Origin of the sequence: Qipengyuania intermedia, from assembly GCF_019711615.1 — a bacterium.
GTDB lineage: Bacteria > Pseudomonadota > Alphaproteobacteria > Sphingomonadales > Sphingomonadaceae > Qipengyuania > Qipengyuania intermedia.
In genome coordinates, this window is the sequence record NZ_JAIGNS010000001.1 from 284,155 (window position 1) to 341,825 (window position 57,671).

At 62.1% G+C, this 57,671-nt stretch carries 51 protein-coding genes and 1 tRNA gene (2 of these 52 only partly in view); 25 read left to right on the top strand and 27 right to left on the bottom strand.

Translation table 11 applies throughout. The annotated features are described in order from the left end of the window. Positions 1-409, bottom strand: the 5' end (the start) of a protein-coding gene (locus K3179_RS01395; protein WP_247712759.1) for a DUF2332 domain-containing protein. 659 nt of this gene lie to the left of the window's left edge; only the first 409 of its 1,068 coding nucleotides appear in the window; its start codon is at positions 407-409; its stop codon lies off the left edge, out of view. Positions 410-452: 43 nt separating this feature from the next. On the opposite strand from K3179_RS01395, the gene hisG reads away from it, so the two are divergent. The 7 genes from hisG (at position 453) to K3179_RS01430 (ending at position 9,082) form a co-directional block, all read left to right on the top strand. Next, positions 453-1,106, top strand: coding sequence for an ATP phosphoribosyltransferase (hisG, locus tag K3179_RS01400; protein WP_090482266.1), 654 nt, complete (start codon positions 453-455; stop codon positions 1,104-1,106). Next, positions 1,106-2,395 carry a histidinol dehydrogenase gene (gene hisD / locus K3179_RS01405; protein ID WP_221562148.1) on the top strand — a complete coding sequence of 430 codons (1,290 nt, stop codon included), beginning with the start codon at positions 1,106-1,108 and terminating at the stop codon, positions 2,393-2,395. The genes hisG and hisD overlap by 1 nt, the downstream gene beginning before the upstream one ends. Next, a complete protein-coding gene (nusB, locus tag K3179_RS01410; protein ID WP_090482260.1) occupies positions 2,392-2,844 on the top strand; it encodes a transcription antitermination factor NusB in 453 nt (150 codons plus the stop codon). The genes hisD and nusB overlap by 4 nt, the downstream gene beginning before the upstream one ends. Positions 2,845-2,867: 23 nt before the next feature. Beyond that, complete coding sequence (thiL, locus tag K3179_RS01415; RefSeq protein WP_221562980.1) at positions 2,868-3,704, top strand: thiamine-phosphate kinase; 837 nt, start codon at positions 2,868-2,870, stop codon at positions 3,702-3,704. A 146-nt stretch (positions 3,705-3,850) separates the two neighbouring features. Continuing rightward, positions 3,851-6,007, top strand: coding sequence for a sodium-translocating pyrophosphatase (locus tag K3179_RS01420; protein WP_221562149.1), 2,157 nt, complete (start codon positions 3,851-3,853; stop codon positions 6,005-6,007). Positions 6,008-6,160: 153 nt separating this feature from the next. Beyond that, complete coding sequence (locus K3179_RS01425) at positions 6,161-7,090, top strand: acyl-CoA thioesterase (protein ID WP_221562150.1); 930 nt, start codon at positions 6,161-6,163, stop codon at positions 7,088-7,090. A 201-nt stretch (positions 7,091-7,291) separates the two neighbouring features. Then, positions 7,292-9,082, top strand: coding sequence for a DEAD/DEAH box helicase (locus tag K3179_RS01430; protein WP_221562151.1), 1,791 nt, complete (start codon positions 7,292-7,294; stop codon positions 9,080-9,082). 25 nt (positions 9,083-9,107) lie between these two features. On the opposite strand, the gene K3179_RS01435 is transcribed toward K3179_RS01430, so the two are convergent. Both K3179_RS01435 and uvrC read right to left on the bottom strand, forming a co-directional pair. Beyond that, complete coding sequence (locus tag K3179_RS01435) at positions 9,108-9,926, bottom strand: universal stress protein (RefSeq protein WP_221562152.1); 819 nt, start codon at positions 9,924-9,926, stop codon at positions 9,108-9,110. Between the two features lie 162 nt (positions 9,927-10,088). Further along, positions 10,089-12,056 carry an excinuclease ABC subunit UvrC gene (gene uvrC, locus K3179_RS01440; protein ID WP_221562153.1) on the bottom strand — a complete coding sequence of 656 codons (1,968 nt, stop codon included), beginning with the start codon at positions 12,054-12,056 and terminating at the stop codon, positions 10,089-10,091. A 77-nt stretch (positions 12,057-12,133) separates the two neighbouring features. Here uvrC and K3179_RS01445 point away from each other — a divergent pair, with 77 nt between their 5' ends. From K3179_RS01445 to K3179_RS01460, 4 genes are all read left to right on the top strand, one after another. Next, on the top strand, positions 12,134-13,408 hold the full coding sequence (locus K3179_RS01445; protein ID WP_221562154.1) for an APC family permease: 1,275 nt from the start codon (positions 12,134-12,136) through the stop codon (positions 13,406-13,408). A 7-nt stretch (positions 13,409-13,415) separates the two neighbouring features. Beyond that, entirely contained in the window at positions 13,416-14,603 is a 1,188-nt protein-coding gene (locus K3179_RS01450; RefSeq protein WP_221562155.1) for a BaiN/RdsA family NAD(P)/FAD-dependent oxidoreductase, read from the top strand. Positions 14,604-14,724: 121 nt separating this feature from the next. After that, entirely contained in the window at positions 14,725-16,335 is a 1,611-nt protein-coding gene (locus K3179_RS01455) for a WS/DGAT/MGAT family O-acyltransferase (protein ID WP_247712760.1), read from the top strand. Continuing rightward, the gene (locus K3179_RS01460; RefSeq protein WP_221562156.1) at positions 16,332-17,120 is read left to right on the top strand and encodes a lipase family alpha/beta hydrolase; all 789 of its coding nucleotides are present in this window, start codon (positions 16,332-16,334) and stop codon (positions 17,118-17,120) included. Before K3179_RS01455 ends, K3179_RS01460 begins: the two co-directional genes overlap by 4 nt. 13 nt (positions 17,121-17,133) lie before the next feature. Here K3179_RS01460 and K3179_RS01465 read toward each other — a convergent pair whose 3' ends face one another. Beyond that, complete coding sequence (locus tag K3179_RS01465) at positions 17,134-19,845, bottom strand: TonB-dependent receptor (RefSeq protein WP_221562157.1); 2,712 nt, start codon at positions 19,843-19,845, stop codon at positions 17,134-17,136. A gap of 235 nt (positions 19,846-20,080) precedes the next feature. Here K3179_RS01465 and infA point away from each other — a divergent pair, with 235 nt between their 5' ends. From infA to K3179_RS01490, 5 genes are all read left to right on the top strand, one after another. After that, positions 20,081-20,326 (top strand): translation initiation factor IF-1, encoded by a 246-nt coding sequence (gene infA / locus K3179_RS01470; RefSeq protein WP_007163491.1) that lies wholly within the window; start codon positions 20,081-20,083, stop codon positions 20,324-20,326. A 6-nt stretch (positions 20,327-20,332) separates the two neighbouring features. Continuing rightward, entirely contained in the window at positions 20,333-20,908 is a 576-nt protein-coding gene (locus K3179_RS01475) for a Maf family protein (RefSeq protein ID WP_221562158.1), read from the top strand. Continuing rightward, positions 20,901-21,851, top strand: a complete 951-nt coding sequence (locus K3179_RS01480) for an Rne/Rng family ribonuclease (protein WP_221562159.1) — start codon at positions 20,901-20,903, stop codon at positions 21,849-21,851. The genes K3179_RS01475 and K3179_RS01480 overlap by 8 nt, the downstream gene beginning before the upstream one ends. Then, positions 21,844-22,032: a DNA gyrase inhibitor YacG gene (gene yacG / locus K3179_RS01485; protein WP_221562160.1), complete on the top strand. Its 189-nt coding sequence runs from the start codon at positions 21,844-21,846 to the stop codon at positions 22,030-22,032. The genes K3179_RS01480 and yacG overlap by 8 nt, the downstream gene beginning before the upstream one ends. Before the next feature lie 92 nt (positions 22,033-22,124). Beyond that, positions 22,125-22,199: transfer RNA gene (locus K3179_RS01490), tRNA-Phe, on the top strand. Between the two features lie 5 nt (positions 22,200-22,204). Here the strand turns inward: K3179_RS01490 and K3179_RS01495 are convergent. Further along, positions 22,205-23,101 (bottom strand): hypothetical protein, encoded by an 897-nt coding sequence (locus K3179_RS01495; RefSeq protein WP_221562161.1) that lies wholly within the window; start codon positions 23,099-23,101, stop codon positions 22,205-22,207. 181 nt (positions 23,102-23,282) lie between these two features. Here K3179_RS01495 and purC point away from each other — a divergent pair, with 181 nt between their 5' ends. Beyond that, entirely contained in the window at positions 23,283-24,089 is an 807-nt protein-coding gene (gene purC / locus K3179_RS01500; protein WP_221562162.1) for a phosphoribosylaminoimidazolesuccinocarboxamide synthase, read from the top strand. Between the two features lie 4 nt (positions 24,090-24,093). On the opposite strand, the gene K3179_RS01505 is transcribed toward purC, so the two are convergent. Beyond that, on the bottom strand, positions 24,094-24,975 hold the full coding sequence (locus K3179_RS01505; RefSeq protein ID WP_221562163.1) for a diacylglycerol/lipid kinase family protein: 882 nt from the start codon (positions 24,973-24,975) through the stop codon (positions 24,094-24,096). Between the two features lie 94 nt (positions 24,976-25,069). Beyond that, on the bottom strand, positions 25,070-27,304 hold the full coding sequence (locus tag K3179_RS01510) for a TonB-dependent receptor (protein WP_221562164.1): 2,235 nt from the start codon (positions 27,302-27,304) through the stop codon (positions 25,070-25,072). 390 nt (positions 27,305-27,694) lie between these two features. Between K3179_RS01510 and K3179_RS01515 the strand changes: the two genes are divergently transcribed. From K3179_RS01515 to purQ, 3 genes are all read left to right on the top strand, one after another. Continuing rightward, positions 27,695-30,604: a M16 family metallopeptidase gene (locus K3179_RS01515; protein WP_221562165.1), complete on the top strand. Its 2,910-nt coding sequence runs from the start codon at positions 27,695-27,697 to the stop codon at positions 30,602-30,604. Between the two features lie 128 nt (positions 30,605-30,732). Beyond that, positions 30,733-30,966 carry a phosphoribosylformylglycinamidine synthase subunit PurS gene (purS, locus tag K3179_RS01520; protein WP_221562166.1) on the top strand — a complete coding sequence of 78 codons (234 nt, stop codon included), beginning with the start codon at positions 30,733-30,735 and terminating at the stop codon, positions 30,964-30,966. Then, positions 30,966-31,643 (top strand): phosphoribosylformylglycinamidine synthase subunit PurQ, encoded by a 678-nt coding sequence (gene purQ, locus K3179_RS01525; RefSeq protein WP_221562167.1) that lies wholly within the window; start codon positions 30,966-30,968, stop codon positions 31,641-31,643. Before purS ends, purQ begins: the two co-directional genes overlap by 1 nt. On the opposite strand, the gene K3179_RS01530 is transcribed toward purQ, so the two are convergent. The 3 genes from K3179_RS01530 to K3179_RS01540 all read right to left on the bottom strand — a co-directional run bounded on the left by K3179_RS01530 (position 31,644) and on the right by K3179_RS01540 (position 36,851). Next, a complete protein-coding gene (locus K3179_RS01530) occupies positions 31,644-33,932 on the bottom strand; it encodes a putative bifunctional diguanylate cyclase/phosphodiesterase (RefSeq protein ID WP_221562982.1) in 2,289 nt (762 codons plus the stop codon). Between the two features lie 140 nt (positions 33,933-34,072). Continuing rightward, positions 34,073-35,896 (bottom strand): glutamine--fructose-6-phosphate transaminase (isomerizing), encoded by a 1,824-nt coding sequence (glmS, locus tag K3179_RS01535; protein WP_221562168.1) that lies wholly within the window; start codon positions 35,894-35,896, stop codon positions 34,073-34,075. Positions 35,897-35,951: 55 nt separating this feature from the next. Then, entirely contained in the window at positions 35,952-36,851 is a 900-nt protein-coding gene (locus K3179_RS01540) for a DMT family transporter (protein WP_221562169.1), read from the bottom strand. 219 nt (positions 36,852-37,070) lie between these two features. Here K3179_RS01540 and K3179_RS01545 point away from each other — a divergent pair, with 219 nt between their 5' ends. Both K3179_RS01545 and K3179_RS01550 read left to right on the top strand, forming a co-directional pair. Next, positions 37,071-38,222: a glycosyltransferase family 2 protein gene (locus K3179_RS01545; protein ID WP_247712832.1), complete on the top strand. Its 1,152-nt coding sequence runs from the start codon at positions 37,071-37,073 to the stop codon at positions 38,220-38,222. Continuing rightward, complete coding sequence (locus tag K3179_RS01550) at positions 38,219-39,541, top strand: GtrA family protein (protein ID WP_221562171.1); 1,323 nt, start codon at positions 38,219-38,221, stop codon at positions 39,539-39,541. Before K3179_RS01545 ends, K3179_RS01550 begins: the two co-directional genes overlap by 4 nt. 8 nt (positions 39,542-39,549) lie before the next feature. Here K3179_RS01550 and K3179_RS01555 read toward each other — a convergent pair whose 3' ends face one another. The 3 genes from K3179_RS01555 to K3179_RS01565 all read right to left on the bottom strand — a co-directional run bounded on the left by K3179_RS01555 (position 39,550) and on the right by K3179_RS01565 (position 43,952). Further along, positions 39,550-40,446, bottom strand: a complete 897-nt coding sequence (locus tag K3179_RS01555; RefSeq protein ID WP_221562172.1) for a class I SAM-dependent methyltransferase — start codon at positions 40,444-40,446, stop codon at positions 39,550-39,552. Beyond that, the gene (locus tag K3179_RS01560) at positions 40,447-42,087 is read right to left on the bottom strand and encodes a hypothetical protein (protein WP_221562173.1); all 1,641 of its coding nucleotides are present in this window, start codon (positions 42,085-42,087) and stop codon (positions 40,447-40,449) included. Between the two features lie 119 nt (positions 42,088-42,206). Further along, positions 42,207-43,952 (bottom strand): hypothetical protein, encoded by a 1,746-nt coding sequence (locus K3179_RS01565; protein WP_221562174.1) that lies wholly within the window; start codon positions 43,950-43,952, stop codon positions 42,207-42,209. A 204-nt stretch (positions 43,953-44,156) separates the two neighbouring features. Here K3179_RS01565 and K3179_RS01570 point away from each other — a divergent pair, with 204 nt between their 5' ends. Further along, on the top strand, positions 44,157-45,689 hold the full coding sequence (locus K3179_RS01570) for a TadA family conjugal transfer-associated ATPase (protein WP_221562175.1): 1,533 nt from the start codon (positions 44,157-44,159) through the stop codon (positions 45,687-45,689). A 10-nt stretch (positions 45,690-45,699) separates the two neighbouring features. Here the strand turns inward: K3179_RS01570 and K3179_RS01575 are convergent, their stop codons facing one another. After that, entirely contained in the window at positions 45,700-45,924 is a 225-nt protein-coding gene (locus K3179_RS01575) for a hypothetical protein (RefSeq protein WP_247712761.1), read from the bottom strand. A gap of 124 nt (positions 45,925-46,048) precedes the next feature. Here K3179_RS01575 and K3179_RS01580 point away from each other — a divergent pair, with 124 nt between their 5' ends. Continuing rightward, positions 46,049-46,180, top strand: coding sequence for an entericidin A/B family lipoprotein (locus K3179_RS01580; RefSeq protein WP_221562177.1), 132 nt, complete (start codon positions 46,049-46,051; stop codon positions 46,178-46,180). 19 nt (positions 46,181-46,199) lie between these two features. Continuing rightward, on the top strand, positions 46,200-46,331 hold the full coding sequence (locus tag K3179_RS01585) for an entericidin A/B family lipoprotein (protein ID WP_221562178.1): 132 nt from the start codon (positions 46,200-46,202) through the stop codon (positions 46,329-46,331). A gap of 61 nt (positions 46,332-46,392) precedes the next feature. Here the strand turns inward: K3179_RS01585 and K3179_RS01590 are convergent, their stop codons facing one another. The 13 genes from K3179_RS01590 to K3179_RS01650 all read right to left on the bottom strand — a co-directional run. Next, positions 46,393-46,986 (bottom strand): DUF938 domain-containing protein, encoded by a 594-nt coding sequence (locus tag K3179_RS01590; RefSeq protein ID WP_221562179.1) that lies wholly within the window; start codon positions 46,984-46,986, stop codon positions 46,393-46,395. Between the two features lie 9 nt (positions 46,987-46,995). After that, a complete protein-coding gene (locus K3179_RS01595) occupies positions 46,996-48,552 on the bottom strand; it encodes a fatty acid--CoA ligase (RefSeq protein ID WP_221562180.1) in 1,557 nt (518 codons plus the stop codon). A 56-nt stretch (positions 48,553-48,608) separates the two neighbouring features. Next, a complete protein-coding gene (locus tag K3179_RS01600; RefSeq protein ID WP_221562181.1) occupies positions 48,609-49,049 on the bottom strand; it encodes an ABA4-like family protein in 441 nt (146 codons plus the stop codon). 10 nt (positions 49,050-49,059) lie between these two features. Next, positions 49,060-49,758, bottom strand: coding sequence for an NAD(P)H-binding protein (locus K3179_RS01605; protein ID WP_221562182.1), 699 nt, complete (start codon positions 49,756-49,758; stop codon positions 49,060-49,062). Then, entirely contained in the window at positions 49,751-50,911 is a 1,161-nt protein-coding gene (locus K3179_RS01610) for a deoxyguanosinetriphosphate triphosphohydrolase (protein WP_221562183.1), read from the bottom strand. Before K3179_RS01610 ends, K3179_RS01605 begins: the two co-directional genes overlap by 8 nt. A gap of 112 nt (positions 50,912-51,023) precedes the next feature. Next, positions 51,024-51,719 carry an aspartate/glutamate racemase family protein gene (locus tag K3179_RS01615; RefSeq protein WP_221562184.1) on the bottom strand — a complete coding sequence of 232 codons (696 nt, stop codon included), beginning with the start codon at positions 51,717-51,719 and terminating at the stop codon, positions 51,024-51,026. A 76-nt stretch (positions 51,720-51,795) separates the two neighbouring features. Further along, complete coding sequence (locus tag K3179_RS01620) at positions 51,796-52,773, bottom strand: alpha/beta hydrolase (RefSeq protein WP_221562185.1); 978 nt, start codon at positions 52,771-52,773, stop codon at positions 51,796-51,798. Then, on the bottom strand, positions 52,770-53,768 hold the full coding sequence (locus tag K3179_RS01625; RefSeq protein ID WP_221562186.1) for an SO2930 family diheme c-type cytochrome: 999 nt from the start codon (positions 53,766-53,768) through the stop codon (positions 52,770-52,772). The genes K3179_RS01620 and K3179_RS01625 overlap by 4 nt, the downstream gene beginning before the upstream one ends. Before the next feature lie 2 nt (positions 53,769-53,770). Continuing rightward, the gene (locus K3179_RS01630) at positions 53,771-54,955 is read right to left on the bottom strand and encodes a parallel beta-helix domain-containing protein (RefSeq protein ID WP_221562187.1); all 1,185 of its coding nucleotides are present in this window, start codon (positions 54,953-54,955) and stop codon (positions 53,771-53,773) included. Positions 54,956-55,011: 56 nt separating this feature from the next. After that, entirely contained in the window at positions 55,012-55,353 is a 342-nt protein-coding gene (locus tag K3179_RS01635; RefSeq protein WP_221562188.1) for a hypothetical protein, read from the bottom strand. Between the two features lie 3 nt (positions 55,354-55,356). Next, a complete protein-coding gene (locus K3179_RS01640) occupies positions 55,357-56,904 on the bottom strand; it encodes an NAD(P)(+) transhydrogenase (Re/Si-specific) subunit beta (RefSeq protein WP_247712763.1) in 1,548 nt (515 codons plus the stop codon). Further along, positions 56,904-57,188, bottom strand: a complete 285-nt coding sequence (locus K3179_RS01645; protein WP_006833497.1) for an NAD(P) transhydrogenase subunit alpha part 2 — start codon at positions 57,186-57,188, stop codon at positions 56,904-56,906. The genes K3179_RS01640 and K3179_RS01645 overlap by 1 nt, the downstream gene beginning before the upstream one ends. A 28-nt stretch (positions 57,189-57,216) precedes the next feature. Next, positions 57,217-57,671, bottom strand: the 3' portion of a protein-coding gene (locus K3179_RS01650) for an NAD(P) transhydrogenase subunit alpha (RefSeq protein WP_221562189.1). The gene runs 670 nt beyond the window's last position; 455 of the gene's 1,125 nt are visible here — the last part of the coding sequence; the start codon falls outside the window, past its right edge — the gene reads right to left on this strand; its stop codon occupies positions 57,217-57,219.

The following is a 57,671-nucleotide window of genomic DNA, read 5'->3' on the forward strand; positions in this document are numbered from 1 at the left end:
GCAGAGCCGCGGCGAAGCTTGCAGAGCGCCCTGCCTCATTGGTCTGGGGCGGCCCGTCGAGCCAAGGAAGCAGTCTCGCATCGTGGGTTTCGACCAGCTCCTTGATCAGGGCATCGACATCTGCCTGCGAAGGCATACGACCTGCGTAAACCGCCTCCAGCCGCGGCTCGTCACTGGTGAGGAGCAGGTTGTGAATGCCTCCGGCAATCCTCAGCGGCATCGCATCGCGCAGGCTCAATCCCTGCCACGCGAAAATCCTGCGCGCGGTCGCCGCCTCGCTATCTTCCAGCGTCAGGAGCGCGCGAACGACTTGTGCCGTCCCGGGGGCGCCCGCCTGTTCGGCATGCGTTGCCTGCCACTCGATAGCTTCGGGGACCGAAACGATATCCATTACATCGCCAGTGGTCATATGCGTTGCCCTTTCCTGCCTGCGCCCCTATTTGCGCCACGCAATGACTAGTGGACTGACCTTCGCCGTGCCCAAGGGGCGCATTCTCGACGAGGCGCTGCCCGTGATGGCGCGCGCCGGCGTGGTGCCCGAGGATGGCTTTCACGACAAGAGCAACCGCTCGCTTACCTTCGCAACCACGCGCGAGGACATGCGCCTGATCCGTGTCCGCGCATTCGATGTGGCTACCTTTGTAGCCCATGGTGCTGCTCAGATGGGCATTGTAGGCTCTGATGTAATAGAAGAGTTCGATTATGCAGAGCTCTATGCACCCGTCGATCTCGATATCGGCCACTGCCACCTCGCCGTCGCCGAACCCAAGGGTGCGAGCGCGACGAACGGTGCCAGCCACCTGCGCGTTGCGACCAAGTATCCGAACATCACCCGCCGCCATTTCGAGCGGATGGGGATCCAGGCCGAATGCGTGAAGCTGAACGGCGCGATGGAAATCGCGCCCGAGCTCGGCCTTGCAGGGCGGATCGTCGACCTCGTTTCGACGGGCACGACCTTGCGTGAGAACGGCCTCGTGGAATCGAGCCACATCATGGACATTTCGGCGCGACTGATCGTGAACCGCGCCGCGCTGAAGACCGATCCGCGCGTTGCCGAACTGGTCGAGGCCTTCCGCGCCGACAGCGAGCAGAGGAACGCGGCCTGATGCTTTTGCTGCGAACCACCGATGCCGATTTCGAGGCGAAGTTCGCCCGCGTCGTGCGCGACCGCCGCGAAAGCGATGCGCAGGTCGGCCGCGACGTCGCGAGTATTCTCAATGAAGTGCGCGAGCGTGGCGACAAGGCGCTGGTGGAATACACCACCCGTTTCGACGGGCATAATCTTTCGGTCGACGACAGCTGGTCGATTTCGAAGGACGCCTGCGAGGAGGCTTATCACGCACTCGACGCCGAACTGCGCGAGGCCCTCGAAACGGCAGCGGCCCGCATCCGCGCCTATCACGAAGGCCAGCTTCCCGAAGACCGCGACTATACTGACAGCATCGGCATGCGCCTTGGTGCGCGCTGGTCTGCCGTCGAGGCGGCGGGTCTGTACGTCCCCGGCGGACGCGCAGCTTATCCCTCCTCGCTGCTGATGAATGCGATCCCCGCCAAGGTTGCGGGTGTAGACCGGCTGGTCGTGACCACGCCCACTCCGAAAGGCGAAGTTAACGAACTCGTCCTCGCCGCTGCACACGTGGCAGGGGTGGACGAGATCTGGCGTGTCGGCGGTGCGCAGGCGGTCGCAGCCCTTGCCTACGGCACACAGCGGATCGAGCGGGTTGATGTCATCACCGGTCCCGGCAATGCCTGGGTCGCCGAGGCCAAGCGCCAGCTTTATGGCGTGGTCGGCATCGACATGGTTGCCGGACCCAGCGAAATCCTCGTCATTGCGGACGGTAAGAACGACCCGGACTGGATTGCCGCAGACCTTTTGAGCCAGGCGGAACACGATCCAACCAGCCAGTCGATCCTCATCACCGACGATGCCCGTTTTGCCGCCCAGGTCGAAGATGCGGTCGATATTGCCCTCATGAAATTGCCGACGGCGAAGACCGCCAAGCAGAGTTGGGACGATCACGGCCTCATCGTTATCGTGGACACGCTCGAGGACGCGATCCCGCTTGCGGACCGGCTGGCAGCCGAGCACGTGGAAATCGCCGTCGACGATCCCGAACCGCTGTTCACGAAGCTCCGTCATGCCGGCAGCGTATTCCTTGGACGCAACACGCCCGAGGCGGTGGGTGACTATATCGCCGGTCCCAACCACGTCCTTCCGACCGGCCGCCGCGCCCGCTTTGCGAGCGGCCTGTCCGTGCTCGATTTCATGAAGCGCACCAGCTTCATCGGCGCTACGCCCGATGCCCTCGCCGCGATCGGTCCTGCCGCCGTTCGCCTGGCCGAGGCCGAAGGGCTTCCCGCCCACGCTCTCTCCATTTCCAAGAGGCTCACGTGAACACAGCCCCCCGCTCCCAGGCCCGCAGCGCCGCCCGTCTCGGCGCCGTGCAGGCGCTCTACCAGCAGCAGATGGAGGGCACCTCCACCGTCCGCCTGCTCGACGAATTCCACCAGCACCGCCTCGGCAAGGTGATCGAGGACGAGGAATATGCCGACGCCGACGTCGCATTCTTCGACGATGTCGTGAAAGGCGTCGACGCACGCCGCGAAGAGATCGACGACCTGCTCACAGCCCGGCTGGCTTCGGGCTGGACGCTCGCTCGCCTCGACAAGACCATGCTGCAGATCCTTCGCGCCGGAACCTATGAATTGCTGGCCCGTGTGGACGTGCCCAAGGCCGCTTCGATCAGCGAATACGTCGATGTCGCCAAGGCGTTCTTCGACGATCGCGAAGCGAAGTTCGTCAACGGCATCCTCGACGCCGTCGCGAAAGAGACGGGACGCTGAACGAAGCGGGCTTCATCGACGCGCTGAAGGCGCTGGCGACATCGCCCGCCGCGCGCGGACTTGAAGACGACGCAGCCGTCATCGAATTCGGGGACGAAACGCTCGTCCTCACCCACGACACCATGATCGAAGGCGTCCACACGCTGGCGGGCCAGGACCCCGCTGATGTCGCGTGGAAGCTGGTCGCGGTGAACCTGTCCGACCTTGCCGCCAAGGGCGCCAAACCCGTCGGCGTGCTGATCTCCCACATGCTGGGCGATGACGACCACCGCTTCGTGACCGGCTTGCACGAAGTCCTCGAAACTTATGAAGTGCCGCTCCTCGGCGGAGATACCGTCCGCGGCGAAGGAGAGCGCGTCTGGGGGTGCACCGCGATCGGACGGGCAACCCATCGCCCCGTCCCGTCACGCAGCGGAGCCATTGCCGGGAACGCGGTCTACCTGTCCGGTCGGATCGGCTATGCCATGCTTGGCCTCGAAGCTCTTCGCGAGGATACCGACGATGACGATACGGCCTACCGCCGCCCCCTCCCCCAGCTAGAACTCGGACAAACTCTAGCCCCGCATGTTACGGCGATGATGGACGTGTCGGACGGCCTTTTGCTCGATGCGTCCCGCATCGCCCGCGCGAGCGACGTGTCCATCGACTTCGATAGCGCACTCCTGGCAAGTCTCGCTCCCGAAGGACGACTGGATGACGCCATCCGCTGGGGCGACGACTACGTTCTCCTGTGCACAGGACCTGTAGGCCTCGACGACGAGTTCGAGGTCACACGCATCGGCGAAGTCAGGGCGGCCGGCGAACACGGCGTCCTGCTCGATAACGAGCCACCACAGGGCGATCTCGGCTACACGCACTGATATTGCGGAATAGCGGGGCACAACCCGCCGTTTGCCGCCATTTCGGGCCTTGTCACGCAAGACATGACCCTTATACCTCTCGCCCACGTGCTCCGACATCTCCCAAGGTCGAGAAGCATAAACATAAAACGGGAGGGGAAATTTTCGTGGACTTAGTTCTCATAGCAATTGTGCTGGGACTGCTGGCCGTCGTGTACGGCTTCGTAACCAGCCGCCAGGTGCTCAATTCGGGTGCCGGCAATGAAAGAATGCAGGAAATCGCTGGCGCCATCCAGGAAGGCGCGCAAGCCTATCTGAAGCGTCAGTACACCACCATCGCCATGGTCGGCGTCGTCGTCGCCGTGCTGGTGTTCGTGTTCCTCGGCCTGTGGCCGGCTGTCGGCTTCCTGATCGGCGCCGTCCTGTCGGGCGTTGCAGGCTTCATCGGGATGAACATCTCGGTCCGGGCCAACGTTCGCACGGCCGCTGCCGCGCAGAGCGGACTGCAGCAGGGCCTTACCCTCGCATTCCGCGCAGGCGCCATCACCGGCATGCTCGTGGCAGGCCTCGCCCTGCTCTCGATCGCGGTATTCTTCTGGTACCTCGTGGGCCCTGGCGGCTTTGCTGCCGATAGCGACGAAGTGGTCTACGGCCTCGTCGGTCTCGCCTTCGGTGCATCGCTCATCTCGATCTTCGCGCGTCTGGGCGGTGGTATCTTCACCAAGGCCGCAGACGTCGGCGCCGACCTCGTCGGCAAGGTCGAAGCAGGCATCCCCGAAGACGATCCGCGCAACCCGGCCGTGATTGCCGACAACGTGGGCGACAATGTGGGCGACTGCGCCGGCATGGCTGCCGACCTCTTCGAAACCTATGTCGTCACCGTCGGTGTCACCATGGTCCTGACCGCGCTGCTCTTCAGCGAAGTTCTGGGCGACCTGCTGCTGCCCATGATGGCACTGCCCCTGCTGATTGGCGGCGCGTGCATCGTGACCAGCATCATCGGCACCTATTTCGTGAAGCTCGGCAAGGGCAGCACGAACGTGATGGGCGCGATGTACAAGGGCTTCATTGTCTCGGCCGTACTCGCCATTCCGCTTATCTATGTCGTCATCAGCTATGCGCTGGGCGGCATGGGCACGGAAATCGGCGGCGCTGTCGCAGGCATCGACCCGGGCGCTCCGCTGGCTGAAGAAGGCACGGCAGCACAGGTCGTCGGATTTACCGGCATGGACCTGTTCTGGTGCTCGCTGATCGGCCTTGCCATCACCGGCCTTATCATCTGGATCACCGAGTATTACACCGGCACGAATTATCGTCCGGTCCGCTCGATCGCCAAGAGCTCGGAAACGGGTCATGGCACCAATGTGATCCAGGGCCTCGCCATCAGCCTTGAATCGACTGCTCTTCCGACGCTCGTAATCGTCGCAGGCATCATCGCCACCTTCCAGCTCGCTGGCCTCATGGGCATCGCCTATGCAGCCACCGCAATGCTGGCGCTGGCGGGTATGGTTGTGGCACTCGACGCATACGGTCCGGTGACGGACAATGCAGGCGGCATCGCCGAAATGGCGGGTCTCGACGACAGCGTTCGTGAAAAGACCGACATGCTTGATGCCGTGGGCAACACGACCAAGGCCGTGACCAAGGGTTACGCGATCGGTTCGGCGGGCCTCGGCGCGCTGGTGCTGTTCGCCGCCTACACGACCGACCTGGCGAAGCTGTTCCCGGATGCCGACGTCGATTTCAGCCTCGAGAACCCATACGTCATCGTCGGCCTGCTGCTCGGCGCACTGCTCCCGTACCTCTTCGGTGCGATGGGCATGACCGCGGTGGGCCGCGCGGCCGGTGACGTGGTTGTCGACGTTCGCGAGCAGTTCGCCAACGACAAGGGCATCATGGCGGGCACCAGCAAGCCCAACTATGCCCGCACGGTCGACCTCGTGACCAAGGCTGCGATCAAGGAAATGATCCTGCCCTCGATGCTCCCCCTGCTGGCGCCGATCGTCGTTTACTTCGCGATCCTGTTCCTTGCAGGCCAAGAGAACGCCTTTGCCGCTGTCGGAGCCCTGCTCCTCGGCGTGATCATCGGCGGTATCTTCGTGGCGCTTTCCATGACCGCCGGGGGCGGTGCGTGGGACAACGCCAAGAAGTACATCGAAGACGGCAACCACGGCGGCAAGGGCTCGGAAGCCCACAAGGCAGCCGTGACCGGTGACACCGTGGGCGATCCCTACAAGGACACCGCGGGCCCGGCCGTGAACCCGATGATCAAGATCACCAATATCGTCGCGCTGCTGCTTCTCGCAGCACTCGCGGCCGGCTGATCTTCGGTCTCATCGACGCACTTCGGGGCGGCGGCATCTTCGGGTGTCGCCGCCCCTTTCCATTGGACGATGGGCGGTTTGCATGGCCCGTCGTGCGGCGGCTCGGGGCCGGGGGCGCTTGACGCTGCGCGCACTCCAAAGCAAAGCCGCCGCGTGACCGATAGCAAGACTCCAGAAGAACTCGTCGCCGGGCTCATCCGCCTCCTGACCGTGACCGATAAGGGCGACGGCCATTTCGCCGGTCGCCAGCAGCCCGGAGGCGTCGGCCGCGTATTCGGCGGACAGGTCGTGGCGCAAGCTCTACAGGCAGCCCAGGCCAGCGCGCCCGATGGCATGGAGGCGCACTCGCTACACGCCTATTTCCTGCGCGGAGGGCGGGAAGGCATCGATATCGACTACTCCGTCGCGGCCGATTTCGACGGGAGGTCCTTCGCCAATCGCCGCGTCGTTGCACGCCAGCAGGTTGGCGACGACGAACCCAGCGCGATCCTGAACCTCACGGCCAGTTTCCAGCGCCCTGAAGAGGGCCTCGAACACGCCGACAGCGTCATGCCCAACGTCGCCCCGCCCGAAGACCTCCTGCCCGACAGCGAACTGAGGAAGCGCTTCCTCGATGCGATGGAGAACGTCTCCGATGTGCAGCGCGCCCTCATGCTGCGCCCGCGCCCGATCGAGATGCGCACCTCCGACAAGCTGCACTGGATGAATGCCGAACCCAAGCCGCCTGCCGCGCACAGCTGGTTCCGCACCGTTGCCCCCCTGCCCTCGATCGAGGACAATTCCGCCCTTCACCGCGCCGTGATCGCCTATGCCAGCGACTTTACGCTGCTCGGCACCAGCGCCCTGCCCCATGGCCTGTCCTGGGCGCGCGGCGAGCTGAAAGGCGCCAGCCTCGACCATGCGATCTGGTTCCATCGCCCGGCACGCGCCGACGAGTGGCTGCTTTACGCCACCGACAGCCCGTGGTCCGGTGGCGGCCGTGGCTTCAATCGTGGGCGGATATTCAACCGTGACGGAGAGCTCGTGGCCAGCGTCGCACAGGAAGGCGTCATCAGGCGTGCGAAGGACAAGGACGAGGCTTGATTTCGCCTCTCATTTCGCAGGTGCAAAATAAAACGAGCCAAACGGCGCGAATCCCGCTATAGGGCCGCCTGAACGCGCCGACGGCTTTGCAATTTCCGCCGCGCTCTCCCTCTCGCGCACGTGCCTTTACCGACCGCGAGCAGCCGGATTCCTGTTTCCCCGCGCGTCGCAAGTGTCGACGCGCCAATGCCCGTGAGCCCTATGTCTTTCGAAACCCTCCCGCCGATGATCGGCGAAGCGCTGACCGAGCGCGGCTATACCGACCTTACCCCCGTCCAGTCCGCAACGATCGCTGACGACGCCAAGGGACGCGACCTGATCGTGTCAGCCCAGACCGGCTCCGGCAAGACGGTCGCTTTCGGCCTGGCGCTGGCCGACGCCCTGCTCGAAGAAACCGCCAATCTACCGCTGGTCGAAAAGCCGCTTGCCCTGGTGGTCGCGCCGACGCGCGAACTCGCCTTGCAGGTGAGCCGCGAGCTCGGCTGGCTCTATGCGAAGGCGGGCCTCCGCATCGCGACCTGCGTCGGCGGTATGGATGCCAGCAAGGAACGGCGCGCGCTGCGTGCTGGCCCCGCCATCGTCGTCGGCACCCCGGGACGCCTGCGCGACCACCTCGAACGCGGCGCGCTTGACCTTTCCGGCCTGATCGGCGTGGTGTTGGACGAGGCGGACGAGATGCTCGACATGGGTTTCCGCGACGATCTGGAGGAAATCCTCGACGCATCGCCCGAAACGCGCCGCACCCTGTTGTTCTCGGCCACCATGCCGCGCCCGATCGTGCGGCTGGCGGAGCGTTACCAGCAGAACGCCCTGCGCCTTTCGCTGCGCGGCGAAGACCGTGGGCATGGCGACATCAGCTACCAGGCAATCACTGTCTCGCCCGCCGAAATCGAAAACGCCGTCGTCAACCTGCTACGCTTCCACGAGGCGGAGACGGCGATCCTGTTCTGCGCCACGCGCGATAATGTCCGCCGCTTCCACGCCACCCTTCAGGAGCGCGGCTTTGCCGCCGTTGCGCTTTCGGGCGAGCATTCGCAGTCGGAACGCAACCAGGCACTCCAGGCCCTGCGCGACAAGCGCGTCCGTGTCTGCGTTGCCACGGACGTTGCTGCGCGCGGCATCGATTTGCCGACGCTCAGCCTCGTCATCCACGTCGAAATCCCGCGCGATGCGGAAACCTTGCAGCACCGCTCGGGACGTACCGGCCGTGCGGGCAAGAAGGGAACGGCGGCAATCATCGTGCCCTACAACCGTCGTCGCCGGGTCGAAGGCATGCTGCGCGGCGCACAGATCGCTGCGGAATGGATGGACCCGCCCTCGCCCGAGCAGATCCGCAAGAAGGATCGCACGCGCCTGATGGAGCGGCTGACCGAGCCGCGTGAATTCAGCGACGAGGATCGCGAGATGGCGGCCGACCTCTTGTCGCGCATGCCGCCCGAAGACATCGCTGCAGCCCTTGTGAACACCCACCGTGCGCGCCTTCCCGAACCCGAAGAGCTTGTCGCCAACACGCCCGAAGCACGCGAAAAGGCCAAGGCCGACCGTCACCGTCCCGGTTTCGAGGACGTCGCCTGGTTCAAGATCGGCGTCGGACGCCGCCAGAACGCCGAGCCGCGCTGGATCCTTCCGCTGCTCTGCCGCCGTGGTCACATCACGCGGAACGAGATCGGCGCCATCCGGGTGGGCCAGCACGAGACCTGGTTCCAGATCCCCAGCAATGTGGCCGGAAAGTTCGCCGATGCCGTCGCCCGCACCGCCGGTTCGGAAGACGAGCAGGATGCGATCCTGATTGAAGCGGCGCCCGACGGGCCCCGTATCGAGGCTCGCCAGAACCGCCGTGAACATGGCGGCGGCGGTGGTCCGCGCGTGCGCCCGAAGCCCTTCGGCAAGGGCCCCGGCGGAAAGAAGCCGGGCAAACCCTTCAAGAAGGGTCCGGGGGCCGGCAAGAAGTTCGCCGGCAAGCGCAAGCCGGGCAAGCCCGCACAGGGCTGACCCGGCGTGCGAGGTCTTCTTCGCCTCAGTGCTTGAGGAGGAGAGGCACCTTTACGTCCGTGAGCATGGCGCGCGTAACGCCCCCGAACAGCCGTTCGGCGAGGCGCAGGCGGCCGTAGCAGCCCATCACGATAAGGCCCGCATCACGTGTGTCGGCCGCAGACTGGATCGCGTGGGCGACCCCCTTGTCGTCTGCCGCGACCTGCACGATCTCGCAGCCGATCCCGTGGCGGGATAGGTAGTCGGCACCCCGAACAGCGGGCAGGTCGAAATCCTTGTCGGTTTTCTTCCCTTCACCGACCGTCACGAGATAGACCGCCTTCATCTTCGCCAGCAGGGGCACCGCTGCGCGCAAGGCGTGGGAAGATTCCGACGACCCGTCCCAGGCGACGACGGCTGTCTTGTCGAAATCGAGACGCTTGCACTCGTCAGGCAGGACAAGCACCGGGCAATCTGCGCCCAGCGCAACTTCACCGGCCGTGAAGGATGGCGACTTACCGCCGCTGCGCGGTTCCTTTTCGCCTATCAGGATAAGGTCGGCCAGCGTGGAATGGCGGATCAGCGAGAGCGATACCGGCCCGGCGCAATCGATCCAGTCCCACGCCACGCCTTCATTGGCGAGGTCCTTTTCCGTGTCGGCCTTCAGCTTCGCCGCTTCTTCGCGCCAGATCGGCACCATGGCCGCAAACGCCGCGCCATAGGGATCGATCGTGCCTGCGGCTTCGTAAGGAACGGCGTTCAGCACCGAGAGGTGGCCGTCGAAAGCCCGCGCCAAGTCTAGCGCAAGGTCGAGGCGCTGCGGATGGCCCTTGTCGGCGAATGCGTTGAACAGGATGGATTTCATGGCGGATCTCCCACTTGGCGTTGGTCCGGCAGCCGAGGCTATTCGTCCGGATTCGATGCAGTCAGGATAGCGCTCTGGCGATGCCGTTCATTGATCTGGCTCAAATTTGAGCCGTCGCCCCAAAAGATACAGGACAGCGTGGCTGCCGTCCAATCGGACGCCTCAACCGCCTGCGTGGTAGAAGTCGTAGATCTGCTGCGCGACGCCTTCGCTGATGCCAGGAGCGCGCATGAGGTCCTCCAGCGCGGCGGCCCTCACCTTCCCTGCAGTGCCGAAATGGAGCAGCAGCGCGCGTTTGCGCGCAGGGCCGATGCCCGGGATCTCGTCCAGCGGTGATGCCGTGATCGCGCGGCTGCGCTTGGCTCGGTGGGCGCCGATGGCATAGCGGTGCACTTCGTCGCGCAGGTTCTGGAGATGGAACAGCACCTGCGAATTGACCGGGAGCGTCTTCTCGCGCCCGTCGGGGAAGTGGAATACCTCGCGCCCTTCCCGGCCGTGATGCGGCCCCTTGGCGATACCGATCACCGGCACGTCGTCGGCAATGCCGAGGTCTTCCAAGACGGCCATCACGCTCGACACCTGGCCCTTGCCGCCATCGATCAGCAGCAGGTCGGGCCATATCGCCTCGTGCCCCTTACCGGTCTGCGATGCCTCGTCGTCGCGTTCCGTCTCGGCCAGCTTGCGGAAGCGGCGCTGCATGACTTCGCGCATCATGCCGAAATCGTCATTGGTTTTGGCCGTCTTGATGTTGAACTTGCGATACTGGCCCTTTTCAAAGCCTTCGGGCCCGGCGACGACCATCGCACCCAGCGCCTTGTCGCCCTGTATATGGCTGTTATCGTAGATCTCGATACGCTGCGGCACCTCTTCCAATTCAAGGAATTCCGCCAGTTCGCGCAGGATGCGAGCCTTGGTCCCGCTTTCGGCCAGCCGCCGCTCCAGCGCCTCGGTCGCGTTGCGCTGGGCCTGTTGCATGAGCTTGCGCCGGTCGCCGCGCTGCGGGATCGAGATGGCGACGGCGTGGCCGGCCTTTTCCGCAAGAGCTTCGGCGATAAGCTCCTGTTCGGCCAGTTCGCGATCGGTCAGGATGGTCTTGGGCGGCGGGACTTCCTCATAGAATTGGAGCAGCACGTCGGCCAGAACCTGCGCCTCTTCCAGGTCGCCCGTGTTGCGAGGGAAGAATGCGCGGTGCCCCCAGTTCTGCCCTCCGCGAATGAAAAAGGCCTGCACGCCGATCTGCCCGCCCTTCTTCGCCAGCGCGAAGACATCGGCGTCCCCGACGCCGCTGGCATTGATCGCCTGCGAACCCTGGATGAACGTCGCCGCACGCAGCCGGTCGCGCAGGATCGCCGCAGTCTCGAAGTCGAGATCTTCCGCGGCCTTGGCCATCTGCTTTTCGATATTCGCCTGCACGGCGGAGGATTTGCCGGACAGGAAATCCTTCGCCTCGTCCACGAGGCTGGCATAGCCTTCCTCGTCGATGCGGCCCACGCACGGCGCGCTGCATCGCTTGATCTGGTAGAGCAAGCACGGCCGGTCGCGATTGTTGAAGAAACTGTCGGTACAACTGCGCAGTAGGAACAGTTTCTGAAGCGCATTCAACGTTTTATTGACCGAACCTGCGCTCGCGAAGGGACCATAGTAATTGCCCTTCGCCCGCCGCGCACCGCGATGTTTCTGGATGCGCGGGAAGGCATGATCGGCGCGCAGGAGGATGAAGGGAAAGCTCTTGTCGTCGCGCAGCAGCACGTTGAACGGCGGGCGATAACGCTTGATCAATTGCGCTTCCAGCAGCAGCGCTTCTGCTTCCGAATTGGTGACCACGATTTCCATGGCGCGGCACTGGCTGATCATGCGCACGATGCGGTTCGAAAGGCCGTTGATCTGGGTGTAGTTGGCGACGCGCGCCTTCAGGCTGCGGGCCTTGCCGACGTAGAGCACGTCGCCGCGCGTATCGAGCATCCGGTATACGCCGGGCCGCGGCTTCAGCGTCTTCACCGTCTCGCGAATGGCGGTGATCCCCGCTTCCAGGTCCGGCTGCGCGCTGGCCACGGTCTTGGTGGCGCGTTCCTCGTGGAAACGCTCCTTACCTCTGGGATCGTTGGGAGAACCGGCCTTCGAACGCGACATGACAGGGGAGATAGGCGGTGGACGCGCCATACTCAATCGCTTGCGCACAAAGGCCTTAGAGGGCACGGATTGTCGGCATGGACGGGAACAAGATAGCGCCGCCGCGCACAGTCGGCTTCTGGGGCACCTCGCTGTTCCAGATCAACGGAATGATCGGGTCGGGAATATTCGCCCTACCCGCGGTGCTGGTCGCGGCCGTCGGCAGTTTCGCACCGTGGTTGATGGTGATCGGCGGGATCATGTTCCTGCCGCTGGCTCTCACCTTCGCGTGGCTTGCCGCACGTTTCGACGGCAGCGGTGGACCAGTGCTCTACGGCAAGGCCGCTTTCGGCAGCTTCGCGGGCTTCCAGGCCGGATGGGGTCGCTATGCATCGGGTGCGGTGGCGATGGCCGCAAACACCCATGTCATGATCGCCTATTTCGCGGCTGTATTCCCGTGGCTGGAGAATAGCACTGCAGCAACTGCTACAGTGGTAATCACGATCCTCGCGCTGACCGGCGTGACGCTTCTGAGCATGCGCAGTTCGGTCAATACGCTGGGATTGCTGACGGCACTCAAGCTGACGCCGCTGATACTTATCATCGGTGTAGCGATCTTCGGCGCCTTCACGCACAAAACTGTGGTCCTGCCCGAGTTTAGCCAGGTCGAGTCCGTCGTCTTGCTATTGTTCTACGCGTTTATCGGGTTCGAGGGGGTGACCGTCCCGGCAGGCGAGGTGCGTGATCCGAAGAAGGATATTCCGCGCGTCCTGGTCACCGTACTGGCGGGTGTCACCATTCTCTATGCGCTTGTGATCTGGGCCTATCTCACCATCGGCCCCGAAGAAGGCGCCAATGAAAACGCGCTCGCAGGGGCGGCAGAAGTGGCCTTGGGCCAATGGGGCGCGCTCGTTATTGTAGTCGGAGCGGGTTTTTCGATCGCCGCCAATAGCTTGGGCGGACTGATCGTCGTGCCGCGGATGGCCTATGGCATGGCCGAACAGGGGATGCTGCCCCAGTGGTTCGAACGTGTCAGCCCGCGTTTCCTGACGCCTGCAAACTCCATCCTGTTCTACGGCGTCGCATCGGCCCTGTTCGCCGTGTGGGGGGGCTTCCTGGCGCTCGCTGCGGCCAGCACGTTGTCGCGCCTGCTGACCTACGTCATCACTGCGGCGGCACTGCCGATGATCGAACATCGCGAGGGCCGGATGAACCCGCTGCACCTGATTGTCGCCGTCTTGGCTTTCGCTGCCTCGCTCTGGATTGCCAGCCATGCGGACCAGCAGGCGTGGACCATGTTCGGCGTGCTCGTAGTTGTCGGCACGGTCCTCTATTTCGTTGCAGCGCGCCAGAAGCCGACAGAAGAAGCCTGAGGCCGACATGCCCGACAGTTTCGACGCCATAATCCTCGGCGCAGGTGCCGCGGGCCTCATGTGCGCAGCGCGTGCAGGCCAGCGGGGCAAACGCGTGCTGGTGCTCGAAAAAGCGGACGCTCCCGGCAAGAAGATACTCATTTCGGGCGGGGGCCGGTGCAACTTTACCAACATCGGCGCTGGTCCCGCCAATTACCTCTCCGCCAATCCCCATTTCGCCAAGAGTGCGCTGGCCCGTTACACGGCTCGCGATTTCCTCGAACTGGTCGAAAGCTACGATATCGCCTGGCACGAAAAGACGCTTGGCCAGCTGTTTTGCGACGGCTCGGCAAAGCAGATCGTCGCCATGCTGCTTGCCGAATGCGAAAAGGCCGCCGAGTTCGGCGGCGAAGTGACCGTTCGCTGCAATGAGGACGTTCAGACCGTCGATCAGGAGGATGGCTTCAGGGTCGTCACAAACAGCGAGGCCTATCATGGCGCCTCGCTGGTGCTCGCGACTGGCGGGCCGTCGATCCCCAAGATGGGCGCGAGCGGCTTTGCCTATGACCTGGCCCGCAAGTTCGGCCTGAAGATCGTCGAGCCCCGCCCCGCCCTCGTCCCGCTGACATTGGGCGGCGAAGAGGTGCTTTTCCGCGAAATCTCGGGCGTCTCCGCCCCGGTCGTGGCACGCGCCGGCAAGGCGAGTTTTCCGGAAGCTGCGCTCTTCACGCATCGCGGATTGTCCGGCCCGGCGATCCTGCAGGCCTCTTCCTACTGGAGGCCGGGCGATCCGATCCTCATCGATTTCGTGCCCGAGAAAGGTGCGGAGTGGCTGCTCGAATGCAAGCGGGATGCGCCCCGCGCCACCCTCCGCAGCATTCTTCGAGAAGAGCTGCCCGACCGGCTGGCAGACATCCTGGCGGAGAAACTGGGAGTGCAAAGCGATCTCGGCAATGCATCCGACAAGGCATTACGCCTTGCGAATGAACGGCTCAAACGCTGGGAATTCCGGCCCAATGGCACGGAAGGTTTCGCCAAGGCCGAAGTGACCGTCGGCGGTATCTCGACCTCCGAGCTGTCGTCGAAAACGATGGAGGCGAAGCACGTCCCCGGACTTTACGCAATCGGTGAAGCGGTCGACGTAACCGGTTGGCTCGGCGGGTATAATTTCCAGTGGGCCTGGGCGAGCGGCGTTGCCGCCGGGGAAGCGCTGTAACGCGCGATTTGACGCGCTGCACAATGCTGCTAGCTTCCTTCTTTCGGACCGGCAAAAGCCGGCCGTGCAGGGGAGAGTTGCCGGATGCCTTTGTAGGTGTGCGGTGGCTGGAAAGGAACATATGCAGCAACTGCAGGGCATGGACGCGAGTTTCGTCGCGCTCGAGACGCGCAATTCGCCGATGCATATCGGCTCCATCCTGATCTACGATCCCAGTACCGCGCCCGGCGGTTTCGTACGCTTCAAGGACATCCTCGGCTTCATCGAGAGCCGCCTTCAGCTCTCCACGACCATGCGGCAACGCCTCGTTCGCGTGCCCTTCGATCTCGACTATCCCTACTGGATCGAAGATCCCGATTTCGATCTCGAATACCATGTCCGGCACGTCGCCCTCCCAGCGCCCGGTGACTGGCGTCAGCTGTGTATCCAGGCAGCCCGCGTCTTCGCGCGACCGCTCGACCTCAGCCGTCCGCCGTGGGAGATAACGGTCGTCGAAGGGCTCGATGGCGTCGAAGGCGTGAAGAAGGGCAGCTACGCCTACATCACCAAGGTCCATCACGCCGCGATCGACGGGATGAGCGGGATCGACCTGATGGAAGCGACCCACACGCTGCGCCCCGACCAGCCACCGCCCGAAACGCCGGACAGCTGGAAGCCCGAGAAGGTGCCCAACCCGGTCGAACTGCTGGGCAAGAGCTACTTCAACGCGATCACCAATCCGCTCAAGCAGTTGGAAGTGGCCGCCAAGGCCGCACCCGGCCTCGCTAAGGCGCTGAAGGGTCTCGCGGCAAAAGAATTCGACGTCTCGACCGAGATGATCGCGCCCAAGACGCGGTTCAACAAGAAGATTTCACCCCACCGCGTCGTCGAAGGGGTCAGCGTCCCGCTGGCAGAGATCAAGGCAATCCGGACCGCCGCCGAAGGCGCCAAGGTCAACGATGTGTTCCTTGCCATCATCGGCGGGGCGATGCGGCGTTACCTCGACGACAAAGGCGAACTGCCGAAGAAAACGCTTACCGCGATGGCCCCGATCTCGGTCCGTTCGAGCAGCGAAAAGGACACGATGGGCAATCAGGTCGCGGCCATGATCGCGCCGCTCGGCACCCAAATCGCAGACCCGATCGAGCGCCTGGAGTGGGTCCACGACCGAACGAAGAATTCCAAGGCCATGACCGATGCGCTCGGTGCTCGGAACATGACGGAGATGAGCAAGGCGAGCCCGGCCCTGTTCATGGCTCTCGGCGCGCAGCTTTACAGCCGCCTCAGCCTCGCTAATCGCGGGGTCGGGCCGATTTTCACAACGGTCGTCACGAATGTGCCCGGTCCGCCAATCCCGATCTATTCCGCCGGTGCGAAAATGCAGAGCATGATGGGGCTGCTTTGTCTTACCGATGGCCTCGGCCTCGGCCATGTCGTGCAGTCCTATACCGATGAAGCGACAATCGCTTTCACTGCGGACCGCGAAATGATGCCCGATCCGGAATTCTACGTGCAGTGCATCCGCGATTCCTACGAGGAACTGCGCGATGCCGCCAAGGGCGGCGCAAAGGCTGCTCCAGCGAAGAAGCCTTCGGCGAAGAAACCTTCTGCAAAGAAGCCCGCCGCCAAGAAGCGGGCACCGGCCAGGAAGGCCGCAACGACAACGAAAAAGGCGCCCGCCAAGAAGGGCACCAAAAGGGTCGCCAGCCGTTCAAAGGCTGCCCCGAAAGGGAAAGGAACAACCAAATCGTGACACAAGCAACCGCCGCACGGGTCGACGCTCGTCCTCCCAGCCGCATCCTGGCGCTGGCCGAACCCGGCCGGGCCATGGGCGAACTGGCCAGCTTTTATGCCCTGCGTCCCTTCATGAGCCTGCTCCCGCGCGGCGACGGGCATGGCGTACTGGTACTGCCCGGCTTCATGGCGTCGGACTATTCCACCGCACCGCTGCGCCGCTTGCTGTGCGACCTTGGATATGATTGTTCCGGCTGGAACCTCGGGCGCAATATCAAGGTGGACCAGGCCCGCATCGAGGCGATGCTGGGCTGTGTGGACGAAGTCTACGAGCGTACCGGCCGCCCGATCAGCATCGTCGGATGGAGCCTTGGCGGCGTCTTCGCGCGCGAACTGGCCAAGCTGGCGCCGGAAAAGGTCCGCCAGGTCATCAGCCTCGGCAGCCCGATCTCCGACGATCGCAACCATACCAATGCCCGCCGCCTGTTCGAATACCTTAACGGCAAGGAGCCGGAGGTCATGAAGGGCGACAACTTCCAGAAGCTTGCCGAAGCGCCGCCGGTGCCGACCACGTCCATCCTTACGCGGACCGACGGAGTGGTGCACTGGCGCGGCTCGGTGCAGGAAGGCGACCGCGAGGACTGCGAGAACATCGAAGTGCTCGCCAGCCATTGCGGTCTCGGTGTCAATCCGGCCGCCATCTACGCGATCGCCGACCGCCTTGCCCAAGAGGAAGGCGGGTGGAAGCCGTTCAATGCCCCCCTTTGGGCACGGATCGTCTTCCCCCAGCGCTCACTACACTGAGGCCGATAGCGGCCTAGAAGGCCTTGCGGATATCGATGCCGAGATAGCGTCCGACCGGATCGATCCGTTCGGGCGCGAAGGCATCCGGAACCTCTCCGTTTTCGTCCAGCACCTCGCGCTGCGCGTCGAACACGTTGTCGACCACGAATGCCAGGCGCAAGCCCTTCATCCAGCCCTCGTCCTTCTCGAAGATCTCATCGAGATTGGCGAAAAATCGCAGGTCGAACGTGGCGAGGTCACCGAAGAAGAGGTCGCTCGATCCCGGCGTGTCACCGCCCAGCAGCGTCGCCTCGCCCGTATAGCGTCCGGAAAGGCGCAATCCGTAGCCCTGCCAGAAAAGACCGGCCTCAAGGCGCGAGGTGTGCTCGGAGATCGCACCTCCCTGCAACACATCGCCCGATAGTTGATCGAATAGAGGGCCGCCCTGTGCCAGCAAGACTTCGTTTTCGAGCTCGATATTGTGATTGAGACTAAGGAAGTATCGCGGCCGGGTATCGTTGGAATCGCCGCCGAACATGCGGCCGAAACCACCCCCGCCGCGGCGCTCTCCGGATTGCTGGCCTTCACCGCCAGAAGAGGCCGAGCACATGCGTTCGCGCATGGCCTTCACCTTCTCGGGATCGATCTCACCGTTTTCGCCCCTAAGGCGGGCAAGAACCTGTTCGGGCAGGCCATCGAGCTGCGGCGGCTCAGCGCAGATGGCCGTCCGCATGGCGGCGAACTCCTCGCTGCGCCGCTCGGCATTCTCGCCGCAGAACCGCGCGCGGGCGGCCGCGACCTTTTCGGGATCGGGGTTGCCGTTTTCGTCGAGCAGGCGTGAACGAAACATCTCCGGCACGCCGGACAAATCCGGCATTTCGCCTTCGGGCGTTTTGCAGAAAGTCTCGCGCATCGCTTCCATCCGCGCGGGATCGAAGCCGCCTCCCCCCGGACCGCCACGCCCGGCCGCAGCCGGCGGTCCACCGCGACCGCGTTCGCCCCGCTCGGGCCTTTCCGGCGCCTTGCCGATCTGGCCGCGGGCATTGAGACCGAAGGACAAGATCCTGCCGCGGGTCTCGTAAAGGGTCAGAGGACGACGATCGATAGCCAGCAGGTCACCGGTGAAATCGCGCGTGACGCGATCTGGAAAGGCTTCCTCGAAGGCCGCGCTGAAGCCGGGAGTTGCAGTTACATCGCGCGAGCGATTGATCCCGTAATCCGCCTGGATGCGCGCATTCTCCCAGAACGGCAGCTGCCAGTTCCCGCTGAACTTCCAGTCGGCCTGCGTTTCTTCGGCGAGGTCGGGATTGCCGCCGGTGATCAGCGTCGCCAGAACGGTCTCACCGTTCGCGTAATCGAATACGGGCACATTGAATTCATCGATGCGCGGGTTGCCGAGGCTCGCAAGGCCGGGCGCGACCTCGCGCCAGATACGCGTAGCGCTGAAGCCGAGCGTGTCCGTCGGGCTCCAGTTGATGCCCGCGCTCCAGTTCGCGAGGGTTCCGAAGTCCGAGAGATCGTCGAAGCCGGAGCTGAGGTTCAGACTGACCCCGCCAATCGCACCCCAGTGTCCGCCCCGCTCCGAAATCGGGATGGAAACGTTCGTCCCCCCGTTGAACCGCCGCCGCGTAAGCTCGGTCTCCAAATCGGTCCTTGTGTCGTCGCTCGCGAGGCGAACCCAGTCCAGCCCGTAGTCGACCGTCACGCTGACATCGCCTGCCGGCAGCCTGATCGGATAGCTGGTCAGAGTCAGCGCATTATCCAGCCGCCAGGTCCGATTCTTGGCGATACCGAAACCGCTGCCGTCGAAAGCGTCGATCTCGGTGCGCGTGTCCGTGAAGACCGAGTTGTTCGTGAAGACCGCATTCCAGTCCCCCAGCGGTCGGGAAACAGTCGCGCCCACCGACACGGTATCGATATCGCTCCGCCGTTCAAGCGGCACGAGGCCGTCATTCGACAACCCCGACAGGCTGCGGCTTTCCGAGTGATTGACCGTACCGTTCAGGCTCAGCGACAAGCCGGTTTCCTGGAAAGCGCGAGCGTAGTTGATCGTACCCTCGGCGCTCATCGTGTCCGGACGCAGGCTGCGGAACGCAGCTTCGCCCGGTTCGCCGTTCGCGACGGTCAGGCCCCGCTCGGCCTCGGTGAGCAGGCTGGAATCCTCGATGTCGAGGTTGATGTTGAAACGTCCCTTCTCGCCGATACGCAGGAAAGTCAGCTCCTGTTCGTTGCGCGTGAAGCCTCCGCCCTCCGGGCCTTCGTACTCGACTTCGGCCGTGACGCTGCGGAAATCGGGCTTGAGCAGGATATTGACGACGCGCTGGTCGGGAGAGAAGCCGAACCGCTGGGCGGTTTCTTCCGGGAAGACCTCGACCTTGCGGATCGCCTCGGGCGGATAGCTGCGGAATTCGCGCCAGCTCGACACCCGGATACCGTTGATGAGGAACACGGGTCGCCCACCACCGCGGCCCCCGCGCGCACCGCTGCCGGTCGCAGGTTCGATGGCAGCGATGACATCGGCGATGGAACTCGCGCCGAAGGAGGCGATATCCGCCTCGTCGAATTCGGCGATCGGTTTTTCCTCGACGAAAAGCTGCCCCCGGATGCGGGTCCCTTCGACGACGATCGTGTTGTTCGGGGCAGGCGGCACATTCGCCTCGATCTCTTCGGGATCGGGCAGCGATTGCGGTTCCTGTTCGTTTGCTGCAGCGATTACCGGCATACCGGCCAGCACAAGCGCAAGCACACTTGCGGATTGGCGGGAACGTAAATTTTTCAAAGACTAATCCTGTCTGGTCTTTCCGCCCAAGGCCCTCTTCGGCCATAGGGCGCTCGCAATGTCGATCAAACAGCCACTGTGTATCGGTTTGTCGCGTGACTAGGTTTCGAACGCTTAATGCCTAAAGCTTCCCTTTTATCCCGCCTGCCGCTATGGGCGCGCGACACAAACCGACGAACTGCATTTTTGACTAAGGATACGAATGGCCAAGGAAGAACTTCTCGAAATGCGCGGGCGCGTTGTGGAGCTGCTGCCCAATGCCATGTTCCGCGTCGAGCTCGAGAACGGCCATGAGGTGCTCGGCCACACGGCAGGCAAGATGCGCAAGAACCGCATTCGCGTGCTGGTGGGCGACGAGGTGCTGTGCGAACTGACGCCTTACGACCTGACCAAGGCGCGCATCACCTACCGCTTCATGCCCGGACGCGGCGGCCCCGGCCCCCAATAAGCCGTCGTGGGCAAGCCCACTCTCATATTAGCATCCGCCAGCCCGCGCCGCCGCGAATTGATCGCGCGGCTTGGCCTGACGCCGGATGCCATCGCTCCTGCCGATATCGACGAAACGCCCGCCAAGGGCGAGCTGCCACGTGACTATGCCAAGCGCATGGCGCGCGAAAAAGCCGAAGCTGCCGCTTCGGATGAAGGTTTCGTCTTGGCAGGCGACACGGTTGTCGCTGCCGGCCGGCGTATCCTGCCCAAAGCCGAAGACGAGGTAACGGCGCGGGACTGCCTCGCGCTGCTATCGGGCCGTCGCCACCGCGTGCTGTCGGCCATCGCCCTGCGCGCACCCGATGGCACCCTGCGCGAACGGCTCAGCGAAACGATCGTGATGTTCAAGCGCCTCTCCGCAGAAGAGATCGACGCCTATATCGCCAGCGGCGAATGGGACGGCAAGGCAGGAGGGTATGCCATCCAGGGTCTTGCCGAAGGTTTGATCTCGCGCATCCAGGGCAGTCATTCTGCCGTAGTCGGACTGCCGCTTTACGAGACACGGGCGCTGCTGAAGGCGGCGGGCTTCGCAATTGCCTGACTGGCTGGTCGAGGAAGGGATCGGCGAGACACGCGCGATCCTGCTCGACGGCGACAAGGTACTGGCGGCGAAATGCCGCTGGCCTGGCGAACTTCATGCAGGCCAGCGTGTCTCGGCCAAGCTGATAACCAAGCGCGGGACGCGTGGCACAGGACTGCTCGAGGACGGGCGAGAGGTGCTTCTCGACAAGTTGCCGCGCAAAGCAAGCGAGGGATCGACGATAGCTTGCGTCATCACCCGCGCCGCGATGACAGAGCGCGGCCGCTACAAACTTCCCGCAGCGCGTCCGGCCGGAGCGATGCAAAACGCAGGGCATGACGTATTCTCCAGCGCCACGGTGGTTCACCGCTTTCCCGCAGGAAGCTGGGAGGCGATTTGGGAAGAGGCATCGAACGATCAGATCGATTTCGATGGAGGCTCTCTGTTGCTCTGCGTCACTCCGGCCATGACACTGATCGACATCGACGGCGATTTGCCTGCTCGCGCACTCGCCCTGAGAGCGATACCGGCGATCGCCGCCGCCTTGAGGCAGTTCGATATTGGCGGCTCCATCGGGATCGACTTTCCGACCCTGGAAGCCAAAGCGGACCGCAAGGCCGTCGATGCCGCCCTAGATGATGCGCTGGACGACTGGCCGCACGAAAGGACCGCCATGAACGGCTTCGGCTTCGTCCAGCTGGTCGCGCGGCTCGAGGGGCCATCGCTCCTGCACCGTTTTGCCACCTCGCGCACGGGGATGGCCGCGCGCATGGCGATCCGCCGGGCCGAGCGCGTCGAAGGCCCTGGCGTCACCCTAATAACGGTACACCCTGCTCTCAAAGCGAAGCTCAAGCCTGAATGGATTGCAGAGCTGGAGGGCCGGACTGGTCGCCCGGTGAGGATAGTGACCGACCCGGGCCTTGCCATCGAGAGTGCCGCTGCCCAAATCGTGCCCCATGACTAGCAAGAACCGTCCCTGCCCGATCTGCAAGAAGCCGCGCTCGCAGGAACACGCGCCTTTCTGTTCCTCGCGCTGCCGCGACCGCGACCTGTCGAAATGGTTTGGCGACGGGTATGCCGTGCCCGGCCGCCCTGCATTGCCGGAAGAAATCGCTGCAGAAGTGGTCGGCGGCAAGGAAGAGTGAAATTCCCCCCTTGCCAAGGCGCGCCAGCTTCGCCATAGGCGCGCTCTCATTGCTCTCGAGGCTGGTTTAAGCCTCCTTTGACGAAGCAGTGTGCCCGGGTAGCTCAGTGGTAGAGCAGACGACTGAAAATCGTCGTGTCGGTGGTTCGACTCCGCCCCTGGGCACCACCTTCTCACTCAGACAGACGATCTTCCACCGCTCCGGCAAGCTCGCCTAGCGCCGTCAGGTCGCGTGGCCTGCGCAGAGCGAAGACAGGCGCATCAGCTACGATCCGCGCCGCTATATGCGCTTGCCCGACCCAGCCATCCAGTACTTCGAGCATCTCCGGACGATAGACCGTTGCTGCAAGGACGGCTGTCGCCGCCCGGTGCCCTTCGAGGCGCTCGATCTCGAGCGTATTCCCCTCGGCCAGGACGAAGATAGCCCGCAATGGTAGCGGCCCCGCTCCCCCATGATGGTCGGGTGCGCTCAAGTGGAACTTGTCGTCGCGAAAATGGTCGCGCTGGAGGATGTGACTGTCCCAGCCGAAACGCTCGATCGCGTCTCGCCAAAGCTTTATCCTGGTACTGGCCGGATAGACGACCGGCCCCTTCGTATCGGCATCGACACGGCTGAGATCGTCCGAGACGAGCGCCCAGCCCTGCGAAAGCATGGCCGCCGCAGTCGTGCTCTTACCCATGCCCGTCTCGCCGCAGAAAATTATCGCCCCGCCGATCTTTTCCACCACGCTGCCATGCCACATGGCCAGTCCGCGCTGGTATCCGAGGGCTCCCCATGCGCTGCCGAGGGTGAAGAGGCGCAATTCGCGCTCTTGGGCATGGGGACGAGGATGAATGCGGATCGTGTGTCCGCCCGTGATTTCCCATACCCCGATGCCATCGATCGCGAATCGGATCTTATCGCCATCGATGATTGTTCCGTCCGCCTCGCTGCACCCGGGCATGGCGGCGTCGGAGAGGATGATCCTCACGTCGCCACCCTCGCCCCCTGCAAAATCCTGCCATTCGGGCAGCGCCAAGTCTGACGCAACCGCGAGTCCGGAGTGGAAATAGTGTCGAGGCGCCGCCATGGGTTGCCTTGCTGCCTCTCACAGAGCGAAGCCGCAAGCCTTCAGGCATCCAGCGCGGGGTATGATTGCGTCCCCCCTCCATTCGCGGTAAAGGCGCAGGCTCGACGCCCCGGGGCAATCGGACACAGGCCGATCGCACTGCCGGGGCGGAAGTTTTTTGAGCGCGAAGGAAAATCCGCCCATGTCACGTCGCCGCCAGATCTACGAAGGCAAGGCCAAGATCCTCTACGAAGGCCCCGAACCGGGCACGATCATCCAGTATTTCAAGGATGACGCTACTGCCTTCAACGCGGAGAAAAAGGGCACGATCAACGGCAAGGGCGTGATCAACAATCGCATCAGCGAATATGTCTTCACGCGCCTTTCGCACATCGGCATTCCTACGCACTTCATTCGCCGCCTCAACATGCGCGAACAGCTGGTCCGCCAGGTCGAGATCATTCCCCTCGAAGTGGTAGTGCGCAACGTGGCCGCCGGATCGCTATCCAAGCGCCTCGGCATCGAGGAAGGCGAGGTCCTGCCGCACACGCTGATCGAATATTGCTACAAGGACGACGGCCTCGGCGACCCCAAGGTTTCCGAAGAGGAGATCGCCTGCTTCAACTGGTGCAGCCACGAAGAGATGCAGGACATGTCGAGCATGGCCATTCGCATCAACGACTTCCTGTCGGGCATGTTCGCGGCAATCGACATCCGCCTCGTCGATTTCAAGCTGGAGTTCGGGCGCATCTGGGACGGCGATTACAGCCGCGTGATCCTGGCCGATGAAATCAGCCCCGACGGGTGCCGCCTGTGGGACATCAACACCGGTGAAAAGCTCGACAAGGACCGGTTCCGCCGCGATCTCGGCGGTGAAAGCGAAGCCTATCAGGAAGTGGCGCGCCGTCTCGGCCTGCTGCAGAACGAGGACAATGGTCCGGGCGAAGTGCTCGACATGAACGCCCATCGCGGCCGTTTGCGCACCCCTGCCAAGCCGGCCAAGAAGTAAGCGCTCAGACCACGTAGCTCAGTGTCATGCCGCTCGGCCCGATTGCGTAGGCGCAGTCGGGCATGTGGTCGCCATCGACCTGGACCGGCGTTACGCAGCGGTCGAATTCGATCCTGCGGCACGAACGGATCTCGGCAATGCCAAGCTTCGCCACCGGCAAGCGCAGCATAACCGCGAGGCTGAGCGCGATCGTGCCCATGCGCGTCGAGCGCTTGAGCGTAATCAGCTCGACCGAATCTGCTGCCAGCGCCGCTTCCGGGCTGACCTTGAACGGGCCGGCGTAAAGCGCCGCGTGGCTGACGATGGCGGCTTCCGCTTCGTATTCGAACGGTTCTCCATTCGCCAATTCGCCGCGAATGGTCATCGTGTCGCGCGGCCAGTCGCGCATCTGCTGCGCCAGCGCCACGACATAGGCATAGCGACCGATCCGCTGCTTCAGCTTGCCGTCGACGCGCGCCACGGCATGACTGTCCGGTCCGATGGACAGGCAGGAGACGATCGGCATCTCGCCAAGTCGATACAGGGGCGATTGCACCCATGTATCCCGGCCGCGCTCCCATGCAGCACGTAAGTCGGCAGCGAAGGCAGCAGGCTTGCGTGCATAGCCCAGTTCCCGCGCGACAAGATTGATGGTGCCCGAAGGCGCGACGCACAGCGACGTCTCCCCTGCCCTTTCTCCCAAAGCCTGGACTGTATCGCGCAGAGTGCCGTCGCCGCCGTGGACGCAGATCAGCTCGGCAGATCCCGAAAGCTGCGCTCCCTCTGCGGTGGTCGGCATCGGCGTCACGACGAAGCCTTGCCCCTCCAGCTCGCCGATGAGCGCGTCGAGATGCGACTGGCTGAAACTGCCCGAAACGGGATTGTATACGAGATCGAGCGCAGCCATCGGACCGCATTTAGGCATCTGCGCGATCCTGCGCCACGAAAAAGGGCCGGAAGGTCATCCCTCCCGGCCCCATTTTGTTCGGCTTTCGCCCTGCTTAGTAGTCGAAACGGACCGACAGGCCGATCACGCGCGGATCGTTCACGAACGCGGTGTTGTTGTTGAAGTCGATACCGCCCTTTACATTGTCCGCATCGGTGATGTTGCGGGCGAAAAGAGCCACTTCGAACGTGCCGTCCTGCTTGGCATAACCGACGCGCAAGCCTCCTTCGATCTGGTTGTCGACGACATACTCCGCACTGTCGTAGAGGAAGAAGCTGGTTTCTCCCTGATACGTCCAGTCGGTGTAGGCGAACAGTTCACCCACGCTGCCCAGCGGGATCGCGTAACGTGCGGTCAAATCGGCGATCCATTCCGGAGCGTTGGGGAACGGGTTGCCGTCCACAAGCGCACGGTCGGTGCCCGACAGGTTCACGATCGGGTCGAGCACGGTGCATTGCGCACAGATGCCGACTGCCAGGTTCTCGTCACGGATTTCGGTGTTGTTGTAGCTGGCACCGGCAGTGACGAGGAAGTTCGGGGTGATCTGGAACGCGCTGTCCAGTTCGAAGCCCCAGCCGCGACCGTCTGCCGCATTGACCAGCTGCACCAGGTTTCCGGCGCCGCCGACCGCAGAGAACTGCGGGTCTTCGATGTTGTAGAAATAGGCTGCACCGTTAAGGCGAACGCGGCGATCGGCCAGTTCCGACTTGAAGCCGACTTCATAGCTCATGATCTTCTCGCTCGTCGCGATCGACGGCGGGGCGAAGAAAGCCACGTCGCGGCCCTGGATCGTCGGGGCACGGAAACCGCTGGCCACGCGCGCATAGACGCTCGCATCGGCGGTGACGTCCACGAATGCCGCCAGGTCCCAGCTCAGACGCTCATCGGACACTTCGCGAGCCTGCGGGTCGGCCGCATCACGCACGAAGAATGCCTTTTCGTCTTCGGTGTAGCGCAGGCCGCCGGTCAGCTTGATCGTGTCGGTCACCTGCGTCGAAACCTGACCAAATACCGCCCAGCTCTCGTTGGTGTGGTTGACCGTGACGGAAGGCGGGAAATCGAAGCCGACGGTGGTCACGTCGAAATCGCTGTCGAAGTAGAAACCGCCGACCTGCCAGTCGAGCGCGCCGCCGCCGTTGCTGGCGAGACGGACTTCCTGGGTGAATTGGTCGAGTTCGATCGAGTCCTGCGTATCGGAAGGGAACGGGATGAAGCCCGGGCCCATGACAGGGAGGAAGCTTGCGCCGAAACCACCGTCAATGTCGCCACGGCTCGAGCCTTCGCTGTCGGCCCAGCTGGTGATGGAGGTGAAGGTGGCGAAATCTGCTTCGTAGTCGACCTTGCCGGTGACGATCTCGGCCTTGTATTTCGCCTGGTTGCCGGCACCGGCGTCGTAAAACACCGTATCGCGGTCGTAATTCCCGTTGAGATCGTTGCTGCCCGGGCCGAGGATGTTGGCGCGGAACAGCGTCGACGTGCCGTCGAGATCGCGGATCGAGTAGCTGCCGAGAATCGACAGGCGGTCGCTGGGCGTCAGCAGGATCTGCGCCCGGCCAGCGATGTCGGTGTAGGCGCCGTATGCGTCCTCTTCACCGGTAAAGCCGTTGTCGACCCAATTGTCGCGCTGCTGCCACATGCCCGACAGGCGGACCGAGGCAAGGCCGGGTGCGACCGGGATGGTCACGCCACCATCGATGGCCACCGAACCGAAGCTGCCGTAGCTGGCCGAGCCGGTCACGGCGAAATCGTCGCCCGGCTTCACAGTGTCGATCTTGACGATACCGGCGGGCGTGTTGCGGCCAAACAGCGTTCCCTGCGGACCGCGAAGCACTTCGACGCGCTCGACGTCGAAGATCGGGAAGCTCTTCAGCGTCACGTTTTCGTGGACGACATCGTCCATGACGACCGAGACCGGCTGCGATGCAGCAAGGTCGAAATCGGTGTTGCCGAGACCTCGGATATAGAAACGCGGCGCCGCACGACCGTTGGAGCTTTCGACGAACAGGCCCGGGACGTGGGCCGACAGCGCCGTAATATCGGCACCGGCATCGAAGATGCTGCGGGTCGCGTCGGCCGACAGGGTGGCGGCGGACACCGGCACCTGCTGCAGGTTTTCTTCACGGCGGTTGGCGGTCACGACGATCATGTCGAGCTGGCCGTTGTCGGCCTCTTCGGCACCGGTCGCTTCGGTGTCGGAGCTGTTGACGTCCTGCGCTAGGGCGGGCTGCGCGAAAGCGAGGGCCAGCGTGCTGGCGGAGAGAAGACGGAGAGTAAGGGAGCGGTCAATCATGGGGATGATCCTTTTGGCCCAGCGCTTGCCGGCGCGGGTTGGTGGGATGGAAAAAGGGAATTGACCGGGCGCCATTAGCTCATGCCTGATCGAAATGGAGTCGCAAAAGCGCGGATGCCTGCGGGTTCTGGCCTTATGTTGCATTGCGGTGACAGATTAATCTGTCCCGCCAAAAGCGGCCGCCGACAGAGTGACATACTCGACCAATACAGCATCTCGTCGGACAATTACTATTGTAGTCCAGCAGTTCGTAGACAGCATTTGGTCGTTTGTCGCGTTTCTACGAAAATCAATAGAATTAAGCCGAACTGGGACTTCTTCTTTGAAATCGACTGGGTACAGTTGGCGTCGGGACTGCCGCTTGGTGCGGCGTAAGAACAGGGACGCACTATGAAAAATTCTTCCATCCGCAAGATTTTGGTCGCCACGCCGCTGATCGCGCTGACGCTGGCGGGATGCACCACCTATGCCGACAGCACGGCTCCTGTCGCATCAGCCACAACTTCCCAATCCGACGTGGAACTGGGCCTTCCTGCGCGGACTTGGCTGACGGGGTGGAATTTCCCAGTGTACGATGTGCCCGCCGACCCGGCAGTGCGCTACGGTATCCTCGACAATGGCATGAAATACGCGATCCTGCGGAATGAAACGCCGCAGGATGAAGTCGTGCTGCGCATGAACTTCGACATCGGCTGGATCGACGAGAAGGAAGGCCAATTCAACGCCGCCCACTTCATCGAACACATGGCATTCAACGGCTCGACGAACATTCCCGAAGGCGAGATGATCAAGCTGCTCGAACGAGAGGGTCTCAAGTTCGGGGCAGACACGAACGCCAGCACATTTTTCGAAGACACCACCTACAAGCTGAGCCTGCCGCGCAATGACGCCGAACTGATCGGCACCGGCCTGATGCTGATGCGCGAAGTGGGGTCCGAACTGACCTTCGACCCCGAGGCGGTCGATCGCGAGCGCGGTATCCTTCAATCCGAAATCCAGACCCGCAATACCTACAACAGACGTTTCGGCAGAGCGTACCAGAGCTTCATCGCTCCGGGCACGCCCTTTGCCGACAACATCAGCCATCCCACCGAGACTGCGGTGACTGCATCGATCAGTGCCGAAGAACTCCGCGATATCTACGAGCGCTTCTACCGGCCCGACAACGCAACGCTGATCGTAGTCGGTGACGTCGAGCCCGACGAAATCGAGGTAATGGTGCGCGATCGTTTCGGCGATTGGGAAAAGCCTGCTGCCGCGATGACCGAGAGCGAGCGCGGTGCGATCGACTTTGATCGCCCGGCACAGGCAGGATATTTCGTCGATCCTGCGGTAAACTATATCGTCCAGATCGATCGCTTCGCTCCGTACGAGCGCAAGCTCAGCACCGTGGCACAGGGCCGCGAGGCGCTGCAGCTGCAACTCGCGGCGATGGTGGTCAATCGTCGCCTGCAGAACGTCGCTCGCGATCCGGAAGGGTCGATCCTGGGCGGACGACTTGCGACCACGGACTTCTTCGACCGCGCTGCGCAGGCGAACATCCAGCTGGTCGCCAAGGACGGGCAATGGCGCGAAGCGCTTGCGACGGCGGAGCAGGAGGTTCGCCGAGCGACCATTCACGGCTTCACCCAGAGTGAAATCGACGAAGCCCTGAACAATCTTGAGACAGCGCTGCGCAACGGCGCGGAAAGGCAGGCAACGCGCCCCAGCCAGGCACTGGCGGACGGCATACTTGCGACCGTGCGCGACGAACAGATTTTCGCGACCCCCGAAACGCGCCTTGCCGTTTTCGAAAGCGTGCGGGCCGACCTTACGCCGGACAAGATCCACGAGACCTTCCGCGAAACCTTCACGGGTTCCGCTCCGCTGATCCATATCGCTACGAAGCAGGAAATCGAAGGCGGAGAGAGCACGATCCTGGCGGCATACAATGCTTCCACCAAGGTGGCAGTTGCGGCGCCGGAAGAGAAAGCCACTGCGGCCTTCGCCTATGACGACTTCGGCCAGGCCGGAACGGTAGTAGCCGATCGCATGGTCGAAGACCTCGGCTATCGCGAGCTGCGGTTCGACAACAATGTCATGCTCAACCTCAAGAAGACCGATTTCAAGGACAAGGAAATCCTCTTCCACGTCCGGATCGGGGCCGGCGAACTGGCATATGGCGACGCCGAACCTGCCGCGACCAACATGCTGAATGCAATTTCGGCCACCGCCGGTCTCGAAGCCCACGACCTCGACGAATTGCAGCGTATTTTCGCCGGTCGAAACGTAAGGTTCGGCATCTACGCGGCCAACGACCATTTCCACATCCCGGGATCCACCAAGGCGGAGGATTTCCTGGCCCAGATGCAGGTCGCCGCCGCTTTCCTGACATCTCCCGGATACCGCCAGGAAGCAGAGGCGCAGTGGCAGGCACTCATTCCGCCCTACATCGCCCGTCTCGATGCCAATCCCCAGGCCGTTGCGGCATCGCAGGTTCCCCGTATTGTCGCGAACGGCGATCAACGCTTCGGTGCGCAAAGCGAGGAAACCCTGCTCGGCACGACGCTCGAAAACCTGCGCGCCGCCATTTCGCCCAATCTCGCGAATTCGCCGATCGAGATCGTGGTCGTCGGCGATATCGACGAGCAGGCCGTTATCGATGCCGTGGCGCAGACCTTTGGCGCCCTGCCCGAACGCGCGCTCGAGGGAGAACGCTTCGACGAAGCTCGCCAAGTCAGTTTTGCAGCGGACAGGAGCAAGCGCACGCTCTATCATTCCGGAGCCGCCGACCAGGGAATGGTGCAGGTTTATTGGCCAACGACGGACGATGACGATTTCCGCGAGGAAGTGGTCGGCCGTCTCGCCGCAGAAACGCTGCGCCTCCGTCTGCTGGAGACGCTGCGGGAGGAACTCGGTGCGACGTATACTCCGATGGCCGCACTGGAAATGTCCGACACCTTCGACAACTTCGGCTACCTGATCGCGGCAGCAATTGTTGCTCCCGAGAACCACGATCTTGTCTTCGAGACCATCGCACAGATCGCCGGTGACATGAGAACTGCCGGCATCGACGACGATCTCCTGTCCCGCGCACGCAATCCGCTGCTGGAAAAACTGGCCAAGGATCGCCGCGAGAACGGGTACTGGATGGGATCCCTTGAGGCGGCCCAACTTGAGAGTGACCGGCTCGATCGCCTGCGCAATTACGAGACGATCCTGCGATCGATCACGACCGCCGATGTGAAAGCATTTGCCGACAAGTACCTCGTCGCAAGCGAGGCGCTTGAGATCGCCATCGTTCCCAAGCCGGCGCAGTGACACACGGTCGGGACCTTCGCCCGGCACGATAAACTGCCTGAAACCCCGGTCGGCGACTTGCTTCGCTGGCCGGGGCACGGCATAGGCGCGCGCAAGAAATTCCATCCTTGCGATCAAAGGCATTGCCCATGAAAGTCCGCGTCCTTGTCAGCCTCAAGCCCGGCGTTCTCGACCCGCAAGGCCGTGCGGTGCACCACGCGCTCGAAGGCCTTGGCTTCTCCGGCGTCGAAAGTGCCCGGATCGGCCGTACGATCGACCTAGATGTAGCCGATGACACCACCGACGAGGCCCTCACCGAGATGTGCGAAAAGCTGCTCGCCAATACGGTGATCGAGAATTACCGCATCGAGAAGCTCGACTGATGGCTTTTCGCGCAGCTGTCGTCACCTTCCCCGGTTCCAATTGCGACCGTGACATGGCGGTCGCCATCGAACAGGTTTCCGGTTCCGCACCAATACGCGTCTGGCACGGCGATGCGCAGCTTCCGGACGGACTGGACTTCATCGCGCTGCCCGGCGGCTTTTCTTACGGGGACTATTTGCGCTCTGGTGCCATGGCGGCCAACAGCCCCATCATGCGCGAGATCGTGCGCGCGGCAGAGCGCGGCGTGCCCGTCCTCGGCGTTTGCAACGGCTTTCAGGTCCTTACCGAAGCGCGTCTCCTGCCCGGAGCCCTGATGCGCAACGCAGGCCAGACCTTCATCTGCCGCAACGTCGGCCTGAAGGTAGAAAATACCCAGTCGATCTTCACGTCTGGCTACGATGCAGGACAGGAGATCAGCATTCCGGTCGCCCATCACGACGGCAATTTCTTCGCCGACAACGACACTCTCGACCGGATCGAGGGGGATGGCCGTGTGGCATTCCGTTACATGGAGAACTGCAACGGGTCGCAGCGCGATATCGCGGGCGTGCTGAACGCAGCGGGCAACGTGCTCGGCATGATGCCCCACCCCGAACGCGCGGTCGATGCTGCCCATGGCGGGACCGACGGACTGGCCCTGTTCGAATCGGCTATCCGCTCTCTGGCAGACGCCTGATCAAGCGGACCGGGCTACGTCCCGGGCAAAAATCTTGCGGACCTCGGCAACCGGCATGGGCCTGCCGAAGTGGTATCCCTGGATCTTGGTACATCCCAGACGGCGGATCAGTTCGGCCTCTTCCTCGTTCTCCACGCCCTCAGCCGTAGTCGTCATATCGAGGCTGTCGGCCATGGCGACGACGGCACGGATGATTGCGAGGCTTTCCGGACTGTTCTGCGCCGCGCCCTGGACGAACATCCGATCGACCTTGATGGTCGTAAACTGCATCTTGCGAATATAGCCGAGCGACGAATAGCCGGTGCCGAAATCATCCAGCGCTACCGAACAGCCCAAGGCAAGGCATTGTTCGAGCGCCTTTCGCACGACGCCCGCATCACGCAGGAAGATGCTTTCGGTCACTTCCAGCTCGAGCCGCTCGGGCGAAAGGCCGCTATGCGACAGCGCCCTGACCACCGTGCCGACGAAGTCGGGCTCGAGCAATTGCTCGGGCGAAACATTGACGTTGACCTTCACGTGCGATGGCCAATGGTTTGCAGCCTCGCGGCACGCTTCGTTGAGCACCCAGGTGCCGATCGGGACGATCAACCGCGTATCTTCGGCCAAGGGAATGAACTTCGCCGGGCTTACGAAGCCGTGCACCTTGCTGTTCCAGCGCAGCAGTGCCTCGAAGCTCACCACATCCTCGCTCGTCGCGTCGACGACCGGCTGGTAATGGACCTCCATCTCTTCGTTCTCGAGCGCACTGCGCAACGAGAATTCCAGCTGACGCTTCTCTTCTGCAATTGCGTGGAGTTCCGGCTGGTATTCGCAGTGGATGCCGCCGCCTTCGTCCTTGGCTCGGTAAAGCGCGAGGTCGGCATTGCGCAGCAATTCCTCGACAGTCTTGCCGTCACGCGGGCCCAGGGCCGACCCCACGCTCGCGCCAACATAAAGAACGTGGTTCTCGACATGATACGGCGCGGAAAGCGCCGCGATCACCGTCTTGGCAAGCGTGTCTATGCGGCGTCTGTCCGAAGCGTCGCGCACGACGATCGCGAATTCGTCGCCACCAAGCCGGCCGCACGTCTCGCCTTCATCCATCAGCGGAGCGAGCCTGCCGGCCACTTCGGCCAGCATCTTGTCGCCGATCAGGTGACCGAGCGAATCGTTCACTGCCTTGAAGCGGTCGAGATCGATCATCAGAAAGGCACAGCGAGAACGCCACTTGTCCGCATATGCCAAGGCGTCTCGCAGGGTCTCGTTGAGCATCAGCCGGTTCGGGAGCTGGGTCAGCGTATCGTAGCGCGCCAGATAGGCGATTTTCTCGCTGCTCTCGTGCTTGACCGTTACGTCGGAGCCGACGCCTCGGAACCCGCGCCAGACGCCCTTGTCATCCAGGACCGGCGTACCGGAAATTTCCCAGTACCGCCGCTCGCCATTGATGACGACGCTGACCGTGAGGTTCGAGAAGCTTTCTCGCTGCTTCAGTTTCTCGGAAAAGTCCCGCAGGCTGGCAGGAAAATTCCCCGCCTCCCAATTGTCGCCCGAAATCAGTTTCAGGAAATACTGGCCTTCGACTGCCGCAGGCGTGCTGCCGAGGGCGAAGGCAAGCCGTGGGCTGACATTGCGCAGCTTGCGGGCGGTATCGATGTGCCAAAGCCAGTCGGCCTCACCTTCCTCGAATTCGCGCAGCAGCATCGAGACCACTTCGCTCTTTTCCTGCATGACCAGTTCGGACAGGCGCGCGCCCACCCGCATTCGCGCCATTTCGAAGGTGCCGAGCGTACCGATCAGCATGGTCAGGCCGATCATGGCTGCCAGTAGTCCATCGCCATTCGTCAGCGCGACCAGAAGCGGTCCGACCGAAGCGGCGAGAAGGAAGGTGATCGTGCTGAGCGGCACGCTGTAGCGGCTCGTCACAGTGGACACGACAAGGAAGCACAGGATGATCCAGATCGTGATCAGCTCGCCAGCTGCCCCCAAGGCGCCCAGTGCGACGATCCCGAGCGACCAGACCGCGCCTTTGTTGGCCGATGACATTGCGTGTGCCCGCACATTTTCCGGATCGAAGCGACCTGCTTCCGCGACCCTCAATTTGCGATCAAGAATGAAAGCGTGTGCTATGCTCAGTGAGAGAGCGCATCCCCAAGCGACGAGAATGGTCGCAGGAACCTTCGAAGCCACTGCGTAGGCGACGAGGGCGAAGGCGATGGCGTGGAACAACGCACGCACGAAAGCCCTACGCGCCACCAGCGAATATTGGTGCCCATGGATACGGGACCAGTCCGAACCTTCCACGCTCGACATGCCAAGGACCTGACGCGCGGTCAGTTCCTCAGCGTTGATCGTTTGATTCTCTGTCGTCTGGCTCACGTCCGCACGATTAACCTTGAAAGGTTAGCCGCACGTAAACCTAAGCCGGAAAAGAATTTTCTCGGCTCGTCACGCTATTCGACCGTCACGGACTTGGCGAGATTGCGGGGCTGGTCGACGTCCGTGCCTTTGACGCAAGCCACGTGGTAGGCAAGCAGTTGCACCGGAACGGCATACACCAGCGGTGCGATCAGCGGATGGACCTTTGGCATTTCGATGGTTGCCATGCAGCCTTCTCCGGCTTCTTCCAGCCCTTCGGCATCGGAAATGAGGACGATCTGGCCGCCACGGGCGCGCACCTCTTCCATGTTCGACACGGTTTTCTCGAACAGCGGGCCGGACGGAGCCAGTACGATCACCGGCACCTCGTCGTCGATCAGCGCGATCGGTCCGTGCTTCATCTCGCCGCTGGCATAGCCTTCGGCGTGGATGTAGCTGATTTCCTTCAGTTTCAGCGCGCCTTCCAAGGCCATCGGGAAGTCGGGCCCGCGACCGAGATACAGGACGTCACGGGCAGGCGCGATAAGGTGGGCCATCGCTGCAATGTCGTCGTCGTGGTCCAGGGCCGCGTTGAGGCAGGCAGGCGCTTCCAGCAAATGGGCGACAACCTCTTGCTCTTCCTGGCGGTTCATAAGGCCCTTCTTCACGGCCATGTGCGCGGCGAGCGCGGCAAGAACGGCCAATTGGCAGGTGAAGGCCTTTGTCGAGGCAACGCCGATCTCGGGACCCGCATGTGTAGGCAGGAGGAGGTCGGCCTCGCGGGCCATCGAGCTAGTCGGAACATTGACGACCGCGGCGATGGTCTGACCTTGCTCCTTGCAGTGGCGCAGGGCTGCAAGGGTATCGGCGGTTTCACCGCTTTGCGAAATGAACAGCGAAAGTCCGTTTTCTTCCAGCACGGGTTCGCGGTAGCGAAATTCGCTGGCCACATCGATGTCGACAGGGACACGAGCGAACTGCTCGAACCAGTATTTAGCGACCATTCCCGCATAGTAAGAAGTGCCGCATGCAACGATAGTCACGCGACGGATCGAGGAGATGTCGAAATCGAACTGCGGCAGGGCAACGGAATTGTCCGACTGGCGCAGATACGAACCGAGAGTCTGCGCGACCACTGTCGGCTGCTCGAAAATCTCTTTTTGCATGAAGTGGCGATAATTGCCCTTCTCGACCGCAGCGGCAGATGCTCCGGACGTCTTTACTTCCCGTTCGACCCTATTGCCCTCATCGTCGTGGATTTCGGCACCCTCACTGGTAACGACAACCCAGTCGCCTTCTTCAAGATAGGTGATCTGCTGCGTGAGCGGTGCCAGCGCCAAAGCGTCTGACCCGATATAGGTTTCTCCGTCCCCATACCCCACGACAAGCGGTGATCCGCGACGCGCACCGATGAGCATGTCGGGATGATCCCGGAACGCTATGGCGAGCGCGAAAGCGCCGCGAAGGCGAGGCAGGACATTGGCCACCGCCTCGCTTGGAGTTTCGCCGTTTTCGACCCGGCGCGACACAAGGTGAGCGACCACCTCGCTGTCGGTATCGCTCTCAAGGGTGCGCCCATCGGCGATCAGCTCGGCCTTCAGTTCCTTGAAGTTCTCGATAATGCCATTGTGGACCAGGGCTACGTGGTCGGTGGCGTGCGGATGAGCGTTCTTCGCGGTCGGAGCGCCATGCGTGGCCCAGCGCGTGTGCGCGATACCCACCTCGCCCGCGGCAGGATTTTCGGCCAAAACTCTGACGAGATTGGACAATTTCCCCTCTGCCCGGCGACGGACAAGAGTTTCATCGTGGATAGTACAGATACCGGCGCTGTCGTAGCCGCGGTATTCCATGCGTTTCAGACCATCGACCAGCCGCTCGGCAACCGGTTCCTTGCCGACGATCCCGATAATTCCGCACATACAGACAGCTCCAAAAGAATGATGCGGTCGTGACTTAGTGGATTCTGGCGAGCGATCAACGGCTCATGGTCTGGGAAGCGCGCGGTGTGCTCCACCACAGGATCAGGCCTGCGCCGATGATTATCGTCGCCCCCAGCAACGTCATCAGGTCCGGCACATCACCGAACCACCACCACCCCAGGCTGGTGGCTACCAGCATCTGGACATAGGTCGTCGGCGCAATCGTCGATGCACCTGCCCGCTGGGTGCCCATGTAAACCAGCCAGTGAGCGCTGCTGGCAGTCACCGCTACGACAGCACAACGAGCGATCACGGTCCAGTCCGGCACCGTGACGCTGAGAGCATCGACGCCCGAGAAATGTCCGCCGAAAGCCGCGACGATCAAGACGGGCATGGCGCCTACCTGCATGAAAACCTGCATCGACAGGGCGCTCCCCTGCCCGGCACTGGCGCGATTGGCGATGACCATGAGCGCGAAGAAGAAAGCGGAAGCCAGGGGCAGCAGGGCGACCGGGCCGAGTGCATACAGGTTTGGTCGCAGCACAAGCGCAACACCGACAAGGGCAATGACCGACGCCAGCCAAACTGCAGGGCGCACCTTTTCTCCCAAGAGCGGTCCAGACAGCACTGCAACGATCACAGGCGAAACGAAGGCGAGCGACATGGCCGTTGCCAAAGGCATCACGAAGATGGCGGAGAAGAACAACAGGGAAGCAGCCGCAAGGCACACTCCGCGAGCGAATTGGAGCCTGGGACTGGACGGTCTGAACGCCTTGGGGCCTTCTGTCATGGCCAGCAGGGCGGAAAGCCCGATCGCACCGATTGCGAATCGCACGCTCGCAACTGCCAGCGGCGACCACTCCCCGGCCATCGTCTTGATGACCGCATCCCCCACGCTGAGCAGCGCAAAGCCGCACAAGGCAAGCAGGATGCCGCTTCGTTCGGAGTGGTCCATGCGAGAAATAGCCCTGGGAACTTGGCGAACGTTACGCTCGCTAGATTGAGGCGACCGCCATTGCCAGAGCGCGCCATCTTTACCAACCGTTTACCAAACTTCCTCAAACAGGGGCCTTGGAAAGTGCACTGGTTTGTGGGGTAGGCAATGTCGGTAGCGATACAACCGCGGGATTTTCAATTCGGGCGGGCGGAGAAAGAACTCGACGTGACAATAGTCATGCCGTGCCTGAATGAACTGGATTCCCTTCCCCACTGTATCGGGAACGCGCTTGATGCACTGGCGCGGATGAGTTCGGAGCTCGGCCTGTCGGGCGAGATCGTCATTGCCGACAATGGCTCCACCGACGGCAGTCAGGAACTCGCGACGGAGCTGGGAGCGCGGGTCGTACCGGTTTCCGAGAAAGGCTATGGTGCCGCCCTGATCGGCGGGTGCTGCGGCGCATGGGGGCGCTACATCCTCATGGGCGATTGCGACGGAAGTTACAATTTCACCGAAGGCGTCGCGATGATCGCGAAGCTCGCGGAAGGTCACGATGTCTGCATGGGCAACCGCTTTCGCGGCGGAATAGCTGCAGGAGCGATGCCATGGAAAAACCGCCATATAGGTAATCCGGCCCTTACCGGCATCCTGAACCTGTTCTTCCGCACCGGCATGGGCGACGCGCATTGCGGCCTGAGGGCGCTGACGAAAGACGCGTTCGACCGGTTGAAGCTGACCGGGAGCGGCATGGAATTTGCCAGCGAAATGGTCATCAAAGCCTCTTTGCTGAAGCTCGACATGGTGGAAGTGCCTGCCACGCTCAGCCCGGATTTGCGCGATCGTGAGCCGCACCTGCGCCCCTGGCGCGACGGCTGGCGCCACCTGCGCTATCTCTTCATGCTTAGCCCGACCTGGGTCTTCGGGTTGCCGGGACTGCTCGGCATGAGTGCCGCGCTGGTGATCTTCTCGTTCGCCCTGATGCATTACGCCGGCGTTATCGCCGGGCCGAGTTTCTTCGGGGTCAGCTGGACCATCGTTGCCGGCTTCATGGCAACATGCGGGCATCTCGGGCTCGTTATGGCGCTGGCTGCGCATTTCCACGGCGTGCGGCAGGGATACCGACTGTTGCGACCGACAATAGCGCGCCATTCGCGCTGGTTCACTCTCGAGAGCATGCTTCTGGTCGGCCTGGGACTGATCGCTGCCGGCGCCACTGGCCTTGCAGCGGTCGGCTACAAGTGGATCGATTCCAGCTTCGTGGCCCTCGACAATCCCGTGCTTCTGATTGCTTTCGCCACCCTCGGTGCGATCGGGGTTCAAACCGTTCTCGGCGGTTTTATCCTTGCCATCATTGCGGGTAACGAAAATCGGCTTTCGCCCTCGAAATGACCTGTCGGGCGCAGAATGTCTGGCTCGGCGTGGTCATGCCGGTGCACAGGCCCTGTGCCTGGCTCGACGAGGCCCTGGCCAGCATCCCCGAAAACGAAGGCGTTCGTGTCATCATCAGGGATTCGACCCCGGAGGGGCCCGCATCCGATCTTGTCTCAAGGCACGCCGACCGTCTCGACATAGATTACGAATACCGCCCGGACATCCAGAGCTGGACGCGCAAGACGAACATCGGCGTGCAAGCCTGTCCGAGCGATCACGTGTGCACGCTTCACCAGGACGATTTCTGGCTGCCCGGGCGACTTGACACGGTCCGTGCCCTGATCGCGCAGCACCCCGACGCCGCACTGTATCTGACGGGTTCGCAAATTTCCGGTCCGACAGGAAATTTACTCGGGAAATGGCGCCCTGCGTTCAGCCCTGGCACCATCGCGGCGGAAGATTTTCGCGATCGCCTGGTCATCCAGAACTCGATTGCCATGCCCTCCCCGGTGTTCCGCCGCGATGCCTATCTCGCGGCTGGCGGTCTCGATGAAACGCTCTGGTACACTCCCGACTGGGACCTTTGGTTCAAGCTCGGCGAGCAGGGTGCCGTCGTCTTCGACGAGACCATCACTACGGCTTTTCGCATTCACGGCACATCGCAAACCATGTCCCGCAGCAGGGAGGAAATGCGCGAGCAGATGCATATCATCCTGAACCGTTACGCAGATCCGGGTTCCCCCATCGAGCGCATCGGACGCGCGTCTGCCGAGATCAATACAGCTCTCGCCCGCGCTGCCTCGGGGAAAGGGACCGAAGCCCTCAGAGCCGTGAGCAGCCTAGCGCGGCTTGGCCCCATGAAGGCGGCCAAGTATCTAAGGTACTCGACCCTTATTCCTCGCCTGATGCCGCGTCTGAAAGCCTTCGCTGGCAGGAAGGTTTGGTCGATGCTGGCTTTGTCGCGCCATGAGTCGTTCCGCTATATCGTCGTCGGGCTGGCGTCGGCACTGATCATCAACATTATTCTGATCGGTGGCAGTTTCCTGAGCGTCAACTACGGTATCAGCCTCGTGGTCGCGTTTTGCGTCAGCGTGACCGGGGCCTATCTCGCGCATGCTAAATTCACATTTAGGGAAGAGTACGCCCTTGACGGCTTTGCGCGCTTTGTTTCCGCAAACCTGCTGGGGTTTGGCTTGACGGTGGCGCTTATCGTCCTGCTGCATGATCTCATGGACATTCCGCTGTGGATCGCGTCGCCCGCCACCAGCGTCATCCTGTTCGTCTACAACTATCTGTCTGCCCGTTGGGCTATCAAGGTGAGCAGGATATTTCACTGAAACTGTCGTCAGTGCGCCAGCTTGACGACAGCCCGTAGAGCGGAGGGTTCGCCCGACACCTTCTCGGCCAATTGCTGGACGGGCATAAGAACGCCCGAGGCCACTACGAAAATCGAGGTATTCGCGCGACCGAGGCTACGGGCGATGGAACGTCCCATCGAAGGTATGGAAACGTCGATGTGCTTTTCGATTGTGAAGCCGGCCGCTTGAAGACACGCATCGAAAGATTGCCTGCTGAAATGCTGCCGGTGAAATGGCAGATACCAGTTATCCCAATTCCCCTTGAAGTAAGAGGCCCAGGGACAAGCGATATTAGGCACCTCTATGATGGCACGAGCAGAAGGCTTCATCAGGCCTCGAAGGCCCTTCAGGAATTGAACCGGATCGTTATCGTGCTCGACCACGTGCATGCAGACCAGCAAATCCGATTGGCTTCCTATTCGATCCTTCTCTGCGAACGGAATGTATTGGGCGCGGGAAAGGCGCGCGGGCGGATCGGGGAAAAAGTCCATGCCGACCACTCGACTTCCCTGCCCTGAGACACGCGCCAATTCCTCGGTGACCATGCCGGCCCCGCAGCCGAAATCGACAATCGTCCCCTCATCGAAATCCGCCTGCGACAGCATTTTCGCCGCTTCGCGACGGAAGAAGCGGCGTTTGATAGCCGAAGACATCCGGCTGTCGATCACTTGGTAGTCTTGCGTATCCCGGCCATCGTAAAGGACGCTGACGTCTTCGATGACAGGAAATGCCTTCCCGTGCCCACAACGATGGCACTGGAAGACCTGGCACCGGTCGAATGGCCCCGCCGAGACTGCAACGTCGACCAGTGGATGAGGGTCCAATTCGCATTTTTGCCCGCGAATAATCTCGCATGGATCCATTGGCGTCATTTCCTGATCCACTCAGCGCTCCCCTATATCGGTACTGGAGCAGGCAGACGAGTTCGCATCAAAGTGTATTGCTTCGTCGAGGGAAGGCAACCCGGCCTTCGCCGCCTCGCCGTCATCGAAAACCTTCACCGAGTATCGGTCGCACAGGCTCGCAACTTGCCCGTCGGTCAGGGCTGCCCGGGCCATGCGTACCGGACCACTTGCCTCCATCGGGATGTTGCGAACCAGATCGTTTGAGAAAAGGTGGTTCGGTGCATCGACCAGCACAATGTCGACCTCCATCTCGCTCAGCCTTTTGTTCGCCTCTGCCCATGGCTGGACGAAGGAGTGCGCCTGATAGAAGCGAAGCGGCAACAACAGCAGGCCGGCCAGAACGCCCGCCCCGAAAATTGCCCTGCCCGCATTGGACGTATCTAAGCGCAGCTTAACCCAGCCAAGCGCCGCCAGCAGGGTCACGATGCCCAGCAGCTGGTGAAGGTAGCGATAGCCCCAGCCATGCCCCTGATAGGGAATGATAACCGTCATAAAGATGATGGTTGCAACGATGCTGAGCACACACGCACGCCAGAACCCTTTCAGTTTCCACGCAACCGGGATCGCCAGCGCCATCAGGGGAAGGGTCAACGGGTTCTGCCAGAGTTGGAACCTGACGAGATTGAGGCCCATCGTCGCGACTGCGGAGAAGTCGTTACGAGATAGAAGGGTTATTACTGTCTCTGTTACGGAGACGGGCGCCCGCCCATCCCCGCCCGGTGGGACCGCGCCGACTAGCTTATAGGAGAGCGAATTCCACATCATCCAGAAGGCGACACCGACCATGATGACCACTCCCTGCCCTATCGCTGCGCGGCGTCGTCCGGAGAGGAACAGGTCGAGCACGAAAAACCCGGCAAAGATCGGGAAGAAGGCGAACTGGTGGAGACCGATCGCAATCACCGCCACGATGCCGGCCAGCAGCTGCGAGAGTGTACCGCTGCGATAGACGAGCGCTAGCCAGGCCATGTTGAAGAAGAGGTGCGCTGACATCGCATAAGTGGTCATCCCTGTGATGACCCATTGAGCCGACGTCGCAGCAAGGACGACACTTATTGTGGGCAGAGCCTCTTCTTCGGGAAGGTGCCTTCGGGCGACCAGCACCGTCATCCAGATTGCGCCCGCTGCGAACAGCGGGCTGGCAAAAGGACCAAGCAGTCCCTGGAAAAGAGCATTCAACGGAAGATAAGTGGATGCCCAATGGGTCGCATCACCGCTGATCCGCGAAAAGATGGGCTGCATTGCATAGGCGTAATCGGCAAACTCGGCCGGGATGGCGCCCATCGCCTGTCCCGATGCTAGCGCGTAGCCATCTGCACGGGCCCAGTACTCATCCATCGAGAGAGGGTATGCGCCAAGGATGCCGAAGGCGCCCGCCAGGGCAATCAGCGCGACGAGCGGGATCATCAGGTGCATCGGCAAGTTCAGGGCTGCCTTACGAACCCTTCCCAAGCTCGCCGAGACACCCGGATTTTTACCGATCATTCTCCCGCCGAGCAAAGCGATCGATAGACCGATCAAAATGGGAATATCTTGGGTCTTCAGCAGGTAGAGCGGTAAGAACGGCAAACTCTCCTTGAAGATCTCGACCAGTACGAGGACAACAAGGCAGAACCCCAACAACCCAGTCGCAGAACGCGATAGCGCCCTGAGGGGACGATCCTGGCTATGAGATCGTGGTGTGATCGAGCTTGCTTCCATATTGACGGCTGACCGGCGTAGGGGCCGGGGCTATGCCGTTACCTCCCTTGAAAATTGCGGACCGGAATTTCCAGCGCCACGCCGCAGTCCAAATCTTCAAGCAAGTCACGCTTGCTGACGATGCTCTCTTCAAGACCGTCAGGCAGTATTGCAGGCTCTATTCCTAGAGCACGGTAATGTGTGCTGTCGACCAGGCCGACGCTGGGGTTTCGGCAAAGCTCGTACAATGAATTCTCTTCGACCAGAGCGAGGTCTATCATCTTGGGATCGCGGTCAAAGTCGGGATGGTTTCGTATAATATCGCGGACATAAAAGCCTTCCCTGATGTCGAAGAGGACAAAATCCCGGCCCGACTCTTCCACTTCGCTATGAAGCCTGGCGTATGGTTCGGAAAAGGATCTCGCCATCACAAGCTGGGTCGGCAACTGGAACAGGAATGCAGCGCCCAGGGCCAGCTTGAGTGACAACCACGCTTTTCCGGGGGCCTGGTCCGGCTGGACCCTGTTCCACCCATACCCGGCAAGCAAACAAAATGCGGAAACTTGCGAACTGAGATACCGGTAGCCCCATCCGTGACCCTGATAGATCATCAGAAGCAAGCCTAGTCCGCAAACACCGGCGAGCGGAAGAGCTGCAGTGCGGCTCCAGTCCTTTTGGGATCGAAAAGTTCGAAGCGCGGCGAAGCCCAGAGGCAATAAGAGGATATTTTGCCAGACCGCGAACCGTAGAAGATTGGCGAACCAGGTCATCGGCGAAAAATCTGCAAAGCGCTGCAATCTCGACAGAATATAGTCAGTTAGACTAGCAGGTGCCCCGGCGCCGTTCGGGACGGTGTCCAAGCCCTCTAGCAACCAGCCAGGGTAAACCGACCACCAGAACAGCGTAAGCGCGGTATAGCCAAGACCGTAGATCGTCACCAATCTCCACTCCCTTCGCACGATCAGCCAGCAGAAGAAGGGAAGCGCCACCATCAGGTGGAAATGAAATTTGTGGAGGCCCATTGCCACGAAGGCCACGAGCAAGGCGGCGACCGCGGTCACAGGCGTGCGACGAATAAAAAGAGCCAGCCACAATGCGTTGAAGGCAAATTGCCCTGTCATCGCATAGGCAGTCATGGACGTAACGACCAACTGGCTTGAGCTGGCAGCAAGCAGCGTGACTACCAGCGCAGTGTCACGTCTGGTCGGCCAGATTCGTCTCGCTGCATCCCACACTGCCGCCAAACCGATAATCAGTAGAACCGGGTTCAGGAGGGCGTGGTGCGCGATGTTGCCAGACAGCCAGAGTAAAGCGGAATTTATCGGAAGATAGCTGCTCACCCAGTATTTCTGCGGCGAGACCCTGGGGTCTCCGTACTCCGGAAACATGCCTTCGCCGAACGCACTGTAAGCGGCAGGCACCTTCGTCACGGGCCCGCCTCGCGCGAATTGCTCCGCACCGAAAATTGCGAGGGATTCGTCCCGTGACAGGTGATGGCCGTGCATGAACAGCCAGAAACCTGCAAAGCTGAAAAGTAGCAGGAGAAGCGCAGCCAAGCCCAAGGTGCGGTTGCTGATCTCCTGCTCACGCTCCCACGAGCGTGGGTAGCGGACGTAGGCCGATGCTGCGATGAGGATGGTCAGCACCCCCAGCACCGGTAGATCTTGGCGAAAGAGATAGTATTCCGTGATGTCGTACGGCCGGATCTGCCAAAGCAGCCAAAGCACGTAAGAGAATACGACGATCAGGGCCGGGAGCACCCACAGGGACGGGCCATCTCGGTTTGCGCTTGTACGCGCTCTCATCGCCCCCACCCCCTTCAGAAGATCGTGAACACGGCACCTTGAACGAGGATGCCTGACTTTTCAGCGATATTCTGTTTCCGAGTGTGGCAGGCTTAGGAAAAAATCAAGGTTTCCGAATTATTCACCACAACCGCAAATGCGTGATTTGCCATCCTTTGGGCAAAGACAGCGCGTCATATGGATAGTGAGCCTCGGGGGTTTGGCATGAGTGCATTCGGACGCAAGAACGGTGCTGGCGGTATGGGTTCCGGCGCTCGCCCGCAGTTTGGCGTGGCGAAACCGATGCGCGGCGGCGCTGGTAGTTCGAAACCTGCGAGCGACGATGCAGCCGAAGGCGGCGAACAATTCCCTCCCCTTCCCGAAGAAGGCACACCTGCGCCGGAAGGCGCCGGCAAGAATCGCAATAGCGATGCGATGGCCCGCCTGTCGGAGCGCATGAATGCCACGCATTCCGGCGACAGCGAGGTCGGAGGTTTCGAAGCAAGCGTCCACAAGATCAAGGAACAGGTGCTCCCGCGCCTGCTCGAACGCGTCGATCCCGAGGCAGCTGCTACGCTGACCAAGGACGAGCTTTCGGAAGAATTCCGTCCGATCATCATGGAAGTGCTGGCCGAACTGAAGGTCACGCTGAACCGCCGCGAGCAATTCGCGCTCGAGAAGGTGCTGGTCGACGAGCTGCTGGGCTTCGGTCCGCTCGAAGAGCTTCTGAACGATCCGGATGTCTCCGATATCATGGTCAACGGGCCGGACCAGACCTACATCGAAAAAGGCGGCAAGCTGGTGCTTGCGCCGATCCGTTTCCGTGACGAGGGGCACCTCTTCCAGATCGCCCAGCGCATCGTGAACCAGGTCGGCCGCCGCGTCGACCAGACCACGCCGCTTGCCGACGCCCGTCTCAAGGACGGCAGCCGTGTAAACGTCATCGTGCCGCCGCTCTCACTGCGCGGCACCGCCATCTCGATCCGTAAGTTCTCCGAGAAGCCGATCACCATCGACATGCTCAAGGACTTCGGTTCGATGAGCGAGAAGATGGCGACCGCCCTCAAGATTGCCGGCGCCTGCCGCATGAACATCGTCATTTCGGGCGGTACGGGTTCGGGTAAGACGACCATGCTCAACGCCCTGTCGAAGATGATCGACCCGGGCGAGCGCGTTCTCACCATCGAGGACGCTGCCGAACTTCGCCTGCAGCAGCCGCACTGGCTGCCGCTGGAAACGCGTCCGCCGAACCTTGAAGGCCAAGGCGCCATCACCATCGGCGACCTCGTGAAGAACGCCCTGCGTATGCGCCCCGACCGCATCATCCTGGGCGAAATCCGCGGCGCGGAATGTTTCGACCTTCTCGCCGCCATGAACACGGGTCACGACGGTTCGATGTGTACGCTTCACGCCAACAGCCCGCGCGAATGCCTCGGCCGTATGGAAAACATGATCCTGATGGGCGACATCAAGATCCCGAAGGAAGCCATCTCGCGCCAGATCGCCGAATCCGTCGACCTGATCGTGCAGGTGAAGCGCCTTCGCGACGGTTCGCGCCGCACCACCAACATTACCGAGGTGATCGGGATGGAAGGCGATGTGATCGTGACGCAGGAACTGTTCAAGTTCGAGTATCTCGACGAAAGCGAAGACGGCAAGATCATGGGCGAATTCCGCTCCAGCGGCCTGCGTCCCTACACGCTCGAGAAGGCTCGCCAGTTCGGGTTCGACCAGGCGTATCTCGAAGCCTGCCTGTAAAACCCTTGCCCTATCCCCTGATCACTGCGGGGATGGAAACTACCAGCAGCGCACCGCCCAGGACGGCGAATGTCAGGAAAAGCCCGGTCCAGGGCATCCAGCCGACATTGTCGATGCTGGTGCGCTTCGAACGTCTGCGCTCCATCAGAAGGGCCATCAGCGCCACGGCTATGCAAGCGGCACCCCACAGGGCGACAATGTCCGCCTCGCTCGCAAATGTAAGGAACCCCTTCATCGCCGGCATATGGGCGGCGAAATGCCCTGCTCCAAGGGGTGGGTTGCAGGAACGGTGTCTCTACAGGGCGGTTTTTTGTGGTATTGAGGCCAGTCCGAGAGGTCCTCGGGCGAAGGAGATTACCATGATCAAGAAACTGATGCTCGCCGTGGGTCTCACCACGATGTGTCTTGCCGCCACTGCCTGCAACACCGTAAAGGGCCTGGGTGAAGATATCCAATCGGTCGGCGAAGCTGGTGAAGACGCGATCGATTGACAACCAAAGGATCGCTCCCATGCTGAAACGCGTTATATTGCTTGCCTCTGCTCTTTCGATGACTGCCGCACTCGGCGCGTGCAACACCGTCAAAGGTCTTGGCGAAGACGTGAAATCCGTCGGCAGGGCCGGGGAACGCGCAATCGATTGAGGCCGGTCTCAACGGAAGCGAACAGGACACGCCCGCCCGTCGAACGGCGGGCGTTTTCGTGTCAGCCCTTACGGTACACCAGCACGAGGTTGTTCGCGGGCATTTCGTAGCGTGCAGTGCGGGCCAATCCCTCACCCGCACCCAACTCATCGAGCCATTCCACTCGGCGTAGCCCCCAATCGGCGTTGCGGCCGCGCAGGCTGCGATCGAAGTCGATATTCGATTCCACCGGCTCGATGCCCGCCTCGAAGAATGGCCCGTAGATAATCAGCGGCCCATCGCCTCTTAGTGCTCTCGCCGCACCCCGGAATAGTCCCGCGCTCGAAGCTGCACTGCTGATGTGTAGCATGTTCACGCACAGGATTGCCGCCACGGAGCCCACTCCCCACTCGGGGGCCGCGGCATCGAGCGCGATCGCCCGCTCCAGATTGGGCAATCCTGCCTCGCTCGCCCAGGCATTGATCGATGCGAGCGCATCAGGATCGAGATCGCTGGGCTGCCACATCAGGTGAGAAAAGCAGCGCGCCAGGAAAACGGCATGCTCCCCCGACCCGCTCGCTATTTCGAGTACAGTGCCCCGATCCGGCAGCTCTCCTGAAAGGACTTCGGCAAGAGGGGCCGAGTTGCGCGCAGTCGCAGGCGCGTGACGTTTCATTCGCTCTGCTCAGTTCACCTGCCGATCGCGACCTTCCCAATAGGGCGCGCGGAGATCTTTCCTAAGGATCTTGCCGCTCGCATTGCGCGGCATCACGTCGATGACGTCGATACTTTTGGGAACCTTGAATTTTGCCAGGCGCTCGCTCGTCCAGGCGATAATGTCGGCCTCGTCCACCTGTGTGCCGGGCTTCGGCACCACGCAGGCTTTCACCGCCTCGCCCCAAGTGTCGTCGGGGACGCCAATGACGGCGACTTCGCCCACGCTGGGGTGACCGTAAATGGCGCTTTCCACCTGGGCGGGATAAACGTTCTCGCCGCCCGAAATGATCATGTCCTTGATGCGGTCCTGAATGAAAACATAGCCGTCTTCGTCCATGTAGGCGGCGTCGCCTGTGTGCATCCAGCCGTCCTTGAGCGAGCTTTCCGTCGCTTCGGGCAGGTTCCAGTAACACGCCATGTTGGACGGGCTCTTGCAAATGAGTTCGCCGACTTCGCCTCGGGGCAGTTCCTCGCCATCTTCACCGATGACCTTGAGTTCGACGCCCGCCACCGCCTTGCCGCAGGACTTCATGCGCTCGTTGCCTTCGAGCGAGTGATCCTCCGGCGGCAGCGCGGCGATGGTGCCGGTCGTTTCGGTCATGCCATAGCATTGCAGAAAGCCTGCCTCGGGAATAGTGCGCACCGCTTCGCGCAAAAGATCGAGCGGGATCGGCGCCGCCCCATAGAGCACATATTTGACAGCGGACATGTCGGTCGTCTTGGCGCGCGGATGCTGGACAACCATCTGCAAGGCGGCCGGGACGATAAACAGTCGGGTAATACCCTGTTCGAACCCGTCAAGGACGCCGTCTGGCGTGAATTCGGCCTGCACGATCGACCTGATACCAGCCCCCATCGCCATGACGCCGAGCCCCGTTCCGCCGATGTGAGCACATGGCATGCAAACGAGGATGGCCTCGTCGTCATCGAACAGGGACCACGGCTGGCCTTCCTCCTGGCTGGGAATGCGTAGCGAGAACAGGTTGCGATTGGTCAGAACCGCGCCCTTCGGGTTGCCGGTCGTGCCCGAGGTATAGAGCTGGAGCACGGCATCGTCCGGTCCCGCCGGATCGAATTGCGCCTCGTCAGATTTGTCGATGGCGGCGATCGCATCTTTTTGCCCGATGACTTCGGGCTTCTCGGACAATTCGGAGACGGCCTTGGCTGCCATGTCCTCGAAGCCGTCGCCGAGAAACAGGATTTTCGCGCCCGTGTCCTTGAGGATATAGGCGATCTCCGGGGCGGCTAGGCGCCAGCCGATCGGTACCATCACCACGCCCATCCGGGCTGCAGAATAGAACAATTCGAAGTAATGGCGCGCGTTCTTCCCCAGCCAGGCGATCCGGTCACCCTTCGCCAAACCATGTTCGACAAACATCGCGACGATCTTGCGGCTACGACGCTCGAACTCGGAGTAGGTGATGGCATCATCGCCTTCTTCGAGAACGACATTGTCGGGCCGCTCGCTCGCCCAATGCGTGATAAATTCATCGAAGCTGAGCTTCTGTTCGCCGGTTCCGGTCATCGCCTCTATCTCCCTTGCGGCCCATCATGCCATGCATGGAGCCGGGAGCAAGAGGCCTATTGCCAGCGCCCCCCTGCACGGGCGCGCCGCTCCCTTATGGCCAGCCATAGGAAAAGACCCAGCGGGCCTGCCATCAATGTTGCGAAGAGTATGGGAGCCTGAACCAGGCGCGAGAACCCTTTCGCATCGGCATCGCGGGCGATCCACAGGCCCACGAACAGATCGAAAGCGAGAAAATGTATCCAACCAATAGTCACGCCGGCATCGCTGGAGAAAATCTGGCGCACGCCCTCGATCGATGAAAAATCGCCGCCTTCTCCGCCAGGTGCAATGCCCGTCACCACGGCGATCAGGAACACCGCGTAAGCCGCGCTCAACAGGCCCACACCGAGATAGAGGATTGCCGCAAGGAGTGCCGGCCACCGCGGCAGGAACACCAGTGCCACCCACATTACCAGGGCCAAGGCGTTGGCAATTGCGAAAACAGTGTCCCACATGCTTGCTATCCTAATCGGTGATCAGTTGCGGCAGGCGTTTTGCTGCCCGAATGATACCATCGTTATCATGCACGAAGCGCCCCCTCGCCGCGCTCTTGGCAAGAGCGATGGCAGCCTGAGCGACGGTTTCGGCCTCTATAGCGCGATACTGGCGGTACTTGCCGTGTAGCAGTAGGTTGGCGACAGGTGCGGCAGCAATGCCGATGCGCTCGCCGATCCTGCGATCATTTTCCCGTTTTCCGCGCAGAAGCCCGGGGCGAAGGATATCCAGCCGATTGAAACGCAGCTTCGTCAATTCGCGCTCAGTTTCGCCCTTCACGCGAAGATAGAAGTTTTTCGACGCCGTATCCGCGCCGACCGAACTAATGGCAATAAAACGGTCGACTCCCTGCTCCCTCGCCGCACGCGCGGTGTCGAGAACCAGATGCTGGTCGACCGCCCGAAAGGCGTCCTCGTCCTCACCCGCTTTTTTCCACGTTGTGCCGAGCGCACAGATAACCGCCTTGGGCCGTATCGCTTCGAGCACCTCTCCCCATTTTGCAGGTTCGGCAACGAAGAGTTCCATGCGGATACCGCGCGGCAGCTTTGCCTCGCGCCTTGCGATTGCCGACAGGCGCACATCCTCGCGCCCGATGGATTCTTCCATCACCTTCCCTCCGATAAGGCCGGTGGCGCCGATAAGGCACAGGCGTAACGCATCGTCAGACATTGGACAGACCCTGCGGAGCGCGGCCGTAAATCCGCGTGCATTGATCGATTGCGAAACGATCGGTCATGCCCGCGATAAAATCGGCGATGTGGCGGCTCTTAGCCGGTTCGGTTTCGGGAAGACGTTTGAGCCAATCGTCCGGCATCGTGGTCGGATCTTGCTGGTAGGCGACAAACAGTCTCGCGATGACGTCCCTTGCCCGCTCGGCCGTCTGCAATTGCTCGGGATGGTAATAGAGACGCCGGTACATGAACTTTTTCAGCGTGCGTTCCCGATCTGCCATGCCGGGCGAAAATCCGGCCAGTTGCTTGCCCGCCTCGCGGACCTGCCGGACGCTGTCGAGACCCGCGATGTTCTTGCGCGTATGTTCGAGCACGTCGTTCACCATCAGACCGATCTGGCTTCGCACAAGTTCGCGAAGCTGCTTGTCGCGCGAGATATGCGGAAAGCGTTTCTCGACGGCCCGGAACTGGTCGGCGAGAAAGTCGATCTCCATCAGGTCGTCGAGCGACAGGAAACCTGCCCGCAAGCCATCGTCGATGTCGTGATTGTCATAGGCGATGTCGTCCGCCACAGCCGCCACCTGTGCTTCGAGAGACGGCCACTGGCCAAGCTCCAGCGGATAGGCGGCATCGATCTCGCTCAAAGCCCAGTTTGCTGCCGAAACGGGGCCGTTGTGCTTTGCCAGACCCTCCAGAGTTTCCCACGTCAGGTTCATGCCGGGATGGTCGGGATAATTGCTTTCGAGCCGGGCAAGCGTTCTTATGCCCTGCGCATTGTGGTCATAGCCGCCTGCGTGGATCATCGCCTCTTCAAGCGCAGTCTCACCTGCGTGTCCGAACGGCGGATGGCCGATGTCGTGACCCAGGCACAGCGCTTCGGTAAGATCCTCGTCCAAGCCAAGTTCGCGGGCAATGACGCGGCCGATCTGGGCCACTTCGATGCTGTGCGTAAGGCGGGTGCGATAATGATCGCCGTCGGGCGCGACGAAAACCTGCGTCTTGGAGCGCAAGCGGCGAAAGGCGATCGAATGAACGATACGGTCGCGGTCGCGCTGGAATTCGCTGCGCGGACCACGCGTTCCGTCGCGTTCCTCGGGAAATTCGCGTCCGCGCGAAGCAGCGGGATCGGCAGCGTAAGGAGCTCTGTTCATGGAGCGCCAAGGCTTAGGTCAGCCGAATCCGCGGGACAACGTGAACGAAATGGGAACCTGCCCGCTTATCGGCGAAAAGCGACACCGCGTGCCAAAAAACGGTTGGTGCCGGTCAGTCCTTCGCGAGCATCCATTCGGCTGCGGCGCGACAGTGGATATCGGTGGAGTCGAATACGGGCAGCACGTTCGCATCCGTGTCGACCACCAGTTCCAGTTCGGTGCACGCGAGCACGATGGCTTTCGCACCTTCCTTGTCCTTGTTGGTGATGATAGTCTTCAACGCCCGCTCGGCAGAACGCGTTACGCGACCAAGCATCAGCTCCTTGTAGATGATGCCGTCGACAAGTTCGACATCGCCGGGATCTGGCGGCAGCAGGTCGACGCCATGCGCGACGAGCCGCTGACGATAGAAACTCTCGGTCATGACGAAACGCGTGCCGAGCAGGGCGGCATTGTCGCATTCCGCCTTCTTCATCGCTTCGCCGACGCTGTCCGCGATATGCAGGACCGGGATGGAGAGACCCTCTGCCACACGGTCATAGACCTTGTGCATTGTATTGGCGGCGATGATGATACCTTCAGCCCCCGCACTCTCGAGGCGGCGGCCGCTTTCGACCAGCAAGGAAGCGACCGCGTCCCAGTCATCGTCCTGCTTGGCCTTGGCGATCAGCGAATAATCCAGGCTTTCGATCAAGAGTGGCGCGCTCGACATGAAATTGGAGCGGCGCTGGATTTCCTTGTTGATGCGTTCGTAATAGGCGCGGGTCGAAACCCAGCTCATGCCCCCGATGAGACCCAATTTGCGCAAGAACGCGCTCCTTCCCGTTACCCTGTTTGCACCGCACGATGCGACTTGTGTTTCAACGCCCTAGAACGGGTGTCGGCTATTGCGGTTCCTCAATTTCAGCCTCTTGGGTCATGCTAATTTCGGTCAGCCAAGCCGATAGGTCGGCAGCACTGCGCTCTGCGGCCTCTTCCATCGGAATATGACCGATCCCGTCGTAAGCGACGAGCGTGGCGTTCGGGATATTGCGCGCATACCATTCGCCGGCTTCAAAGGGCACCAGCGCATCTTCCTTGCCCCAGATAACCAGGGTCGGGACCGTCATTCCTGCGGCCTGCTCTGCAGTAAACCCTTCGCGCGGGGTGCTGAAGCGCTTGCGCGTTGCGGCGCGATTGCCCGGATAGCGGGCCATTTCCCAATAACGATCGATTGCCGCGTCGGTCACGACAGCCTGGTTCGAGACACTTTGCGAAAGGCTTTTCGCTATCAGCGAACGCGGGAGCATCTGGCTGAGCCCGTTGCCGACTACCGGCATCGTCGCGAGCTTGAAAGCGAGGTTGCCCGACCCCTCACGTTCTATCGGTGCGCCCGAAGCATCGACCAGCACCAGTCCTTCCAGGCGCTCCGGGTGCTCGAGCGCATAGGCCATTGCGATCCAGCCGCCCATTGAATTTCCGGCAAGGGTGAACGTGTCGAGATCGAGCGCATCGGCAACCGCCCCCACATCCGAAACGAATGCCTCGCGTGTGTACTCCGCATCCGGGGCAGCGCCGGTCAATCCGTGGCCGCGCTGGTCGTAGCGCACCACGCGGTAGTCTTCCCGAAGGATTTCTGCCCAGGGTTGCCAGGTATGCAGATCGGCATTGGAGCCGTGCAGGAGCATGATTACGGGCGCATCGCGCGGCCCCTCGTCGCGCAGGTGAATTTCGCGTCCGTCGGCAAGTGTTACGGCCTGCGATGGTGCCTCACCGTATTTGGCCCACATCTCGTCACGGTCGGTGTCCGGCGTACGCAGGATCAGGAAAGCTACCAGCCCTATTACGAGGATAGCGGCGAAAATACGGAATAGCCATTTCACTGCGGCATCTCCTCGATCCAGCGGCGCACGGCATCGGCGCCCTCACGGTCAATGGTCGCCTTGCCAAGCTCCGGCATGGCCACTCCCGGCTCGTTGCTCAGCATGCGGTGGAGCAGGATGGATTCCTGCGGCTTGCCCGGCACGACGTCGAAAAGCAGTCCGCCTGCCCCTCGTCCCGCGGCAACCGGACGTTTCATAATGCCGATCGCATGGGGATCGTTCTGCTCCCAGCGAAGGTCCAGCCCGCTATTGGAGGCAGCCGCACCCGGACGGTGGCAATGAGCGCAATTTACATCGAGGAATGCGCGCGCCACGGCATTCGTGCCGGCCTGCGAACGGTCTTCCCAAACAGGGAGCGTGTCCGCGTCCTGCGGAACGGCTCCGATGTTGGCTTTGAGCCACTCGCGCGAAAGATTGCGCGCCTTGGGACCGATCGGGACGACCGCATCGTCGAGGCCGTGGCATTCCTTGCACTGGTTCTTGTTGGGCACGCGGTAACTGATTTTTTCGCCTTCGGGCGTGGTGACCGGGACGCGGGCCCCTGCGATAGCCAGGCGGGCCTCCGTCTGTTCCTCGTTCCACACATAGGGCAGTGCGAGCCAGCCATCCGCGCGAAGCAACAGGACACGGGTTTCGATCAGTCTGCGCTCGTCACCGTCACCGAATGCGAAGGTCTTGATCAGGGCGGTGCCGACTGGAAAATCGATCAGCCCTTCCCCGTCCGCCTGCATTTTCGTGCCCTGCGGCACATAAACGAAACGAAGCTTTTCCGCTCCGTCCGAATAGAGCGGTGTATTCAGGCGATAGGGGATCACGCCGAGCGTCGGTATCTGGGCATCCGCATGTACGAAGAAGCCGAACTCCTCCAAGGTTCGCGGCAATGCTTTTCCCTGGATTGCCGCATCGGAGACTTCTGGCGCCATCCTGCGCGCTTCGACTGCCGCGGCGGAGGCGAAGGCGAGCAATGCGCAGAAAAAGACGCCAAGATGCTTCATGATTACAGGCGGGCGTCCAGTTCCGCAGGCGCGCCGATGCCGCTACGGTCGAAGTCATCCGCAGGTGCCTCTACTGTCATCAAGCCGGGCTGTGCACCGCCCAGCCCCTTGCCCGCTTCGGGCAAGTTGAGGCTCCAGCCCATGGTGCCCTCTGCGGCAGAGAGCGAACCAAGGCCGTCCCAAAGCACGGGAGGCAATTCGCCGCCGAATGCCGCAAGCAACATCTCGGCACCGTCGAGCTGGGGGTCGTAGCCGCCGCCATCGAACTGGTTTGGCCCGACCACCACTTCGCGTGGCAGCGGATTGTAGCGATCGTCGTCGTAAGGCTGCGTGTAGGCGATCACCATGACCGGTGCGGTCGGGTTGCCCGAGAGGATGTTGTCCTCGATCAGAACATTCTCGTTCGCCATCACCATGATGCCGGTCCCGCGTCGCACGCCTGCCACGATATTCCCGGGAGGCGCAAAGTTCGGCGTGTCATTGGCCACCACGAGGTTGTTCGCAACGATAACATTGCCGCCGCCCATTACGGGCAGATTGGGAAGGTCGAAGACAAGGATGCCGCCCGTGTTTCGGGTCGCAATATTGTGTTCGACCAACGCGTTGCGGCTGTTCTCGATCTCGATCCCCGCCACATTCGCCTCGGCAATCGAGTTGCGCACGGTGATCCGGTTGGACTGGCCAACATAGATACCGGCATCGCTTGCCCCGGTGACCTTGACGCCATCGACCAGCACGCCGGTGCTTTCGACCGGATAGATGCCATAGGCCCCATTCTCGGCATGGGGACCGCGAGTCCAGGTGACGCGGATGCGGTGGTAGACGATATTGTCGGCGCCTTTCGACTTTACGCCGTCGCCCTTGGGGTTCTCCAGTGCAAAGTCACGCATGGTGACATTATCCGAGGTAACAAGAAGCCCTTCGCCCGCACCCTGTTGCCCGGTGAAGTCCAGCACTGTCCCGTCCATCCCCGCACCGCGCAATGTCACGCCGTCTACGTCGAGGCTGAGACCGTCGCTCATCGCATATCGCCCCGCTTCAAAGACGATCTCGTCACCGGGCTGGGCAAGGATCAGCGCCTCCTGCAAGCGCTCCTGCGCGCCTTCTCCCGGCGAAATCGTGTGGGTTTCGGCCAGCAGCGGAGTGGTGCTTGCGAGCAGCGTCGCGGCGAATGCGGTGCGGATCATGTGTGTCTCCCTCTCGGCCCGCATAGTGCCGCTATCGGGAGCTATTGCAAGCGTCTCTAGCGCGTCGTGAACGAGCAGATTGCCGCCGAGGTGCCGACGACCTCGATCGCTTCGGGGTCGTCTACGCGGCGCAGGCGCTCGAGGAATTCGGCCATGGTGAGCGGCACCGCGTTCTCGCCGTCGCGCGCCTGTAGGTTTTCCAACTTGCGCAATTGGTTGAGCGACAGGCGCTCCGCCATGCGGGAGCCCATGCAGGCCGCGACGGGCTGCGAGATACCCTTGTCGACCAGCACGCTCTCAATGCGACCCGCCGTGACGCGCTCGATCCCACCGAAATAGCCCCAGGCGAAAAAGCCGAGGATCGCCACCAGGGCGATGCCGATGATTGCCTTGCGCATGGGTTAGTCGAGCGCCTTCACGATTTCCTCGACCATCTTCTTCGCATCCGACAGCAGCATCATGGTCTGGTCCATGTAGAAGACATCGTTGTCGACGCCGGCATAGCCCACGCCGCCCATCGAACGCTTGATGAAGAAGACCTGCTTGGCCTTGTCGACGTCGAACACGGGCATGCCGTAGATGGGGCTGGACTTGTCGGTCTTGGCCGCCGGGTTCACCACGTCGTTCGCGCCGATGATGAAGGCGACGTCGGCCTGCGCGAATTCGCTGTTGATGTCCTCCAGCTCGAACACGTTCTCGTAAGGCACCTGCGCTTCGGCGAGCAGCACGTTCATGTGGCCCGGCATCCGGCCCGCGACGGGGTGGATGGCGTATTTCACCTCAACGCCCTTTTCTTCGAGGATGTCGGCCATTTCCCTGAGCGCGTGCTGCGCCTGCGCCACTGCCATGCCGTAGCCGGGAATGATGATGACCTTTTCCGCCTGTTCGAGCATGAAGGCCGCATCGGCGGCGCTGCCCTGCTTGTAGGGGCGCTGCTCCTTCGCCTCACCCCCGCCCGCGCCTGCGTCGGCACCGAAACCGCCCGCGATCACGCTGATGAAGCTGCGGTTCATCGCGCGGCACATGATGTAGCTCAGGATCGCGCCCGAGCTGCCCACCAGCGCGCCGGTGATGATCATCGCCGTATTGCCGAGCGTGAAGCCCATCGCGGCGGCCGCCCAGCCCGAATAGGAGTTCAGCATCGAGACCACGACCGGCATATCCGCCCCGCCGATGGGGATGATGAGCAGAAAGCCGATCAGGAAGGCGAGCACCGTCAGCGCGATGATAAGCGGCATGGTCTCGGTAGGTCCGGCCATGGCGAAGAGCGCGGTCAGCACGATGATCGCGGCCAGCGTTCCGAGATTGATGACATGGCGCGCAGGCAGCAGGATCGGCGAACCACTCATCCGCCCTGAAAGCTTGGCAAAGGCGATAACCGAGCCTGAGAAAGTGATCGCCCCGATGGCGATGCCGAGGCCCATCTCGACCTTGGAAACTGCACCGATGCTGTCTCCGACGAGCAAGCCAAAAGCCCCCGGATTGAGATAGGCCGCCCAGCCCACCAGCACCGCAGCAAGGCCGACGAGCGAGTGGAAGGCCGCGACCAGCTCGGGCATCGCGGTCATGGCGATGCGGCGGGCGATGGTGATGCCGATCACAGCGCCGATGGCGATGGCGATCAGTATCTCAGTCATCGATGCCCAATCGGGCACCAAGACATCGGAGCAGAAGCCAAATCTGCCACTTGCGGCCAGATCGTCACACGAACTGCGACCGGGGAAGTGGGTCACCAGCGTAGTGACCACCGCGATCAGCATGCCGATCATGCCGAAGCGGTTGCCCGTCCGGCTCGTTGCGGGCGAGGACAGGCCGCGCAGCGCGAGGATGAAGAACACGCCCGACACGAGATAGGCAAGCGCGACCCATGGATTCACCGCCTCGCCGGATGCTGCGTGGGCGGGGGTGGCCAGCACCGCGAACGGTGCGGCAAGGAGAAGGCGAACCATCACTTCTTCTCCTTCTTCTTGTACATCGCGAGCATTCGCGCCGTCACCGCAAACCCGCCAAATATGTTCACGCTGGCAAGCACGATGCCGAGCAGCCCCAGCCACTTCGCCCCCGGTACATCAGCCGCCGCCGCCGCGATCAGCGCGCCCACGATGATCACACTGGAAATCGCATTGGTCACCGCCATCAGCGGCGTGTGCAGCGCGGGCGTGACCGACCAGACCACGTAATAACCGACGAAACACGCCAGCACGAAAATCGACAGGATCGAAATGAAGTCCATTGTCGTGACCCCTCCCCGGGTCGGGTAGTTATTGCGCCGCCAGCCTCTCGTTCACGACCTTGCCGCCCTGCGTCAGGCGAACGGCGTCGCCGATTTCCTCGTCGAGGACCGGCTTACCGGCCTCCTTGTCCCAGAAGGCAGAGAGGAAATTGTAGAGGTTGCGGGCGAACAGCGCCGAGGCGTCGGCTGCAAGATGTCCGGCCGTGTTCGAATAGCCGATGATCTTCACGCCGTGCTTCTCGACTGTCTGGTCGGGCTGCGAACCTTCCACGTTTCCGCCCTGCGCCACGGCAAGGTCGAAGATGACGCTGCCCGGCTTCATGCTGGCGATCTGCGTGTCGGAAATCAGACGCGGTGCATCGCGACCGGGGATCAGCGCCGTGGTGATGACGATGTCCTGCTTGGCGATGTGTTCGGAGACCAGCTTCGCCTGCGCCTGCTGGTATTCCTCGCTCATTTCGGTGGCATAGCCGCCCGAGCCTT

Excerpts from the sequence above, each read along its gene's own strand:
- K3179_RS01595 (WP_221562180.1), bottom strand. The coding sequence starts at position 48,552 with ATGACCGGAACCGGCGAACAGAAGCTCAGCTTCGATGAATTTATCACG.
- purS (WP_221562166.1), top strand. The coding sequence starts at position 30,733 with ATGAAAGTCCGCGTCCTTGTCAGCCTCAAGCCCGGCGTTCTCGACCCG.
- K3179_RS01455 (WP_247712760.1), top strand. The coding sequence starts at position 14,725 with ATGCAGCAACTGCAGGGCATGGACGCGAGTTTCGTCGCGCTCGAGACG.
- K3179_RS01625 (WP_221562186.1), bottom strand. The coding sequence starts at position 53,768 with ATGAAGCATCTTGGCGTCTTTTTCTGCGCATTGCTCGCCTTCGCCTCC.
- K3179_RS01645 (WP_006833497.1), bottom strand. The coding sequence starts at position 57,188 with ATGGACTTCATTTCGATCCTGTCGATTTTCGTGCTGGCGTGTTTCGTC.
- K3179_RS01570 (WP_221562175.1), top strand. The coding sequence starts at position 44,157 with ATGAGTGCATTCGGACGCAAGAACGGTGCTGGCGGTATGGGTTCCGGC.
- K3179_RS01510 (WP_221562164.1), bottom strand. The coding sequence starts at position 27,304 with ATGATTGACCGCTCCCTTACTCTCCGTCTTCTCTCCGCCAGCACGCTG.
- K3179_RS01585 (WP_221562178.1), top strand. The coding sequence starts at position 46,200 with ATGCTGAAACGCGTTATATTGCTTGCCTCTGCTCTTTCGATGACTGCC.
- K3179_RS01450 (WP_221562155.1), top strand. The coding sequence starts at position 13,416 with ATGCCCGACAGTTTCGACGCCATAATCCTCGGCGCAGGTGCCGCGGGC.
- K3179_RS01630 (WP_221562187.1), bottom strand. The coding sequence starts at position 54,955 with ATGATCCGCACCGCATTCGCCGCGACGCTGCTCGCAAGCACCACTCCG.
- K3179_RS01640 (WP_247712763.1), bottom strand. The coding sequence starts at position 56,904 with ATGGTTCGCCTTCTCCTTGCCGCACCGTTCGCGGTGCTGGCCACCCCC.
- K3179_RS01565 (WP_221562174.1), bottom strand. The coding sequence starts at position 43,952 with ATGAGAGCGCGTACAAGCGCAAACCGAGATGGCCCGTCCCTGTGGGTG.
- hisG (WP_090482266.1), top strand. The coding sequence starts at position 453 with ATGACTAGTGGACTGACCTTCGCCGTGCCCAAGGGGCGCATTCTCGAC.
- K3179_RS01605 (WP_221562182.1), bottom strand. The coding sequence starts at position 49,758 with ATGTCTGACGATGCGTTACGCCTGTGCCTTATCGGCGCCACCGGCCTT.
- K3179_RS01540 (WP_221562169.1), bottom strand. The coding sequence starts at position 36,851 with ATGGACCACTCCGAACGAAGCGGCATCCTGCTTGCCTTGTGCGGCTTT.
- infA (WP_007163491.1), top strand. The coding sequence starts at position 20,081 with ATGGCCAAGGAAGAACTTCTCGAAATGCGCGGGCGCGTTGTGGAGCTG.
- K3179_RS01445 (WP_221562154.1), top strand. The coding sequence starts at position 12,134 with ATGGACGGGAACAAGATAGCGCCGCCGCGCACAGTCGGCTTCTGGGGC.
- K3179_RS01545 (WP_247712832.1), top strand. The coding sequence starts at position 37,071 with ATGCCGTGCCTGAATGAACTGGATTCCCTTCCCCACTGTATCGGGAAC.
- yacG (WP_221562160.1), top strand. The coding sequence starts at position 21,844 with ATGACTAGCAAGAACCGTCCCTGCCCGATCTGCAAGAAGCCGCGCTCG.
- K3179_RS01600 (WP_221562181.1), bottom strand. The coding sequence starts at position 49,049 with ATGTGGGACACTGTTTTCGCAATTGCCAACGCCTTGGCCCTGGTAATG.
- K3179_RS01590 (WP_221562179.1), bottom strand. The coding sequence starts at position 46,986 with ATGAAACGTCACGCGCCTGCGACTGCGCGCAACTCGGCCCCTCTTGCC.
- K3179_RS01530 (WP_221562982.1), bottom strand. The coding sequence starts at position 33,932 with ATGTCGAGCGTGGAAGGTTCGGACTGGTCCCGTATCCATGGGCACCAA.
- purC (WP_221562162.1), top strand. The coding sequence starts at position 23,283 with ATGTCACGTCGCCGCCAGATCTACGAAGGCAAGGCCAAGATCCTCTAC.
- uvrC (WP_221562153.1), bottom strand. The coding sequence starts at position 12,056 with ATGTCGCGTTCGAAGGCCGGTTCTCCCAACGATCCCAGAGGTAAGGAG.
- K3179_RS01635 (WP_221562188.1), bottom strand. The coding sequence starts at position 55,353 with ATGCGCAAGGCAATCATCGGCATCGCCCTGGTGGCGATCCTCGGCTTT.
- K3179_RS01435 (WP_221562152.1), bottom strand. The coding sequence starts at position 9,926 with ATGAAATCCATCCTGTTCAACGCATTCGCCGACAAGGGCCATCCGCAG.
- K3179_RS01495 (WP_221562161.1), bottom strand. The coding sequence starts at position 23,101 with ATGGCGGCGCCTCGACACTATTTCCACTCCGGACTCGCGGTTGCGTCA.
- K3179_RS01550 (WP_221562171.1), top strand. The coding sequence starts at position 38,219 with ATGACCTGTCGGGCGCAGAATGTCTGGCTCGGCGTGGTCATGCCGGTG.
- K3179_RS01515 (WP_221562165.1), top strand. The coding sequence starts at position 27,695 with ATGAAAAATTCTTCCATCCGCAAGATTTTGGTCGCCACGCCGCTGATC.
- hisD (WP_221562148.1), top strand. The coding sequence starts at position 1,106 with ATGCTTTTGCTGCGAACCACCGATGCCGATTTCGAGGCGAAGTTCGCC.
- K3179_RS01580 (WP_221562177.1), top strand. The coding sequence starts at position 46,049 with ATGATCAAGAAACTGATGCTCGCCGTGGGTCTCACCACGATGTGTCTT.
- K3179_RS01575 (WP_247712761.1), bottom strand. The coding sequence starts at position 45,924 with ATGAAGGGGTTCCTTACATTTGCGAGCGAGGCGGACATTGTCGCCCTG.
- K3179_RS01610 (WP_221562183.1), bottom strand. The coding sequence starts at position 50,911 with ATGAACAGAGCTCCTTACGCTGCCGATCCCGCTGCTTCGCGCGGACGC.
- K3179_RS01430 (WP_221562151.1), top strand. The coding sequence starts at position 7,292 with ATGTCTTTCGAAACCCTCCCGCCGATGATCGGCGAAGCGCTGACCGAG.
- K3179_RS01505 (WP_221562163.1), bottom strand. The coding sequence starts at position 24,975 with ATGGCTGCGCTCGATCTCGTATACAATCCCGTTTCGGGCAGTTTCAGC.
- glmS (WP_221562168.1), bottom strand. The coding sequence starts at position 35,896 with ATGTGCGGAATTATCGGGATCGTCGGCAAGGAACCGGTTGCCGAGCGG.
- purQ (WP_221562167.1), top strand. The coding sequence starts at position 30,966 with ATGGCTTTTCGCGCAGCTGTCGTCACCTTCCCCGGTTCCAATTGCGAC.